Below are 57671 nucleotides of genomic sequence, written 5' to 3'. Positions count from 1 at the left end.
CCGTCTCGAAGGACCTGTACGAGGCCGCCGAGGTCGACGGGGCCAGCCGGCTCAAGCAGTTCTGGCACATCACCCTGCCCCACCTGAAGGACGCCATCATCCTGTCCACGCTGCTGCGCGCGGTGTGGGAGTTCAACAACGTCGACCTGCTCTACACGCTGACCGGCGGCGGACCCGCGGGCGAGACCACGACACTGCCGCTGTACATCGCCAACACCAGCGTCGACGCCCATGACTTCGGCTACGCGTCGGCCCTGACCACGGTCGCGTTCGTGATTCTGCTCTTCTGCTCGATCGTCTACCTGCGGCTGAGCAAGTTCGGAGGCGAGAACAAGTGATCACCAAAGAGGCCACCGTGGCCGCCCCCGCCCCCGAGCGGGTCGCCCCCGCACCGCAGGGGCGCCCCAAGAAGCGCCCGGCCTGGGACGAGGTACCCCGTTGGCAGATCTACCTGCCGCTCGGCATCTACCTGATCTTCACCCTCGTCCCGTTCTACTGGATCCTGCTCTTCGCGCTGCGCCCGGCCGGCTCGACCTCGCTCGTGCCCTGGCCGATGACCTTCGACCACTTCGAGAAGGTGTGGACCGACCGTGCCTTCGGCACGTTCTTCCAGAACAGCGTGATGGTCGGGCTCGCGACCCTGGTGATGACCACGCTCGTCGCCCTGGCCGGCGGCTACGCCCTCGCCCGGTTCGACTTCAAGATCAAGCGGGCCTTCATGCTCGCCCTGCTCTGCTCCCAGTTCGTGCCCGGCGCGCTGCTGCTCGTCCCGCTGTTCGAGATCTTCGCCGAACTGCAGATGATCAACTCGCTCGGCAGCGTCATCATCGCCGAGACGGTCTTCCAGCTGCCGCTGTCGATCATCCTGATCAGCAACTTCATCAAGAACGTCCCGTACTCCCTGGAGGAGGCCGCCTGGGTCGACGGCTGCGGCCGGATGCGGGCCTTCCTGGTCGTCGTCCTGCCGCTGCTGCGGCCGGGTCTGATCGCCGTCGGTTCCTTCGCCTTCGTGCACTCCTGGAACCACTTCCTGTTCGCCCTGATGTTCCTCAACAACCAGAGCAAGCAGACCATCCCGGTCGGCCTCAACACCCTGATGAGCGCGGACAGCGTCGACCTCGGCGCGCTCGCCGCCGGCGGCATCATCGCGGCCGTCCCCGTCGTGCTCGTCTTCGCCTTCATCCAGAAGTGGCTGATCACCGGCTTCAGCGCGGGGGCGGTCAAGGGATGAGACTGCGACAGGCGGCCGTCGCCGCCGGACTCCTGAGCCTGCTCTGCGTCCCCGCCGAGGCCGACGACACCCGGGACATCGGCCGCGAGACTCTCTCCCCGAACGACGGCTGGGCCGCGGCGGAAGGCGGCACCACGGGCGGCGCCGCGGCCGACGACACCCACGTGTACACCGTGACCGACCGGGCCGGACTCGTCCGCGCCCTCGACAACGGCAGCGACACCCCGAAGATCATCCGGATCGCCGGGACCATCGACGCCAACACCGACGACGAAGGACGCCGGCTGGACTGCGGCGACTACGCGACCGACGGCTACAGCGTGAAGAAGTACCTGGCCGCCTACGACCCCCGCACCTGGGGACATGCCAGGCCCAGCGGCCCGCAGGAGGAGGCCCGCAAGGCCTCCGCCGCCCGGCAGGCCGAACGGATCGTGCTGCCCGTCGGTTCGAACACCACCCTCGTCGGCCTCGGCGGCGACGCCGTCCTCAAGGGCGCGAGCCTCCAGGTGAAGAACGCGGACAACGTCATCGTCCGCAACCTCGAACTGCGGGACGCCTACGACTGCTTCCCCGTCTGGCAGCCCAACACCGGCGGCCTCGGCGACTGGAAGACGGCCTACGACAACCTCTGGCTGAACGGCGCCACCCACGTCTGGGTCGACCACGTCACCGCGAGCGACAAGGGCCACCCGGACGAGAAGGAGCCCACCTACTTCGCCCGCAACTACCTGCGCCACGACGGCCTGCTCGACATCACGAACGGCTCCGACCTGATCACCGTCTCCTGGAGCCGGTTCGCCGACCACGACAAGGCGATGCTCATCGGCAACAGCGACTCGGCCACCGGCGACCGCGGCAGGCTCCGGGTCACCCTGCACCACAACGAGTTCGCGTCCGTCGCCCAGCGCTCCCCGCGCGTCCGCTTCGGCCAGGTGCACCTCTACAACAACCGGTACGTCGTCGACGACGGGGACGCGGACTACCGCTACTCCCTCGGCGTCTCCACCGAGTCCGCCCTGTACGCGGAGAACAACGCCTTCACCACGCCCGGCCACGTCGAGGTCGCCGACCTGGTCAAGAGCTGGAACGGCAGCGCCCTGCACCAGAGCGGCACCCTCTTCAACGGCTATCCGGTGGACCTGCTCGCCATCCACAACGCCTACAACTCGGGCAGCGAACGCGACCTGACCGCCGACGTCGGCTGGACGCCCGTCCTGCACGGCCCGGTCGACGGCGCCGCCGAGGCCGACCGGGCGGTGGCGAGGGGCGCGGGCGCGGGGAGGCTGCGATGAACACCTCGCTGCCCGTCGTCCTCGCCGGCGCCCGCGGTCACGGCCGCTGGCACGTCGCCAACATCCGCCGCCTGGAGCGGGCGGGACTGGTCCGGCTGGCCGGCATCTGCGAACTCACCCCGCTGACCGAGGAAGAGGCCGGCGGCGAACTCCCGGAGCAGTCCGCGGACTTCGGTGCCCTGCTCGACTCCACCGGCGCCCGGATCGCCGTGATCTGCACGCCGATCCCCACCCACACCGACCTCGCCCTGACCGCCGCCCGCAAAGGCGTGCACCTGCTGCTGGAGAAGCCTCCGGCACCGTCGTACGCCGAGTTCCGGCGCATGGCGGACGGGGTCGCCGAGGCCGGCGTCGTCTGCCAGATCGGGTTCCAGTCACTGGGCTCGCACGCCGTGCCCGCGATCCGCGAGCTGGTCGCCCAGGGCGCGGTCGGCGACGTGCTGGGCATCGGCGGGGCCGGGGCCTGGGTGCGCGACGAGGCCTACTTCCGCCGGGCACCCTGGTCGGGCAAGCGGCGGCTGGGCGGCGCCGACGTGATCGACGGGGCGCTCACCAACCCCCTCGCGCACGCCGTCGCCACCGCGCTGGCGCTCGGCGGCGGCACCCGCGCCGAGGACGTCACGGACATCGAGACCGAGCTGAGCCACGCCAACGACATCGAGGCCGACGACACCTCCTGCGTGCGGATCACCACCGCACGCGGCCGGCGGATCACCGTCGCCGCGACCCTGTGCGCCGAGCGGGCCGACGAGCCGTACGTCCTGGTGCACGGCAGCAGCGGCCGCATCACCTTCTGGTACAAGCAGGACCGCGTCCTGCTCCAGCGCGGCGGCCACGGCCCCGAGGAGTACGAGTACGACCGCACCGACCTGCTGGAGAACCTGGTCGCGCACCTCACCACCGGCGCCGCCCTGCTGGTCCCCCCGGACGAGACGGGCGCCTTCATGCGGGTCGTGGAGGCGATCCGCCGGGCCTCCGACCCGGAGCGACTGCCCGACGCCGCCTGGCGCCGCGTCCCCGGCGAGAGGCGCCGCGTGGTCCCCGGCATCGACGGCCTCGTGGCCGCCGCCGCCGACACCCTCTGCCTCTACTCCGAACTGGGCGCCCCCTGGGCACCGCGCACGGAGCACCCGCTGAAAGAGGTGAGCACCCGATGACCGGCACCGACTTCCAGGTGCTGCGCGTGGCGGGCCGCCCCGTCGGCCGCTACGTCACCCGGCCCGACCTGCCGCCCCGGCTCTCCCCGCGTCCCTACCTGCACCCCGTCACCACCCTGGCCGGCACCGCGGTGACCGAGTTCAGCCCCGCCGACCACCTCCATCACCTCGGCGTCGGTGTCGCCGTTCCCGACGTCGAGGGCCACAACTTCTGGGGCGGACGCACCTACGTCCGCGACCGGGGCCCCACCGAACTGGACAACCACGGCACCCAGCGGCACAGCGCCTTCCAGCTCCGCGACCCCGACGGCTTCGTCGAGGAGCTGCGCTGGGTCGCCGCCGGCACCGACCTGCTGCGCGAGCGCCGTACGGTCGCCGCCACCGCACTCACCGACACCGCCTGGGCGCTGGACTTCACCTTCTCCCTCACCAACGTCACCCCCGCCCCGCTCACCATCGGCAGCCCCGCCACCAACGGACGCCCCGGCGCGGCCTACGGCGGCTTCTTCTGGCGCGCCCGCAAGGAGAGCACGCCCCCGGCCGTCTTCACCGCCGACCGCGAGGGCGAGCCGCAGGTGCACGGCCGCCGCGCCGACTGGCTGGCCCTGGCCGGCGACACCTGGACGCTGGTCTTCGCCGGGGCCACCGAGCGCACCCGCCGCGATCCGTGGTTCGTGCGCACCGAGGAGTACCCGGGCGTCGGTTCCTCCCTCGCCCACGTCGACCGGCCGGCCATCGCACCCGACGACACCCTCGTCCGCCGGATCGTCACCGTCGTCGCCGACGGCCGCCTCGACGCCGACGGCGCCGCGACCCTCGTACGAAAGGCATTGAGCTCGTGACCCCCGAGACAGCGGCCACCTACACCAACCCCGTCCTGAACGCCGACTGGTCCGACCCGGACGTCGTCCGCGTCGGGGACGACTTCTACCTGACCGCATCCAGCTTCGGCCGCGCCCCCGGCCTGCCGCTGCTGCACTCCCGCGACCTGGTCAACTGGACCCTGGTGGGCCACGCCCTCGACCGCCTGGAGCCGGCGGAGGCCTTCGCGACGCCCCGCCAGGACTGCGGGGTCTGGGCTCCCTCCCTGCGCCACCACGACGACCGCTTCTGGATCTTCTGGGGCGACCCCGACCACGGGATCTACCAGGTCAACGCCCCCGAGATCGGCGGCCCGTGGACCGCGCCCCACCTGGTCAAGGCGGGCAAGGGACTGATCGACGCCTGTCCGCTGTGGGACGAGGAGACCGGCGAGGCCTACCTCGTGCACGGCTGGGCCAGGTCCCGCTCCGGGATCAAGAACCGCCTCACCGGCCACCGCATGCACCCCGACGGCACCGGAGTCCTCGACGAGGGCGAGGTGATCGTCGACGGCGACCGCCTGCCCGGCTGGTTCACCCTGGAGGGCCCCAAGCTCTACCGGCACGACGGCTGGTTCTGGATCCTCGCCCCCGCCGGCTCGGTGGAGACCGGCTGGCAGGGCGCCTTCCGCTCCCGCGAGTTCTTCGGACCCTACGAGGAGAAGGTCGTCCTCGAGCAGAAGGACACCGACGTCAACGGCCCCCACCAGGGCGGTTGGGTGCGCACCCCGGCCGGGGAGGACTGGTTCCTGCACTTCCAGTCGCGCGGGGCGTACGGGCGCGTGGTGCACCTCCAGCCGATGAGCTGGGGCGCGGACGGCTGGCCGGTCCTGGGCGACGACGGCGCTCCCGTCGCCGAGCACACCCGCCCCGCCCTGCCCCCGCAGGCGCCCGCCGCGCCCGCGACCGACGACGACTTCCCCGGCGGACGGTTCGGCCACCAGTGGTCGTGGGCGGCCAACCCCCGCGACGGCTGGGCCGCCCGGCATGCCGGAGACGGGCTGCGGCTGGCCTGCGTCCGCTCGGCCGACGTGCACGACCTGCGCAAACAGCCGAACGCGCTCACCCAGCGGCTGCCCGGCGTCCCCTCGGTCGTCGAGGTGGAGCTGAGCCTGGACAGCGAGGAGCCGGGCGCGCGGGCCGGGCTCGCGGTGCTCGGCGACGCCTACCGCTGGATCGGGCTCCAGCGGGACGCCGACGGCACGGTGCAGCTGGTGCACCGGTTCGCCGATGCGGTGGCCGAGTCGGTGACCGGGACCGAGCGGGACGCCGACCGTCCCCGCCCCGTGCCCGGCGGCCGGGTCCGGCTGCGGGTCGAGACCGTCGCCGGAGCCCGCTGCCGCTTCTTCTACGACCTCGGCGACGGCCCCCGCGCCACCGGCCGGGAATTCGCCGCCACCCCCTGGCGCTGGGTCGGCGCGCTGCTCGGTCTGTTCGCGCTCGCGCCCGCCGGCCAGGGCGACGCCGGCACGGCCGGCTTCACCCGGTTCCGGATCACACCCCAGTAACCCTCCTCATTCACAGGCCTGTTGGGAGTCGCAATGACGCATCTCCGTAGCAAGCGCTTCCCGGGAAGCGGCGGAACCCTCGCCGCCGTCCTGGGCCTGGTCGCGGCCCTGGCCCTCGGGGCGCTCGGCGAGGCCCGGGCGGCCCCGGGCCCGGAGACCGGGAACCCGCGCTTCACCGACCGGCCGCACGGCTTCGCCTCCCTCGCCGGCGGTACCACCGGCGGCGCGGGAGGGGAGGTCGTCACCGTCACCGACCAGGCCTCGCTGGCGCAGTACGCGGCGGCCGAGGAGCCGTACGTCATCCGGGTGGCGGGCGCGATCGACGTCGAGCCCTTCGGCGCGGAGATCGAGGTCGGCTCGAACAAGACGATCATCGGTGTGGGCGACACCGGCGAGATCGTCCACGGGGAGCTGCACCTGAACCCCGGCACGTACAACGTGATCATCCGCAACCTGACGATCCGCGACTCGGCGGTCCCGGGCAACTGGGACTGCAAGGACACCGACTTCGACGGCATCCAGATGGACACCGTCCACCACGTGTGGGTCGACCACAACCGCTTCTCGAACATCTGCGACGGGCAGCTGGACGTCCGCAAGGACAGCGAGTACGTGACCGTGTCCTACAACCGGTTCGAGAACAACAACAAGACGTTCGGTCTGGGCTGGACGACGAACGTCAGGACGCAGATCACCATCGACCACAACTGGTTCGCGAACACCAAGCAGCGCAACCCCTCCGTGGACAACGCCGCCTACGCGCACCTGTACAACAACTATCTGACGGCGCAGGCCGATCCGGGCGACCCCGTGTGGACGTACGGGAACTGGTCGCGCGGCGCCACGAAGATGGTCATCGAGAACAGCTACTACCGGGACGTCCAGCACCCCTACCAGGCCGACCCCACCGCGGAGCTGGTGCAGCGCGGATCGATCCTGCGCAACACCACGGGCCGCCACGACGCGTGGGGTGCCGCCTTCGACCCGCGTGACTTCTACGCCTACCGGCTCGACCCGGCGGCGGCCGTGCCCGCCCTCGTCAAGCGCTTCTCCGGACCGCAGAAGCAGCTCGGCATCCACTGACCACCGACCCCCCCCCCACGCGTTCAGCACGTTCACCTCTTTCGTTGGATCCAGAAGAAGAGAGCCGACCGATGAAGATCAGCATGCGCAGCAGCAGAAGCACAGGCAGGCGCCGGACCTCCGCCGTCGTCGCCCTGGGGGCCGTACTCGCGCTGACCGCCACCGCCTGCGGTGACGACGGCAGCGGGGCGGGCGGTGACGAGGGCGCCGAGGGCAGCGGCAAGGGCAAGATCGTCTTCTGGGACAACAACGGCGGTATCCGTACGGCCGTCTGGAAGGAGATCATCGCCGAGTTCGAGAAGGCGAACCCGGACATCGACGTCGAGTACGTCGGGATCGCCGCCACCGAGTACCAGTCCAAGGTCGACACGGCCATCCAGGGCGGGGGCCTGCCGGACGTCGGCGGCGTCGGCGCGGCGATGCTCGCCGGGTTCTCCGCCCAGAACGCGCTGGAGCCGCTGGACAACCGGCTCACCGGGTCGTCCCTGAACGGCAGGGTCAACAAGGACATGATCGAGTCGCTGCGGGCCGCCGGTGGCGGCGACGGCCGGCTGTACTCGGTGCCGACCTCGGCCAACAACGGCGTCCTCTACTACCGCACCGACCTGTTCGAGAAGGCGGGCCTGGAGGCGCCGACGACCTGGGACGCCTTCTACAAGGCCGCCGACGAGCTCACCAACGCCGGCAAGAACGAGTTCGGCTACACCATCCGCGGCGGCTCCGGCTCCATCGCCCAGGCGCTCGACGCGATGTACGGGCAGTCCGGCATCACCTCCTTCTGGGACTCCGAGAAGAAGAACACGACCGTCAACGACCCGAAGAACGTCGAGGCGCTGGAGAAGTACGCGGCCCTCTACAAGAAGGCCACGCCGGCCGCCGACGTCAACAACGACTTCGCCAAGATGGTCGCCCAGTACGACTCGGGCACGATCGGCATGCTCAACCACAACCTGGGCTCCTACCAGGACCACGTGAAGGCGCTCGGCGTCGACAAGTTCCGCGGCATCCCGCAGCCGGTCGGCGCCTCCGGCGAGCGCGTCCAGGTGTCCAACCCGGTCGACGGGCTCGGGATCTTCAAGAGCTCCAAGAACAAGGAGGCCGCCTGGAAGTTCATCGAGTTCGCCACGTCGCACGCGCAGAACTCGAAGTTCAACGAGTCGGCGGGGCAGGTGCCGTCGAACACGGAGGCCGCGAAGGACGCGTGGATCCAGAAGGCGGAGCCCACGAAGCTGGCGGCGGAGGCGCTGAACGACGGGTCTACGACCATTGTGCAGCTGCCGTACTACCTGCCGGACTGGAACACGATCTCCAAGGCGGACAACGAGCCGAATCTGCAGAAGGTGCTGCTCGGGAAGTTGAGCGCGAAGTCGTTCCTCGATGGCATGGCCGAGCAGCTGAATGAGGCGCAGGCCGAGTGGAACGAGCAGATGGGGTAGTTGTTCCGGGTTTCGCCGTGGGGCGGCCTGTCGCATGCGGGCCGCAGGCCGTCCCTGGCTTGTCGCGCCCACGCGGCGGAGCCGCACATCAATACAGCCCCGCGCCCCTGGGGAGCTGTCCATCCCCCTCTGAAAGGCACATCGGCGTGTCACTCACCCGAAGACAAGTCACTTCAGCCGCCGTCTCCGCCATTCCCCTGGCCCTTGCCGCGACCGGCACCGCTCAAGCCGGTGGGCACCGGGGCCGGACCCTCTTCATTGCCGGTGACTCCACCGCCGCGCAGAAGTACTCCGATGCCGCGCCCGAGACCGGGTGGGGAATGGCGTTGCCGTTCTTTCTTCGCAAGGAGCTCGGTGTCGCCAACCATGCCGTGAACGGGCGGAGTTCCAAGAGCTTCGTCGACGAGGGGCGGCTCGATGCCGTGCTCGGTCTGATCCGGCCCGGTGACCTTCTCCTCGTCCAGTTCGCGCACAACGACGAGAAGGACGAGGACCCCACCCGCCACACCGAGCCCTGGACCACGTACCAGGAGCATCTGCGCCTGTACGTCGAGGGCGCCCGGGCCCGCGGGGCGCGGCCGGTGCTGGCCACGCCCGTCGAGCGGCGCCGGTTCGACGCGGCCGGGACCGCGCGGCCCAGTCACGGGGAGTACCCGGCGGCGATGCGGGCGCTGGCGCGGGAGGAGGGCGTGGCGCTGCTCGACGTCGAGGCGCTGTCGCTCGCGCTGTGGCAGCGGCTCGGCCTCGAGGGGACCAAGGCGTACTTCAACTGGACCGCCACCGAGCAGGACAACACCCACTTCAATCCGCCGGGCGCGATCGCGGTCGCCCGGCTCGTCGCGCGGGAGCTGCTGCGCACGCGGGTGCTGGCGCACCGGGACGTGCGCCGGCTGGACGAGGAGATCCCCGAGTCCTGGATCGACTGGCCCGCGCCGGCCACCGCGTAACACCCCCCGAACCTCGGAAAAGGGAGAGCCGCACCATGAGCACACAGAGATGGCATGGGCATGCCACAGCTCGCACCAGAGCCGCCGCGCTGGTCGGCTGCACGGCGCTCGTGCTGAGCCTGACCGCCGCCACCGCGCAGGCCCGGCCCGGCCAACACCAGCAGCGCGACACCGCCCGGCAGACGCTGCCGGCGAACGACGGCTGGGCGTCCCACGGCACCGGCACCACCGGCGGGGCCGCCGCCGACGCGGAGCACGTGTACACCGTCACCACCTGGGCCGAGTTCAAGGCCGCCCTCGCCGCCGACCCCGGCGCGCCGCGGATCATCAAGGTCAAGGGCACCATCGACGCCGTCTCCGAGGGCTGCGCCGCCTTCGCCGCCCCCGGCTACGACTTCGACGCCTACCTGGAGAAGTACGCACCCGAGAAGTGGGGCCTGGAGACCGACCTGAGCGCCGAGCCCGACGACAGCCCCGAGGGCCTGCGCCGTGCCTCCGCCGCCCGGCAGGACCAGTCCATCAAGGCGAACGTCCCCGCCGACACCACCGTCATCGGCGTCGGACGCAACGCCGGACTCAAGGGCGCCAGCCTCCAGATCAAGGGCGTGGACAACGTCATCGTCCGCAACCTGACCTTCGAGAGCCCCGTGGACTGCTTCCCGCAGTGGGACCCCACGGACGGCGACAAGGGCAACTGGAACTCCGAGTACGACAGTGCCGTCGTGTACGGGTCGACGCACGTGTGGCTGGACCACAACACGTTCACCGACGGCGAGCATCCCGACAGCGAGGCGCCCACCCACTTCGGCATGCTCTACCAGCAGCACGACGGCCAGCTGGACATCGTGAAGGGCGCCGACCACGTCACCGCGTCCTGGAACGTCTTCGCCGAGCACGACAAGACGATCCTGATCGGCAACAGCGACAGCGAGTCCACCGCCGTCGGTGACCGCGGGCACCTGAAGGTCACCTTCCACCACAACCTGTTCAAGAACCTCGTCGAGCGCGCGCCCCGCGTCCGCTTCGGCCAGGTCGACGTCTACAACAACCACTTCGTGGCCGGCGAGGACTACGCCTACAGCTTCGGCATCGGCAAGGAGTCCCAGCTCGTCGCCGAGCACAACGCCTTCACGCTGCCGGACGGGGTCAGCCCCGCCAAGGTCCTGAAGAAGTGGAGCGAGGCGCCGGTGACCGCGGCGCACAACCGGGTCAACGGCCGCACCGTCGACCTGATCGCCGTGCACAACGAGGAGATCCCGGGCGAGACCCTCCAGTCGGGCGCGGGCTGGACCCCCACCCTGCGCACCACGGTCCTGCCGGCCTGGGCGGTCCCCTTCGCGGTCGACCACGGCGCGGGCGCCGGCCGCCTGCGCTGACGCCCGTCCACGAACCGGGCCGGGGCGACCGCACCGCCCCGGCCCTCCGGCCCCGCACCCCCTGAAGGAGAACACCGGCATGCACCGACCCGCCCCGTCCCGCAGAGGCTTCCTCCTGGCGGCCGCCGGCGCCGGCGCCACCCTCGGCCTCACGGCCGGCCCCGCCGTCGCCGGCGCCCGGCCCCGCCCGCGTCCCTTCGGCCGGTACGGCTCACCGGCCGCCCGCCGCTCCGCGCAGACCCTGTACGTCGACCCGCACGGCCGCGGCGACTTCACCTCCGTCCAGGCCGCCGTGACCGCGGCCCGGGGCAGCGGCTGGACGCTCGTCCTCGCCCCCGGCACCTACCGCGAGACGGTCTCCGTGGACGCCGACCGCACCGAGGCGACCTGGATCGGGGCCTCCGAGGACTCGCGCGACGTCGTCATCGTCTACGACAACGCGGCCGGCACCCCCAAGCCGGACGGCTCCGGCACCTACGGCACCAGCGGCTCCGCCACCACCACCGTGCGGGCCGACGGCTTCACCGCCCGCTGGATCACCTTCGCCAACGACTGGCTGCGCGCCGACCACCCCGACTTCACCGGCACCCAGGCCGTCGCCGTCAAGGCCATGGGCGACCGCACCGCCTTCCACCACTGCCGCTTCCTCGGCCACCAGGACACCCTCTACGCCGACACCCGCGACCTCGGCCTCTTCGCCCGCCAGTACTACGCCCACTGCTACGTCGAGGGCGACGTCGACTTCGTCTTCGGCCGGGCCACGGCCGTGTATGAGGACTGCCACTTCCGCACCCTGGTCCGCACGGACCTGTCCGGCGCCCCGTACGGCTTCGTCTTCGCACCGTCCACGGCGGGTGCCAACCCGCGCGGCTACCTGGTGACGCGCGGCCGGATCACCAGCGAGGCCCCCGACGGCTACTACAAGCTGGCCCGCCCCTGGGTGCCCAGCTCCGACACCACCGCCCGCCCCATGCTCACCGTGCGCGAGACCCACCTCGGCGCGGGCATCGACGCGGTCGCGCCCTACGCCAACATGCGGGACGCCCACCCCTGGCAGGAGCAGCGGTTCGCCGAGTACCGCAACACCGGTCCCGCCGCCGCCGTCACCGTCCCGGAGAACCGTCCGCAGCTCACCCGCGCCGAGGCCGCCGCGCACACCCGGGAGGCGTACCTCGGCGACTGGCGGCCGTATGCCCGCCGCCGGTGACGCGCCCGACGCCCCGCCCGGGAACCTGCCCGGCTTCCACCCGGCGCTCAAGGACGAGCTGACCTTCCCGCTCGCCTGGGGGACCTCACCGGTCCGGGACTTCGACGCGTGGCGACGGGCGGCCCGCGCCACGGTGGAGGCCCACCTCCTCGTCGACCGGCAGGACGACACCCCGTACGCCCCCGAGTTCACCGCCCGCGAGGACGGCGACGGGTACACGCGGGAGCTGGTCACCCTCTCCCTCACCCGCTACGGACGGGTCCGCGGCGCCCTGCTCACTCCGCACGGCGCCGGGCCCTTCCCGGCCGCACTGCTCCTGCACGACCACGGCTCCCGGTTCGACATCGGCAAGGAGAAACTGGTCCGCCCCTGGTACGACAGCACCCGGCTCACCGCAGCCGTCGACTGGGCGGACCGGCACTTCGACGGACGCTTCCCCGGCGACGAACTGGCCCGGCGCGGCCACGTGGTGTTCTGCGCGGACGCCCTGGGCTGGGGCGACCGCGAGCCGCTCACCTACGAACGGCAACAGGCCCTCGCGAGCAACCTCTTCCACCTCGGCAGCTCCCTGGCCGGGCTGCTGGCCCGCGAGGACCAGCGAGCCGCCGGCTTCCTGGCCGGCCTCGACCGCGTGGACGCCCGGCGGGTCGCGGCCGTCGGCTTCTCCATGGGCGGCTACCGCGCCTGGCAGGCCGCCGGCCTCAGCGACGACATCGCCGCCGCCGTGAGCGTGTGCTGGATGACCGGCCTGAAGGGGATGCTGGTGCCCGGCAACAACACCCTGCGCGGACAGTCGGCGTTCCACATGCTGCACCCGGGTCTCGCCCGCCACCTCGACCTGCCCGACGTGGCGAGCATCGCCGCGCCGAAGCCCATGCTGTTCCTCGGCGGTGAACAGGACCCGCTGTTCACCGCCGAGGGCGTGCGCACCGCCTACGCCCGGCTGCGTGCCGTCTGGCACTCGCTCGGCGCCGCCGACCGGCTGCGCACCGAGACCTGGCCGGAGACCGGGCACGCCTTTCCGCGGCGCATGCAGGACGAGGTCTTCGCCTGGCTGGAGTCGGTCACCGCCGCACCGGGCTGACCGACTCCAGGGTCGGCACCACCGGCTCGATCGTGCCGTCCGCCGCGAAGCGCAGCCGGTCGATCGTGGTCTCCCGGTGCGTGCCGTCCCCGCCGGACGTCCCGGGGCCGTTCAGGGCGAACCGGTGGTAGACGACGTACCAGTCGTCGGTGCCGGGCGTGTTGACCACGGAGTGGTGGCCGGTGCCGAGGATGCCGTACTCGGGGCGCTTGGACAGGATCGTTCCGCGCTCGGTCCACGGGCCGAGCGGGGTCGGTCCGGTCGCGTAGGCCACGTGGTAGTTCTCGCTGCGGGTGTCGTCCTCGGACCACATGAAGTAGTAGGTCCCCTTGCGCTTCACCACGAAGGAGCCCTCGCGGAAGTCGTCCGGGGTGATGTCCTTCACCCGGGCGGCGTCGTAGGACACCATGTCGTCGTTCAGCGGGACGACGTAGGCGTGCCCGTTGCCCCAGTAGAGGTACGACTGCCCGTCGTCGTCCGTGAAGACGGCCGGGTCGATCATCTGCCCGCTGAACCGGTCCTTGCCCACCAGCGGTTCACCCAGTGCGTCCTTGAAGGGTCCGGCCGGCGAGTCGGCCACCGCGACGCCTATCTGCTGTTCGGCGCAGAAGTAGAAGTAGTACTTTCCGTCGCGCTCGGCGATCGCCGGGGCCCAGGCGTTCTTGTCGGCCCAGGCGACGTCCGGACCCAGGTCGAGGATGACGCCGTGGTCCGTCCAGTGGACCAGGTCCTTCGACGAGAACGCCTTGAACCGCGTGCCGCCCCAGCCGGGGAAGCCGTCCGTCGTCGGGTAGATCCAGTACCGGCCGTCCATGTACCGCACGTCCGGATCCGCGTACAGGCCGGGCAGGACGGGGCTGCGGGTGGGCACCGCCTCGACGGTCCAGGTGCGCTTCGTGCCGTCGGCGGCCGTCACCGTGTACGTCTGCGGCCTGCGGAAGTCGCGGCGGGTGCCCGACCTCGGGCTGAGCGTCGCCCCCTCGCCGACCCACAGCTTCGGGGCGAGGTTGTGCAGGTTCGTGCGCGGCTCCATCGGCAGGACGACCTTGCCGGTCTCCTCGCTGACGACCGCATAGCCCTTCTGCCCGCGTGCCGTGGCGTCCACGATCGAGGCGGGGCTCGCCGGGTAGGCGGCCAGCAGCCGGTCGTACTCCGCCTGCGTCACCGGGATCACCGTGCCGTGCCGGGGGCTCGCGGGCAGCTGGTAGTCGGCCGACGGCGTCCACGTGCCGGAGTCGAGGTCGGTGGTCTCGAAGGGGAGGTAGCCCCGGCCGCCGTACTCGTCGACGAACAGGTACCACTTCTCCTCGGTGTTGGACTTGAACACCGTCGGCCCCTCACCGCGGTCCATCGCACCGCTGCCGATGCAGTCGGAGACGAAGTCGTACGAGGTGTCGGTCAGGGACGTCGACTTCTCACCGGTGATGAACTTCGAGCAGGGCGAGCCGGAGGACGGGTCGCGCTCGTCCTTGGTGTAGCGGTAGTAGGTGTCCTCGTGCTCGACCACCGTCGAGTCGATGACCGAGTAGCCCGGGTCGTTCCAGACCTTCGGCTCGCTGAAGGTGCGGAAGTCCTTCGTGGTCGCGTACAGCATCTTGTTGTACGTCGAGCCGGTGTGGTCCGGGTCGTCGTCGGCGTAGAGCTTGGACGCCCAGAAGACGACGTACGCGTCCAGCTCGTCGTCCCAGTAGGCCTCCGGCGCCCAGGTGTTGCCCGCGTTGTCCGGCGAGACCTTCACCAGGCGCTGGTCGGTCCAGTGGACGAGGTCGGTGGACTCCCAGACCATGATCGACTTGCTGCCGTGCCGCTGGACCTCGTCCCAGCTGCCGCTGCTGCCGCGGTACATCCGCAGGTCGGTGGCGATCATGTAGAAGCGGTCGCCCTCGGGGGAGCGGATCACGAACGGGTCGCGCAGGCCCTTCTCGCCGATCGTGGACGTCAGGACCGGCTGGCCCGCGTTCAGTTCGCGCCAGTGCAGGGCGTCGTTGCCGCGGCTGAGGGCGTAGCGGATCTGTTCGCCGTCGGCGGTGCCCTCGCCGGTGAAGTAGGCGAAGAGATAGCCGGCGTACGGGGACTTCTTCACGGGTGGGGCTCCGGAGTGTGCGGTGCCGGCGGGGGCGGCCAGCAGGGTGACGAGGAGGGCGAGGAGGGGGATCAGGAGCGTGCGGCGGGCGGTGTGGCGGCGCATGACACTTCCTGTGGGAGTCTGAGGGGGTCTGGCGAGGTCTGATGGTTTCTGTTGGGTGGCGTGTGTCCTCGGAGTGTCACCAGTGGGAAGCGGGGCGTCAACGGGACGGCGGGGGCCGAAAGTTTCGGCCCGTGCGCGGACCCCGGACAGGGGAACGCCCCCACCGGTCGTCACCGGTGGGGGCGTTCGACGGGCCGGCCGAGTGGGGGCTCGGACGGCGCACACCGGCCCGGGGGGCGGGCCGGTGGATCAGGGGTGCTCGGCGCTCACTCGTAGCTGATGTCCGAGGCGGTGAAGTTGCAGGTCTTGCCGTACGGGCCGACCGGGGAGAGCTTCTTGGGCTCCTTGCCGGTGCTGTTGCCCGTGAAGCGGGCGCAGGTCTCGATCTTCTTCTTGCTGTCGCCGTGGATGCGTACGTTGCGCAGGGCGGCCGTGTCGCCGTAGTTCTCGTTGACGCCGACGATCGACTTGCCGGGCGCGGTGATGTCCACGTCGTTGATGATGATCGTGCGCTTGTACTGCTTGCTGCAGTTGCCGCAGGAGCGCACCAGCTTGCCGAAGTTCTCGACCTGGAACTTCGAGACGACGAGCTTGCCCGCGCCGTTGAACTGCAGCACCTTGTCGTCGGCGTTCTTCGCGCCGCCGCCGTACACCGTGTACACCGCCGAGGCGGAGGTGCCCTTGAAGCTGGCGGCGTCCTCGCCGACGTCCAGCCACCACACGTTCTGCAGCGTGCAGGAGCCCTTGCAGTGGACGCCGTCGGCGGCCGGGGTGCCGATGACGACGTTCTTCAGCGTGGCGCCGTCCGCCAGCTCGAAGATCGGGTCCTGGCCCTCGTCCTGGCTGTCGCCGCCGAGGTCGCCGGTGCCGTAGAACTTCTTCATCCCGCCGTCGTAGGTCCCCTTGACCGGGATCGTCGACGAGACGGGCTTGCTGCCGGTGTCCTCGGGCCAGGACGAGGCGGCACCCGCGGTGGACAGCATCGTCGTGGTGACGATCGCCGCACCCGTCAGGCCGAGGGCCGTGGTTCCGGCGATCACCGCTCGCCGCTTGGTGACCCGGCGGCGGTGGCGGACGCGCTGTTCGGCTCGTGCAGTCATGCCCAATTCCTTGCGTGGGGAGTGGATCTTTGCGCTTCCTGGTCGCCACGGGTGAGGAAAGGGTTGCCGGGTCCTCAGATTTTTTTCACGGCCCGTCACGAACCGCCGTCGCGGGCCGCGAAGTCGCCCTCCACCGAGAGCTGGTCGGACGAGTCGGTGGCGGTGGTGGTGGCGGTCGCGGTGTAACGGTCGTCGCCCGCGTCCCGGCCGCCGCGCTCGTGGTTGTACTGGCCCGCGAACAGCCACTCGCCCGCCGGGACCGTACGCCCCTGCTTCAGCGTCCACCGGTAGACGAGGAAGCCGTCGCGCTCGTCGGCCGAGAAGGTGAAGTCGTCCTCCGGCAGCGACCGCCAGGCGCCGGTCGAGGTGACCGAACCGGTCTGCGCCACCTTCAGCTCGACGGTGAGCGCGCTCAGGGGCTCACCCGTCTTCAGGGTCACGTTGCTCTGCGCCCAGAAGTCGTTGCTGTGCGGGTCCACCGAGCCGTCCGACCACAGCGGGCCGTCCTCGACGCCCGAGGCGGGCGGCCGGGCGGTCCCGGGCGCCGTCGAGGCCGCGGCCGGCGGCCGGGAGGACGCGGGGGACTCCGGGGCCTCGGACCCGGGCGTGGAGGAGCTCGGCGTCGGGTCGGCCGGCGGGGCCGGCGGCCGGCTGGCGGTGCCCTCCGGCGACGGCGTGGGGGTCGGCGAGGTCGCGACCGAGCGCTGCGGGGGAGTGTCGTCCTTCACCGCGGACGCGACCGCGAAGCCGCCGATCGCCAGCACGCCCGCCACCGCGGCCGTGGCGCCGGCCACCCGTGCCCAGCCCAGCAGCGGCGGACGCGTCGCACGGTGGAGCCCGGGGCGGTCCTGGCCGGCCATGCCGCGCTCCACCCGGGCCAGGATCCGCGCCCGGTCGGGCTCGTGCGCCCCGGCCGCCTCGTGCAGCCGGGCGCGCAGCTCCTCGTCCACGTCCCGCTGCCCGGTCATCGGTTCCCTCCCGCGGTCTCACCGCTGCGTGCGATCGCCGCGTGCACCTGTTTCGGAGCCCCCTGGGTGCCGAGCAGCCGCTGCAGTTCGGCCATTCCCTTCGACGTCTGGCTCTTCACCGTACCCACCGAGACGCCCAGGGCGAGCGCCGTGTCCTTCTCGGACAGGTCGAACGCGTGCCGCAGCACCACGCACGCCCGCTTGCGGAACGGCAGCCGGCGCAGCGCCTCCTGCACGTCCACCACGCCCGCGACGTCCGGGTTCTCGGTCTTCTCCTCGCGCTGCGACCAGAACAGGGCGACCCGTCTGCGCTCGCGCACGGCGGTGCGGATGCGGGTGCGGGCGAGGTTGGCGACGACACCGCGGGCGTACGCCGCCGGATGGTCGGCCGCGCGCACCCGGTCCCAGCGGTGCCACAGGGCCAGCAGGGCGTCCGCCGCGAGGTCGTCGGCGGCGTCCGGCTCGCCCGTCAGCAGCTGGGCGAGCCGGGCGAGTTCGGCGTAGTGGCGCTCGAAGAAGGCGTGGAACTCCACGGAGGCGGCGTCGTCGACGACTGTGCCCACGGGCGGACTCTCCTCGCAGCGGCTTCCCCGACGTCGAACAGCCGTGCGCCGGGCCGGATCCGGAACTGTAGCAGCGTCCGACGCACCGCCCGTACGGTGCGTCGAACGCCGTGTGACAGACCGAACCCGCCGAGGTGTCCCGCCCGTTGGACTAGTCCTTGAGCACCGCCTCCATCATCGCCTTGGCCACCGGGGCCGCCAGCCCGTTGCCGCTGACCTCGGAGCGGGCCGCGTCGGACTGCTCGATGATGACCGCCACGGCGACCTCCTCGTCCGACGAGTCGGACTTGGCGTACGAGGTGAACCAGGCGTACGGGGTCTTGCTGTTGTTCTCGCCGTGCTGGGCCGTGCCCGTCTTGCCGCCCACGGTCGCGCCGGAGATCTGCGCGTTGGACCCCGTGCCGTCGTCGACGACGGTCTGCATGGCCGACTGCAACTGCTCGGCGGTGGCGGAGGAGACGATCCGCTTCGTGTCCGGGTCGGTGTGGTCCTCCAGCACGTCGCCGCCGCTGTCGGTGATCTGCGACACCATGTGCGGCGAGACCAGCTCGCCGCCGTTGGCGATCGCCGCCGAGACCATCGCCATCTGCAGCGGGGTCGCCGTCACGTCGAACTGGCCGATGCCCGTCAGGGCCGTCGACGACTTGTTCATGTCCTTCGGGTACACGCTGGTGTAGGCCCGCACCGGCACGTCCTGGGTCTCGTCGTTGAAGCCGAACTTCTCGGCCATCGCCCGCACCTTGTCCTGGCCGAGGTCGACGGCCATCTTCGCGAAGACGTTGTTGCACGAGTACTGCAGGCCGGTGCGGATCGTGGCGTTCTCGCAGGGCGCGTCGGGGTTCTCGTTCGTCAGGTCCGTCACGGTGCCCGGCAGCGTGTACGGGTCCGGGCTGTCGGTCTTCTCGTCCACCGACGCGTACAGCCCGTCCTCCAGCGCGGCGGCCGCCACGACCAGCTTGAACGTCGAGCCCGGCGGCAGCGGCTGGCGCAGCGCCCGGTTGGTCAGCGGCTTCTCCGGGTCCTCGGTGAGCTTCTTCCAGGCCTCACCGGCGGTGTTGGCGTCGGTCAGCGAGCTCGGGTCGTACGACGGGGTGGAGACCACGCCGAGGATTCTGCCCGTCTTCGGGTCGATCGCGACGGCGGCGCCCTTCGTGTCGCCCAGCGCCTCGAACCCGGCCTTCTGCACGTCCGGGTCGATCGTCGTGACCACGTTGCCCGGCTCGGCCCGTGTGCCGGTGATCGTGTCCATCACCGTCTTCAGACGGGTGTCGGTCCCGTTGAGCACGTCCTGGTAGATGCCCTCCAGCTGTGTCGGCGCGTACGCCTGCGAGGCGTAGCCCGTCACCGCCGCGTACAGCTCGCCGTTCTCGTACGTGCGCTTGTACGCGAGGTCGCCGCCTTCCGTCGACGCCGAGCCGGTGACCGACCGTCCGGCCACGATGATGTTCCCGAGCGGCTCCGCGTACGTCTCGATCGCGTTGCGCCGGTTGTCCTTGCTGTCCGCGAGCGCCCGGCCCTCGTAGAACTGCACCCAGGTCGCCCTGACCAGCAGAGCGAACACCAGGAGCAGCGTGAAGACCGATGCGCGCCTGATCGTCTTGTTCATCCCGATGGCAGGACGAACGGGCGGGAGCGAATCGTTCCGTCCGCCCCGTTTTCTCATCGTACGTTCATGAAATCGGCGTCATGGAGCCGGCTTGGCGAAGCCCGCCTCGTAGGCGCGGACGACCGCCTGGGTGCGGTCCCGGCAGCCGGTCTTCGCGAGCACCGACGCCACATGCGTCTTCACCGTCGCCGCCCCCACCCGCATGCGCCCTGCGATCTCCGCGTTGGTCAGCCCGGTCGCCATCAGGCGCAGCACCTCGCCCTCGCGTTCGGTGAGCCGCGCCACCCAGGGCGGCGGGGCGGGGTTCGCCCGCGCGTGCTCGGCGGCCAGCGTCCGCACCGCCGCGGGGAACAGCAGCGTGTCACTGTGCGCGACCAGCCGGACGGACTGGACGAGGGTGTCGGCGTCGGCGCGCTTGAGCAGGAAGCCGGCGGCCCCGGCGCGCAGCGCGTCGTAGACGTAGGAGTCGTTCTCGAAGGTGGTCACGACGACGATGCGGGGCGGTGCGTCGAGCGTGGCGAGGATCTGCTCGGTGGCGCGGATGCCGTCGACCTCGGGCATGCGGACGTCCATCAGGACCACGTCCGGCCGCACCTCCCGGACGACGGAGACGGCCTCGGCGCCGGTGGCCGCCTCGCCGGCGACCTCGAGGTCCGGTTCGGCGGAGAGGATGGCGCGCAGGGCGGTGCGGACCATGCGCTCGTCGTCGGCGAGGACGATCCTGATCGGCGGGCGGGTCACACGCTCTCCTCGGGGTGGGTCATGTCGCTTCTCCGGTTCCTTGCAGCGGCAGTCGTACCCGCAGCCGCCACGTTCCCCCGTCGCGGCCCGCCTCCGCCGCACCGCCCAGCAGGCGGGCGCGGTCGGCCATGCCGCGCAGGCCGTGGCCGCCGCCGGGACGGCGGGCGGTGCCGGTTACGCTCGCCTCGCCGAGCGGGTTCTCGACGGTGATCCGCAGGTGACCGTCGAGCACCTCGATGCGCAGCGCCACCGTGGTCCGCCCGCCCACGTGCCGGAGCACGTTGCTGAGCCCCTCCTGCACGATGCGGTACGCCTCGCGGGAGACCAGCGGCGGCAGCGCCCCGGGGTCGGCCAGGACGGTGGCCGTCACCCGCAGTCCGCCCGCGCGGGTGCGGCGCAGCAGGCCGTCGAGGTCGGCGGCGAGCGTGGGCGCCGGCGCGGTGCCGGGCGCGTCGCCGTCCCGCAGTACGCCCAGGACGGCGTCGAGTTCGCCGACCGTGCGCCGGGTGGTGTCCTCGATCGCGGCGAGCGCCTCGCGGACGAACTCCGGGTCGGTGTCCAGGAGCCGGCGGGCCGCGCTCGCCTGGAGGGTGACCGCGCTCAGGGCGTGGCCGACGGAGTCGTGCAGCTCGCGCGCGAGCCGGTTGCGGACGGCGAGGTCGGCGGCGCGTGCCTCGGCCGCCGCGACCCGGTCCTCGGGGGACGGACCGAGCAGCGCGGGCGCCCAACGGGCCAGCAGGGCGCCGCACCCGGCGGCGCATCCGGCGAGTGCCACCAGCATCGCGGCGCCCGCGAGCGGCGCGAGCGCGAGCGCCCAGGGGTGGTGGAGGACGCCGGGCAGCCCCATCCGGTCGTCGCGCAGCGCCGGTACGAAGGGCAGCGCGATCAGCGTGGCCGCGAACGGCGGCACCGCCAGCGACATCCCCGCGACGATCCCGCCGGTGCCCAGGTGCAGCGTGTACCAGGCCGCCGTGCGCCCCTTCTCGCCCTTGGTCCGGGCCGGCCCGTAGGCGAGGAGTTCGGAACCGACGCCGCACAGCCAGCGCACGACGCCGGACTCCAGGGGGCGGGTCAGCGGGAACAGCGAGGTGACGGCGGCGAGCGGCAACCCGACGGCGAACGACGCCAGTTGCAGGGGCAGGGAGCCGAAGACGTTCGCGTCGCCGGCGACCGGGCCGACGACGACCGAGCCGACCAGGACGTACGGCATGGCGAGTGCGCCGCCGAGGATCAGATGGATCCACCGCAGACGCGCCCGCCGGCCGAACAGGAACCGGGCGAGTACGGTCACGGCCGCGTGCCGAGGGTGGCCGACCGCCGGGCGAGGAAGTGGGCGCAGACGGCGGCGAGAAGGAGTCCGACGGTCATCTGGGCAGCGTAGGTGAGGAGCATCCACTGCGTCGGGCGGTCGGCGGGATCGTCCGTCCCGACGAGCGAGCCCAGCAGCATCCAGCCGCCCCAGCAGGCCACGGCACCGGAGCAGACGAAGGCCGGGGCGAGCGGCACGGAGACCGGCAGGACGCGCGCCCGGCGGAAGGCGAGCAGCAGGGTCCCGGTGACGGCCGCGACGAGGAAGACGGCGTACAGGGCCTCCAGGACGTAGAAGTCACTGGTGCGTTCCGCTGTCCGGCCCCCGCTGAGCCCTGCCGTGCCGCCGCCCGCCCAGAACAGCCGTACGGCGAGCGGGAGGAGCGCGAGGGCGGCGCCCACGGCGGCGATGGTCCTCGGGACGCGCCCGGTGAGACCGGCCGGCAGGTCCCCCGTCCGTCCACGCCACAGCTGCCCCCAGCGGTCCCGGGCGTAGAGCACGAACAGGGCACCGAGGGCGAGCCCCTGCACGATGAACCCCGTGTACACGACGCCGAACACCCACTCGTGCAGGAAGGCGTCCCGCCGGGAGTCGGAGGCCGTGGTGACGCCGCCGGTGAACGCCCGCGCGAGGAGCTGCAGCGGGAACCCGGCCATGATCGGCGCGAGCAGCCCGGTCGCGGTCCACACCGGGAACACCAGCAGCCACGCGGGTACCCGCCGGCCCCAGGGCCGGGTCAGCACCAGCGCGAGCACGATCACACAGCTGTCCAGCAGGACGGAGACCCCGTTGGCGACGATCATGGCCACCCGGTGGTCCAGCAGCGTGCTGCCCTCCGGGATGCCGACCCGGCTCCCGGCGATCCAGGCGGCCTTGAGCCCGAGATACGGCAGGCAGGCGACGACGGCGACGGCCCGCAGCAGCCTGCGGATCCGGCCGGTGCCGGTGACCGTGACTGCCGGGGCGGGGGTGGGTGCGAGGGTCCGAGCCATGACTCCACGCTCCCGCGCGGGCACCCCCGGGCACCTCGTGCGCACCGACGATCCGCCTCCGCCGCGCGGCGGAGGACGGGTCAGCCCGCGAGGTGCAGCACGACCTCGTCGATCTCCTCGCCCCGGGCCGCGGCGAACCCCCGGGCGTGGGCGCTGGTCACGAAGCCGCACTTCTCCAGCACACGCCGCGACCCCGCGTTGTCCGCCGCCGCGCGCGCGTACAGCGGGCGGTCCTCCACCTCGGTGAGCAGGGCACGCAGCGCCGCCGTGGCCACCCCCTGCCCCCAGTACGCCCGGTCCACCCAGTACGTCACCTCGCGCTCGCCCGGCTCCCCGTACACCGCCGCGCTGCCGATGACGTCACCGTCGCCGAGGATGGTCCGTACGACGTCGGACGACGCCCGGATCTTCCTCCAGTGGGCCTCGAAGGCGTCCCGGTCGGCGGGATCCTTGGGGGTGAAGGCCGCCATGCGCAGGGCCTCCGGGTCGTTCATCTGCCGGAAGAAGACGGGCAGATCGCTGTCGTGAACCTCGCGCAGTGCGATGTGCATGACGCAGAGCCTACGCGTGCACGCCGGGTGCACGGCCGTTCAGAGCCTGCGCGTGGCCAGCGTCAGCCGGTCCCGGGCGTCGAACAGGGCGTCCTTCACCATCTGCTCGTGCGCCGGCGTCAGCCGGGCCACCGGCACCGAGCAGCTGATCGCGTCCCGCGCGGGGGTGCGGTAGGGGACCGCCACGCCGAAGCAGCGCAGCCCCAGCGTGTTCTCCTCGCGGTCCACGGCGAAGCCCTGCTCCCGCACCTGGTGCAGCTCCTCGATGAGCTTCTCCCGGTCGGTGATCGTGTGCTCGGTCAGCGCGGGCAGCGTCTCGGGCAGCATCTTGCGGACCTGCTCGTCGGTGTACGTGCTCAGCAGCGCCTTGCCCAGCGACGTCGAGTGCGCGGGCAGCCGGCGGCCGACCCGGGTGAAGGGCCGCAGGTAGTGCTGCGACTGGCGGGTGGCCAGGTAGACGACGTTCGTACCGTCCAGCCGGGCGAGGTGGATGGTCTCCGTCGTGTCGTCGGAGAGCCGGTCCAGCGTGGGGCGGGCCGCCGCGACCACCTCGTCGCCGTCGATGTACGACGTGCCGACCAGCAGCGCCCGTACGCCGATGCCGTACCGCGTGCCCGTCGCGTCCGTCTCCACCCAGCCCAGCTCGACCAGCGTGCGCAGCAGCATGTAGAGACTGGACTTGGGATAGCCGACGGCCTCCTGGACCGACGCGAGGGAGTGCATACCGGGGCGTCCGGCGAAGTACTCGAGCAGTTCAACCGTCCGCACCGCGGACTTGACCTGCGCTCCGCCCCCCGTCTCGCCAGCCGACATCGCCCTTGACCCCTTCGTTCGGCGGGAAATAGTCTCCAGTGTATTCATCAGTAGAGACAGCGTTCAGTATATCGAACGAGTTCTGTGCAGAGCACGTGGAGGGACCCGCGGTGGCAGCAGCACCAGTCTGGAGTGTCGACCCCCGTACCGGGAAGCAGCGCGAACAGGTCGCCGTGGAAGCGACGGCCCAGGAGGTGGACGCCGCCGTCCGAGCCGCGCACGCCGCCCGGGACGCGCTCGCCGACCGCACCGTCCGCGCGGCCTTCCTGCGCACCGCCGCCGACGAGCTGAAGGCGGCCGAGAGCACCCTCGTCGAGGTGGCCGACGCGGAGACCGCGCTCGGCCCGGTCCGGCTCACCGGCGAACTCGCCCGCACCTGCTACCAGCTGCGCGCCTTCGCCGACATCGTCGACGAGGGCGAGTTCCTCGGCGTGGTCATCAACCACCCCGACGACACCGCGACCCCGCCGATCCCGGACCTGCGCCGCTACAAGGTGCCCCTCGGCGTCGTTGCCGTCTACTCGGCCTCCAACTTCCCCTTCGCCTTCTCCGTCCCCGGCGGCGACACCGCGAGCGCGCTCGCGGCCGGCTGCCCGGTCGTCGTCAAGGCGCACCCCGACCACCCGGCGCTGAGCGAGCTGGTCGCCAAGGTGCTGCGCCGCGCCGCGGCCCGGCACGACATTCCGGAGGGCGTCCTCGGCCTGGTCCACGGCTTCGAGGCGGGCGTCGAACTGATCAAGCACCCGCTGGTCGCCGCGGCCGGCTTTACGGGGTCCGTCCGCGGTGGCCGCGCGCTGTTCGACGCGGCGGCGGCACGTCCGGTCCCGATCCCCTTCCACGGCGAGCTGGGCTCGCTGAACCCGGTCGTGGTCACGGAGGCGGCGGCCACCGAGCGGGCGGAGGCGATCGGCGCGGGGCTGGCCGGCTCGATGACGCTGGGCGTCGGCCAGTTCTGCGTGAAGCCCGGCCTGGTGCTCGTGCCGTCGGGCGACGCCGGTGACGGCCTGGTCAAGTCCCTCACGGACGCGGTCAGCGACACCGACGCCGGCGTGCTGCTGGACCACCGCATGCGGGACAACTTCGTCGCCGGGGTCGCCGAGCGCGCCGCCCTGCCCGACGTGGACTCCCCGGTGACGCCGGGCGCGGGCGGCGAGCACACCGTCAGCCCCGGGTTCCTCACGGTGCCGGCGGCGCGACTGGCGGTCGAGGGCGAGCACGACCTGCTCCTGGAGGAGTGCTTCGGTCCGGTCACCGTGGTGGCCCGCTACGAGGACGAGGGGGAGGTGCGGGGCGTGCTGTCCCGGCTGCCGGGCAACCTCACGGCTACCGTGCAGCTCTCTGCCGAGGAGGCTGCGGGGGAGGGGCGTGGCGCCGAGCTCCTCGCCGAGGTGACGCCGCTCGCGGGGCGGGTGCTGGTGAACGGCTGGCCGACGGGGGTCGCGGTGGCGGCGGCTCAGCAGCACGGGGGGCCGTATCCGGCCACGACGTCGACGTCCACGTCGGTGGGCGGGGCGGCCATCGAGCGGTGGCTGCGGCCGGTTGCCTATCAGGGGGCGCCCGAGGCGTTGCTGCCGGCCGAGCTGCGGGACGGGAATCCGCTGGGGTTGCCTCGGCGGTTCAACGGGGTGCTCGAGCGGTAGCACCGTTGGAGGTTCGGTTGTGTGCGGGGTGCTGCGCCGTTGGGGCCGGCCGCGCCCGCGCGGCGGAGCCGCACATGGATGCAGCCCCGCGCCCCTGAGTTTCCGCACCGACCCGGAGATGATCAGTACATGGATGTCGCACTGCCCGAACTGCCCTTTTCCCTCCGTCCCTACGGACCCGACGGCAACTGGTCCTACGAGGACGGCGTGCTCACCGGAGCGGCCGGGCCCCGGCAGGATCGTTTCGTGCCGCCCACCGGTGAATCGCTGGAGCCCGCCTCCGACGCGCCTCGGCTGCTGGGGGCGCCCGACGGGGACTTCCAGCTGATCGCGCGTGTCACCGTCGGGTTCAACGCCGCCTTCGACGCCGGGGTGCTCTACGTCCACGTCGGCGAGCGGGCCTGGGCCAAGTTGTGTCTGGAGTACTCCCCGGACGTGCCGACCGTCTGCACGGTCGTCACCCGGGGGCACTCCGACGACGTCAACTCCTTCACCGTGGACGGCAGTTCCGTCTGGCTCAGGGTCAGCCGGAGTGGGCGGGCCTTCGCCTTCCACGCCTCCCTGGACGGTGAGCGCTGGACCTTCGTCCGGCTCTTCACCCTGGGCGACGAGAAGGAGACCGGGGCCGCCCTCGTCGGCTTCATGGCCCAGGCGCCGACGGGGGAGGGGTGCGCGGTGACGTACGACCAGCTGGAGTTCCGGGCAGGCCGGCCGGCCGACCTGCGCGACGGCAGCTGAGGAAACCGGGCCGCCCGGTTCCCGCGTCCTCCGGTGCATGATCAACGACCGTGTGACCGGGAACCGGGTGATCCGTACCGTCCTGCGCGCCGAGGCAGGGACCGTCGCCGCGCTGCACCACCGGGCGCGCTCGACGTACTACCCGGACGGGATCCCCGACGACGGCACCGACTGGACCGCCGTCTGGCGCACCGCAGTCGAGCGCCCCGACGGGCATGTGCTGTGCGCCGTGGAGCAGGGGCGCATCGTCGCGCTCGCCTCCTTCCGCGTACCGGAGGGCGGCCCGGCGGACACGGTCAAGCTCTTCCAGTTCCACGTCGACCCCGACCACTGGCGGTCCGGCATCGGCACCGCCCTGCACACGGCCTGCGTCGAGCAGTGGCGGGCCGACGGGCACGGGGAGGCGGTCCTGGACGTGCACGTCGGCAACCGGCGGGCCCAGGCGTTCTACGCCCGCCTCGGCTGGATCCCCGACCCGCGGAACCCGCCCGCCGAGGGCGACCACCACCTCTTCCTGCGCTTTCGCGTGCCCGGGGAATGAGACGGACTGGTTGAAGGTTCACGTACGGGGCGGAGAGGGCCTCCGCCGCCGTACGACCTGGAGAAGAGCCGAGACATGCGCGTCGAGATCTGGAGCGACATCGCCTGCCCGTGGTGCTACGTGGGCAAGGCCCGCTTCGAGAAGGCGCTGGCGGCCTTCCCGCACCGGGACGGGGTCGAGGTGGTCCACCGGTCCTTCGAGCTGGACCCCGGGCGCGCCAAGGACGACGTCCAGCCCGTGCTGACCATGCTCACCGCCAAGTACGGCATGAGCGAGGCGCAGGCGCAGGCCGGTGAGGACAACCTCGGCGCGCAGGCCGCCGCCGAGGGCCTGGACTACCGCACCCGGGACCGCGACCACGGCAGCACCTTCGACATGCACCGGCTGCTGCACCTCGCCAAGGAGCGGGGTCGGCAGGAGGCCCTGCTGGACGCGCTCTACCGCGCCAACTTCGCCGAGGAGCGGTCGGTCTTCAACGACAACGAGCGGCTGGTGGAGCTGGCGGTCGCCGCCGGGCTCGACGCCGACGAGGTCCGTACGGTGCTCGCCGACCCCACCGCCTACGCCGACGAGGTGCGCGCCGACGAGCGCGAGGCCGCGCAGCTCGGGGCGACCGGCGTGCCGTTCTTCGTGCTCGACCGGGCCTACGGCGTCTCCGGCGCCCAGCCCGCCGAGGTCTTCGCCCAGGCGCTGACCCAGGCCTGGGGCGAGCGCACGCCGCTGAAGCTGATCGAGGACGGCGGCGCGGAGGCCTGCGGCCCGGACGGCTGCGCGGTGCCCCGGCAGGAGAGGTGAGAGGGCGGGTTGCCGCCCGTGCATAAGCGTTCCTTGGGGGTATCGCGTAGAAATACGCAATGGACGGGGAGGTCCCGGGGCCGCACAGTGGTGCCATGGAGAGCTTCGAGAACCTCGTCCGTGCCGAGTTCGCCCCGAAGAACACGTACCTGAACACCGCCAGTACCGGTCTGCTCCCCGCCCGGACCCTCGCCGCGATGCGCGACGCGGCGGCCTCCGCGGCGGCCGGGCAGCCGTTCGACATGTTCGCCGACGTCGAGGCGTGCCGGTCCGCCTTCGCCCGGCTCCTGGGCGTGCCCGCCACCCGGGTCGCGACCGGCGCGTCGGTCGCCACGTTCAGCGGGCTCGTCGCCGCCTCACTGCCTGCGGGCGCCGAAGTCCTCACCGCGGAGGCCGACTTCAGCTCCCTGGTGAACCCGCTGCACATGCGCGGTGACCTCAAGGTGCGCAGCGTGCCGCTGGAGCGGATCGCCGAGTCGGTGGGGCCGGACACCGCGCTCGTCGCGGTCAGCTCCGTCCAGTCCGCCGACGGACGGATCGCCGACCTCGCGGCGCTGCGGGACGCCGCCCGGGCGCACGGCGCGCGGACGCTGGTCGACGTCTCGCAGTCGAGCGGGTGGCTGCCGCTCGCCGCGGACGACTTCGACTACGTGGTCGCGGTCGCCTACAAGTGGGTGCTCTGCCCGCGCGGCGTCGGCTTCCTCGTCGTACCGGAGGACCTGGGAGCGTCGGCCGGGCTGACGCCGCTGTTCGCCGGGTGGGCGTCGGGCGAGCGTCCCTTGGACAGCTGCTACGGTCCGGTCCAGGAACTCGCCCACTCCGCACGGCGGTTCGACGAGAGTCCCGCCCTCTTCTCCTACACGGGCGGCCGGCACTCGCTGGCCCTCATCGAGGAACTCGGCGTCGAGGCCGTGCACGCCCATGACACCGCCCTCGCCGACCGGTTCCGCCGGGGCCTGCACTCCCTGGGCCACGAGCCGGTGCCCGCACCGGGGTCCGCGATCGTCTCCGTGCCCGGACTCGGCCACCGGCAGGACGAGCTGAGCCGGGCCGGTGTCCAGGTGTCCGACCGGGCGGGCAATCTGCGGGCCGCCTTCCACGTGTACAACACGGCGGCGGACGTCGACCGCCTGCTGGACGTGCTGGCGGGCTGACACGGCAGGTCCAGGAGAAAAATATCGGGCAGGGGCCTCCCGTCCCACACGAAAAGGCCCCTGCCCGAGTCTCAGATGCGGGTCACCTCACCGGCGTGAAGTCCCGCGCGCCAATGAACTCCGGCCGCCGGATCGGTGCCGCGAACGGCTCGACCGCCGTGTTCTCCACGCTGTTGAACACGATGAACACGTTGCTGCGCGGGAACGGCGTGATGTTGTCGCCGGAACCGTGCATGCAGTTGCAGTCGAACCAGGTCGCCGAGCCGGCCTTGCCGGTGAACAGCTTGATGCCGTACTCGGAGGCCATCTTCGTCAGCGCCTCGTCGGACGGCGTCCCCGCGTCCTGCATCTGCAGGGACTTCTTGTAGTTGTCCTTCGGCGTGGCCCCCGCGCACCCGAGGAACGTCTTGTGCGACCCCGGCATGATCATGAGACCGCCGTTGGTGTCGTAGTTCTCGGTGAGTGCGATCGAGACCGAGATGGTGCGCATGTTCGGCAGGCCGTCCTCGGCGTGCCAGGTCTCGAAGTCCGAGTGCCAGTAGAAGCCGCTGGCGCCGAAGCCCGGCTTGACGTTGATCCGCGACTGGTGGACGTAGACGTCCGAGCCGAGGATCTGCCGGGCGCGCCCGACCACCCGCTCGTCACGGACCAGCTTCGCGAACACCTCGCTGATCTTGTGCACCTCGAAGACCGACCGGATCTCCTTGGACTGCGGCTCCACGATCGAGCGCTCGTCCGCGCGGATGGCCGGGTCGGTGGTGAGGCGCTCCAGCTCACGCGCGTAGATCTCGACCTCGTCCGGCCCGATGAGCTGGTCGATGGCGAGGAAGCCGTCGCGGTCGAGGGCCTGCAGGTCACCCTGGGAGACGGGGCCGGGCGTGTCCGGGGAGCCCCAGACGACCGGGTCCTGCCGGGGGGTGGCCACCTCGGTGGCGCCGCGGGTGGGATAGAGATCAGTGACGTTCGTGGTCGTGGTCACGGTGACTCACACCTCCTCGGTGAGCAGCGGGTAGACGCCGTTCTCGTCGTGGTCCTCCCGTCCGGTCACGGGCGGGTTGAAGACACAGATGCAGTGGAAGTCCTCCTTGACCTTGAGCGTGTGCCGCTCGTGGCCGTCGAGGAGGTACATCGTGCCGGGGGTGATGTGGTACGTCTTCCCCGTCTCACGGTCGGTCAACTCGGCGTCGCCCTTGGTGCAGACGACGGCCTCGATGTGGTTGGCGTACCACATGGACGTCTCCGTACCGGCGTACAGGATCGTCTCGTGCACGGAGAAGCCGACCTTCTCCTTGGCGAGGACGATGCGCTTGCTCTCCCACGTGCCGGACGCCGATTTCACGTGCCGGTCGGTGCCTTCGATCTCCTTGAACGAACGGACGATCACGGTGTTGCGATGCCTCCTAGGTGAAGGATGTGCAAGGGTCCCCGGGGCCCACGGTCACGCGGGCCGAAGGCCCCGGAAGTGCGGGTGGGTCAGGCGGTCTCGCGGACGGCCCGGGCGAGGGTCTTCAGTCCCTCGTCCAGCTCGTCGGGCGTGACGGTGAGCGCCGGGAGCAGCTTGACGACCTCGCTCTCGGGGCCGGACGTCTCGATGAGCAGCCCGAGTTCGAAGGCGCGCTTCGCGACCTTGCCCGCGCGCTCCTTGTCGTGGAACTCCAGGCCCCAGACCAGTCCGCGGCCGCGGTACTCCTTGACGTCGGCGAGGTTCTCCTCGGTGATGGCGATCATGTGCTGCTCGACCTGCTCACCGCGGGCGCGGGTCTGCTTCTCCATCGCCGACCCGTCGGCCCAGTACGCCTCCAGCGTGGCGGTCGCCGTGACGAAGGCGGGGTTGTTGCCGCGGAAGGTGCCGTTGTGCTCGCCCGGCTCCCACACGTCCAGTTCCGGCTTGAACAGGCAGAGCGACATGGGCAGGCCGTAGCCGCTGATCGACTTGGAGACGGTGACGATGTCGGGGGTGATGCCCGCCTCCTCGAAGGAGAAGAAGGCGCCGGTACGGCCGCAGCCCATCTGGATGTCGTCGACGATGAGCAGCATGTCCTGGCGCTCGCACAGGTCGGCCAGGGCGCGCAGCCACTCGGGCCGGGCGACGTTGATGCCGCCCTCGCCCTGCACCGTCTCGACGATCACGGCGGCCGGCTTGTTGAGGCCCGAACCCTGGTCCTCGAGCAGCCGCTCGAACCAGATGAAGTCCTCGACGGTGCCGTCGAAGTAGTTGTCGAACGGCATCGGCGTGCCGTGCACCAGCGGGATGCCGGCGCCGGCCCGCTTGAAGGCGTTGCCGGTCACGGCGAGCGAGCCGAGCGACATGCCGTGGAAGGCGTTGGTGAACGACACGATCGACTCGCGCCCCTTCACCTTCCGCGCCAGCTTGAGCGCGGACTCCACGGCGTTGGTGCCCGTCGGGCCCGGGAACATGACCTTGTACGGCAGGTCGCGCGGGCGCAGCACGATGTTCTGGAACGTCTCCAGGAAGCGGCGCTTGGCGGTGGTCGACATGTCGAGCCCGTGCGTGACGCCGTCCCGCTCCAGGTAGTCGATCAGCGCCCGTTTCAGGACGGCGTTGTTGTGCCCGTAGTTGAGCGAGCCCGCTCCGGCGAAGAAGTCGAGGTACTCGTGGCCGTCCTCGTCGTACATGCGGCTGCCGACCGCACGGTCGAAGACGGTGGGCCAGCCGCGGCAGTAGCTGCGCACCTCGGACTCGACGGTCTCGAAGACACTGAGGTCGGGCTGGGTGATGGTCACGACGAATCGCTCCTCGTGGGGTGAGGTGGGAGAGGGAAGTCGTACGGATCCGCCGGAACCGGTGCGGTTCCGGTCGGGAAGTCTGCGGGGGCCGGACGGTCGGGGGTGACCGGACCGTCCGTGACGGCGCGTCAGCGGCCGGGAACGGACAGGGGACCGATGCGGTACAGGACCTCGGGCTCGTGCGACCCTTCGGGGAACAGGTCCGTGTCGAACAGGACTTCGCGCTCGAGCCGGGCGTTGTGGCGCGCGGCGAACGAGGTGAACAGGCGCTGGGACGCGGTGTTGTCGGGGGAGATGGTGGTCTCCACGGTCGTCGTCCCGGACTCCGCGACGGTCCGGGCGGCCAGCCCGTCGAGCAGCGAAGCCGCGAGCCTCCGTCCACGGTACGCCTCGTCCACCGCCACCTGCCACACGAGCAGGGTGTCCGGCCGGTCCGGTCGCACATAGCCGGTGACGAAGCCAACCGGCACACCGTGCCCGTCACGGGCGACGGCCGACGTGGCGGCGAAGTCCCGGCACCAGAGCAGATAGCTGTACGAGGAGTTCAGGTCGAGGACCTTCGAATCCCTGGCTATCCGCCACAGGGCGGCTCCGTCGGCCACTCTCGGACGATCGATTAGCAGGTCTGCTTGCGCGGCAGTCATGCAAATTGAATTTACCCAGAGAAATTCGAAATTGCATCGCCGTATGGGGTTACGTATGGGCGCGTTGTGTGTTATCACGCGTGCGCGTGCTTCCGCGCGAGGGGGCGGAGGTATGGGGGGATTTGTGCCCGGCATATGCCGCGAAGCGGACAGCATGTGGATCGGATCACAATCACGTAACCTGAGTGGCACGTGCCCGAAATGCGCAGCTCGACCTTAGCGAAATCTATGTGTTTAGGACCGTTAAGAGCGGGCAGAAGAATACGGGAAGCTGTGCTGAGGGTAATTACTTAATTCTGTTTGTGTGAGCTTCGGGAATTCCCCGAATTCACGCCCCCGAAAGGTCGTCTCCGGCCGTCCGGTCCCAGGCCTCGTCGGCGGCCCGCCGGGCAGCCTCCCCATCGACCTTCAGGCCCTTCTCGGCCAGCGCGGCACCCAGTGCCGCCAGACAGTTCAGCACCGCCCCCCGTGTCGCGTCCGGCCCGTAGTGGTTGACCCGGATCATCTCCTTGGCCAGCGCACCGCCGCCCGCGACCAGCGGCAGCGCCGGGTCCGACGCCAGGGCGAGCGCCACCAGCTCCGAGGCGTCGACGTCCGACGGCACCCGCAGCGTCGTCGCGACCGGTGCCGCGTCCTTCGCCTCGTGGACGTACGGCTCCAGGCCACCGCCCAGCGCGAGCGCACCGGCCCGGGTGGCCGCCGCGGCCGACGCGTGCCGGGCCATCACGGTCTCCGGGCCCGCCGCCTCGATCCGCTCGAGGCACGCCTCGAGCGCCAGCATCTCCAGCTGCGCCGGCGCGTGCAGCAGCGCCCTGCGCCCGCCGTCGACCCAGCGCTCCTTCCAGTCCAGCAGGGAGAGGTACGACCGGCGCGGCGCCCTCGGGTTCGCCGCCATCCGCGCCCACGCCCGCTCGCTCACCGACACCGCCGAGACCCCGGCCGGGCCGCCCATCGCCTTCTGCGCCCCGATGACGCACAGATCCACGCCCCACGCGTCCGGCAGCACCGGCTCGGCGCCCACGGAGGCCACGGCGTCCAGGTAGAACAGCGCGCCGTGCGCCCGGACCACCTCGCCGATCTCCGCGACCGGGTTGGTGTTCCCGGTCGCTGCTTCCGCGTGCACCAGGGACACGAAGTCGATCTCCGGGTGCTCGGCGAGGGCCGCGCGGATCCCGTCGGCCGTCACGGCCGCGTGGAACGGCACGGCGAGGTCGTGCACCGTCGCTCCGCAGTCCCGCAGCCAGTCCCCGAACGTCTGCCCGTACGGTCCGGTGATCACGTTCAGCGCGACCGTGCCCGGCCCGGCCGCGGCGCGGATCGCGCCCTCCAGCGGCAGCAGCGCCTCGCCCTGCATGATCACGACGTCCTGCCGGGTGCCGAGCATGCGCGCGACCCGGTCCTCGATCGCGGCGAAACGGCCGGCGCTCAGCGGGGCGAGGTCCAGGAAGGGGTGGGTCACGGCGGTGCTCTCTTCAGTAACGGTCAGGTGTACGGCACGTACGCAGTCGAGAGTAACCACCGCCCCCGCCGCCGCTCGCGCCGGAGGGCTTCCGTTGCGACACCCCCACGCCCGGAATCGTGGCTTCCGCCACAGCCGTGGTGATCTCCGGGGTGATGGACTCGGCCCCGTGATCCTCCTGCTGCTCGCCCTCGTCGCCGTGGTGATGGCCGTCCTCCTCGGCCGGCGCTCCACCTACCCCCGCTGCCCTGCCCCGGAGGCGGGGGCTCCGGGCGTCCCCGCGCCCCGCAGGCCGGGCGCGCCCTTCCGCGTCGTCGCCGCAGTCGCCGGCGGGGCCGCCGCCCTGCTGTACGCCTGGGGCCTGGTGTGCGTGGGTTTCGCGGTCATGGAGGCGGAGGACGGTGGTACCGGCTCCTCGCCGATGCGGCCGTGCCGGACCGGCGTGTCCCCGGAGCTGTCCGGGCGGGTCATCGACTACTCCGTCTCCTACCTGCCCCTGCGCTTCAGCTGCGAGACCGTCGACGGCGAGGCCTACGACTCCGCCGACATCCCCGGCTACGTCAACCCCGGCGTCGCCGTCCTCGCCCTCACCGCCGTCGCGAGCGCCGTCGGGGCCGGGTACGCGACGGAACTGCGTGCCCGCGCGGCGGCCCGGAACGGCGGCCGGTGACCGGGCCTTCGAACAGGCCCGGGCCCCGGTCTAAGGTGCGGGGCATGAGCAATCGCGCGGTGCTGCACGTCAAGGGTCGGGTGCTCGTCGGACCGGACGAGGACGACGTCCGCGACGAGCTGTGGGTGATCGACGGCCGGATCTCGTACGACCGTCCCGCCGGCGCCGCCGACATCCGCACCGTCGAGGGCTGGGCGCTGCCCGGCCTGGTCGACGCGCACTGCCACGTCGGCCTCGACCAGCACGGAGCCGTCCCCGAGGACGTCGCCGAGAAGCAGGCGCTGACCGACCGGGACGCGGGCACCCTGCTCATCCGCGACGCGGGCTCGCCCTCCGACACCCGCTGGATCGACGACCGCGACGACCTCCCGAAGATCATCCGGGCCGGGCGCCACATCGCCCGCACCCGCCGCTACATCCGCAACTACGCCTGGGAGGTCGAGCCCGACGACCTCGTCGCGTACGTCGCCCAGGAGGCCCGGCGCGGCGACGGCTGGGTGAAGCTGGTCGGAGACTGGATCGACCGCGACCTCGGCGACCTGTCCGCCTGCTGGCCGCGCGGCGCCGTCGAGGCGGCGATCGCCGAGGCGCACCGTCTGGGCGCCCGCGTCACCGCGCACTGCTTCGCCGAGGACTCGCTGCGCGACCTGGTCGAGGCCGGCATCGACTGCATCGAGCACGCCACGGGCCTCACCGACGACACGATCCCGCTCTTCGCCGAGCGGGGCGTCGCCATCGTGCCCACCCTCGTCAACATCGCCACCTTCCCCACGCTCGCCGACGGCGGCGAGTCCCGGTTCCCGCGCTGGTCGGCCCATATGCGCCGGCTCCACGAACGCCGCTACGACACCGTGCGCAGCGCCTACGACGCCGGGATCCCGGTCTTCGTCGGCACCGACGCGGGCGGCTCGCTCGCCCACGGGCTGGCGGCGGCGGAGGTCGGCGAACTGGTCACCGCCGGCATTCCGCCCCTGGACGCGCTGGCCGCCACGACCTGGGCCGCCCGGCGGTGGCTCGGGCGTCCCGGCCTCGACGAGGGCGCGCCGGCGGACCTGGTGGTCTACGACCAGGACCCGCGCGCGGACGTGCGCGTGCTCGGCGCTCCGCGCCGGGTGGTGCTGAACGGGCGGGTCGTCGGATGACCGACGCGGGTGAGCCCGGGGAACACCCGTACCGGCGAATTCGAAAAGGCTGACGGAAACCCCACGAAGGGGTGAAGTGCCCTTGGATCGCTGACCGTTCGGCGTGCGCGGGGCCATTCTTTCCGGGTCCCGAGCATGTCGCTCATGCGTGTCCCGCACGCATGTCTCACTGGGGGTCCCACCACCTTGAACGGCAACACCTTCCGCATGCCCGCACGCCGCCTCGTCACCGTCGCGGCGGCCACGGCCCTGGCCGCGGGCCCCGCCGCCCTGGCCGGCGCGGGCACCGCCCACGCGACCGACGACCACGGCCGCGCGAGCGCCGCCGTGCTGCGCACTGGGCTCGACGTGTCCCTGCTCAACAGGACCGTGAACGTCCCGCTCACGGTCACCCTCAACGAGGTGCAGGCGCCCGAGAGTGCCCGGAAGACCGCGCTGACCGCCCGGCTGGACGGCGTCGACGGCGGCAAACCCTTCAGCGTCCTGCGCGCCGAGGTGGCCGACGCGAAGGCGACGGCGACCGCGGAGAAGTCCGAGGGCCACACCAGGCTGGCCCACGCCATGGTGCACGTTCCCGGCCTCCCCCTGCTCTCGGTCGTGGAGCTCGAGGAGGTCACCTCCAGGGCGACCTGCGAGGCCGGGAAGAAGCCGGTCGCCGAGGCGAACCTGCTGGGCCCGGTGACGGTGCTCGGCAAGAAGGTCACGCTCACGACCGGCGGGACGACCGAGGTGAAGGTGCCCGGCGTCGGAGAGGTCCGGCTCGACCTCTCGAAGACGCACACCACCTCCCGCACGGCCGCCGCCACCGCGCTCGAACTCAAGGTGTCCGTCAACCCCCTGGACCTGAACGTCGCCGAGGTCGACGGCACCCTCACGCTGGCACAGGCAACCTGCGAGTCCCCGTCGGCCCCGGCTCAGGCCGAGCAAGCACCCGCCGGACAGAAGACCGGGGAGAACACCGGGAAGGACGCCCATCCGGCCGCAGAACCGGCGGCCGACGTGAAGGCCCAGGGCGCCCGCGGCGCCGCCGACCTGGCCGAGACGGGCGGCAGTTCGGCAACCCCGTATGTCGCGGCCGGCGCCGCCGCCCTGGTCCTGGCGGGCGGCGGAGCACTGCTCCTGGCCCGCCGCAGGCGCGGCTGACCACGACGACGAGGGCGGCGGCCCGCGCACCTCAGGCGGGCCCCGCCACCGCCCGCCCCAGCGCCCGCAGGAAGCCGTCCGTCGTGGCCCGGTCCCGCACCGCCAGGCGCAGCCACCGGCCGTCCAGGCCCGGGAACGTGTCCCCGCGCCGCACCGCGTACCCGAGGTCGCGCAGCCGGTGGCGTACGGCCGTTGCCTGCGGGAGCCGGACCAGGACGAAGGGCGCCTCGGCGGGCTCGACGACCCGCAGTCCGGCGTCGGCGAACCCGGCCAGCCCGGCGACGAGACGGTCCCGGTCCGCGGCGATGCGGTGGGCCGCGTGGGCCGCCTCCGCCAGCGCCAGAGGCGCCACGCACGCCTCGGCCGCCGCCAGCGCGGGCGTGGACACCGGCCACAGCGGCTGGGCGCGCTCCAGATCGGCGACCGTCTCCGGCGCCGCGAGGACGTACCCGATGCGCAGTCCCGCCAGCCCCCACGTCTTGGTGAGGCTGCGCAGCACGACCAGCCCGGGCACGTCCGTCCGCCCGGCCAGCGCCTCCCGCTCGCCCGGCACCGCGTCCATGAACGCCTCGTCCACCACCAGGGTCCGGCCGGGACGGGCGAGGCCGGCGACCGCGCCCGCCGGGTGCAGCACCGACGTCGGGTTCGTCGGGTTGCCGATCACCACCAGGTCGGCGTCCTCGGGCACCGCCGCGGGGTCGAGCCGGAAGCCGTCCGACTCCCGCAGGACCACCCGGTCGACCGTGTGCCCCGCGTCCCGCAGCGCCGCCTCCGGCTCGGTGAACTGGGGGTGCACCACGACGGGGTGCCGCACCTTCAGCGCCCGCGCCAGCAGCACGAACGCCTCCGCCGCGCCCGCCGTCAGCAGCACCCGCTCCACCGGCAGTCCGTGCCGCGCCGCCACCGCCGCCCGCGCGGCCCGCCCGTCCGGGTAGGCCGCGAGGGAGCCCAGCGAGGCGGCGACGTGCTCGCGCAGCCACGCCGGGGGCGTGTCCGCGCGGACGTTCACCGCGAGGTCCACCAGCGCCGAGCCGTCGTCGCGGACCTCGGCGTCCCCGTGGTGCCGCAGATCGTGCCCGGCCTCAGTGCGCATGGGAATGTGCGTGTCCATGCCCGTGATGGTGCCCGTGGTGGTGATGGCCGTCGTCGTCGGGGTGGAAGTGCGGCTGCTGCGGCAGCCCCACCTTGTCCTCGAAGCCCGGCAGCGCGATCCGGTACACGCACGAGTCGCAGTTCATCCGCAGATCGCCCTTGACGGCCTCCTCGTACCGCTCCCACACCAGGTCCAGCAACTCCGGCTCGGGACCGATGACGTCCGCCGACCGCACCCCGGTCTGCGGGTGCGCGGCGGCCCACTCCTCGGTCTGCTCCCGGACCCGGTCCGGGAGGATGCCGGTGAACAGGAAGTACGGCAGGACCACGATCCGCCGCGCGCCCAGCCGCGCGCACCGGTCCAGGCCGCCCGGCACGTCCGGCCGCGCCAGCGACACGAACGCCGTCTCCACGGCCGCGTACCCGCGCCCCTCCCACAGCAGCCGCGCCGCCTTGAACACCTCGGCGTTGGCGTCCGGGTCCGTCGAACCGCGCCCGACCAGCAGCACGGTCACCTCGGAGGGGTCCCACGACGGGTCGACCGCCTCCGCCAGCCGGCGCTCCAGCACCCGCAGCAGCGCCGGGTGCGGGCCCAGCGGACGCCCGTAGGTGTACGAGATCCCCGGGTGCCGTTCCTTCTCACGGGACAGCGCCGCCGGGATGTCGCCCTTGGCGTGCCCGGCCGAGACCAGCATCAGCGGCACCGCGGCGAACCGGCGTACGCCCCGCTCCACCAGCTCGGCGACGGCCTCGCCCAGCGGCGGCGGGGACAGCTCGATGAAGCCGCCCGCGACGGGCAGTTCGGGGTGGCGGCGGCCCAGCTCGCGCACGAAGTCGCGGAAGGCCTCGGCTCCGGCCTCGTCCCGGGTGCCGTGTCCGGCGATGAGCAGGGCGGGCGGGGTGGTCACAGGTTCTCCTCGGGTTCGTCCGCCGAAGCGGGGTGGTACAGCAGGGCGTTGAGCGCGGCGGCGGCGACCGCCGACCCGCCCTTCTCGGACACGTTGCTCACGGCGGGCAGCCCGCTCTCCCGCAGCGCGGCCTTGGATTCGGCCGCCCCGACGAAACCGACGGGCAGCCCGATGACGAGCGCCGGGTCGGCGTCCAGGGTGAGCAGCTCCTCCAGGGCGGTCGGAGCGTTGCCGATCACCCAGAGGGCGCCGGGCCCGACCTGTTCGTACGCCAGCCGGATGCCGTGCGCCGAGCGGGTCAGCCCCGGACCGGCGACGGCGTCCTTCAGCCGGCAGACGGTCTCGCGCCGGGTGATGCCCGCGCCGACCATCTCCACGTCCACGACGACGGGCGCCCCGGCGTGCAGCGCCGCGTGTGCCTTCTCCAGCTCGCCCTCGTCCATGACGAGGTCGGTCGCGTACTCCAGGTCGGCGGCGGAGTGGATGACCCGCTCCACCACCGACCGGGTCAGGGGCGGGAAGTGCGAGGTGTCCAGACGGGCGCGCAGCCGCCGGTAGGACTCCTCCTCGATGGGGTGGACCACGCGGTTCACCGGGACGCCTCCTGCCAGCGGTAGCCGCGCGGGGTGACCATGCGCCCCGCGATCTCGCGGGTGGCCGTGTTGCCCACCGTCACGACCGTCATCATGTCGACGCTCGCAGGGTCCAGCGCCGCCAGCGTGGTCAGCCGGCTCGACTCGTCGGCCCGCGACGCGTTGCGCACCACACCCACCGGCGTCACCGGCTCCCGGTGCTCCGCGAGGATCGCCAGCGCCTTGGGCAGCTGCCAGTCCCTTCCCCGGCTGCGCGGGTTGTAGAAGGTCACGACGATGTCCGCCTCGGCCGCCGCCCGCACCCGCCGCTCGATGACCTCCCACGGCGTGTGCAGGTCGGAGAGGCTGATCGACACGTGGTCGTGGCCGAGCGGCGCCCCCAGGATCGCCCCGGCCGCCAGCGCCGCCGTCACGCCCGGCACCCCGACCACGTCGATGTCGTCGGACGCCTCGGCCAGCGCGGGCGAGGCCATCGCGTACACGCCCGCGTCTCCGCTGCCGATCAGCACGACGGCCTGTCCGCGCCGGGCCTCCTCGACCGCGGTCCGGGCCCGCTCCTCCTCGGCGCCGAGCCCCGACTCCAGGACGCGCGTGCCCGGCCGCAGCAGATCGCGGATCTGGTCGACGTACTGGTCCAGGCCGACCAGCACCGAGGCCCGCCGCAGCTCCGCCGTCGCGCGCGGCGTGACCAGGTCCCGGGCGCCCGGCCCGAGCCCGACCACCGCGAGCCGCCCGCGCCCGGGCCGCCGTACGACGGCACAGGTCGCCATCGCGGGAGTCGCCGCCGACTTGCGCTTGGGCACGAGGAGTTCGCCGCCCCGCACCAGCGCCGCCGCCTCCGCGACCGACGGTGTGCCCACGGCGGCGAGCGGCGCGTCGGACGGGTTGGGCACCTCGACGCCCGCCAGCTCGTCCGCGGCGTACGTCACCAGGGGCACGCCCAGCCGCTCGGCCGCCCCCACGATGCCGGGCTCCTCCGCCTTGGCGTCCACGGTGGCCAGCTCGGCGACCGACGCGGCGGACAGCCCGGCGTCCCGCAGGGCCTCCTCCACCAGCGCGAGCACCTCGTCGACCGGCGCGCCCTTCGACGCCCCGACTCCGATCACCAGGGACGGCGGACGCAGCACGACCTCGCGCTCGGTCGGCTCGACCAGACGGTCGGTCACCCGGACCGCGTACGCCCCGGTCCCGGCGACCGGCAGCGGCGGCAGCGGCCAGGGCACCTCCGCCCGCAGTGCCACCGGTTCGCCGTCGAGCAGCGCCCGCGACACCCCGGCGACGTCGCCCTCCACGGGCAGCCCGAGGGTGTCCAGACCGGCCAGGCCCACGGCGTCCGTCGCCGTCGTCACCACCGGCTCCGCGCCCAGCACCTCGCCCACCGCACGGGCGAGGTCGTTGGCGCCACCGCCGTGCCCGCCGACCAGCGACACGGCGAACCGCCCGCCCTCGTCGACGCACACCACCCCCGGGTCGGTCCGCTTGTCGTCCAGCAGCGGCGCCACGAGCCGGACCACGGCCCCCGTGGCCAGGAAGCACACGAGCTGCTCGCACTCGGCGAACGCCCGCCGCACGGCGTCCCCGACGGGACCGTCGTACACCCGCGTACGCTCCGGCCAGGCCGCGGCCAGCCGGTCGCGCGCAGCCGCGCCCGCCGCCGTGGCGGAAATCAGGCCGATCACTGAGCAGCTCCTTCACTACGTGCCGGGGGCCGGACGCCCCACAGCAGGAAAACGGGATTGGTCGCCGCGAGCCGGGTCACGTCACCCGGCAGCGGCGCGAGCCGGGACGACTGCAGCAGCACCCCGTCGCACTCCAGCCCGGCGTCGAGCAGCGCCGCGCGGGCCGCCGGGACCCGGTCGAGCGCGGCCATGGCGACGACCACGGACCGCCGGGCACGCCGGGCGCAGGCCGCGACGACCGCGGGCAGTTCGCGCCCCCCGCCGCCGACGAACACGGCGTCGGGATCGTCGAGGTCGGACAGCACCGTGGGCGCCGCCCCGTGCACCACCCGGACGTCGACCCCGTGCGCGGCGGCGTTGGCGCGGATCCGCTCCACACCGTCGACGGTCTTCTCCACCGCCGTGACGGCGGCACCCAGCCGCGCGCACTCCACGCCCACGGACCCGGAGCCCGCGCCGACGTCCCACACCAGGTCCCCCGGGCGGGGCCCCAGCCGCGCCAGCGCCAGCGCCCGCACCTCGAACTTGGTGATCATCGAATCGCGGTGGGCGAACTCCGTCTCGTCAAGGGCCCATCCGGCGGGCTCGACGAGCGGCCCCGCGACCGCCCGCACGGGACCCAGCGCCCGCGCCTCGTCCAGGCACAGCACCACGCTCACCGCCGCCCCCCAGTCCCGGGCGGCGGCCTCGGCGGGCGTCACCCGCTCCACGCGCTCCGCGTCGGAACCGAGCGCCGAGGCGACGACCAGCGTCCGCGCGTCCCCCCGCAACGCGGCCCCCAGCTCCGCCGGACCGGCCCCCGGCCCGGTCAGCACGGCCACCTTGGGACGGGCCCGGCACAGGTTCACCGCCGTCCGCAGCTCCCGCCCGTGCGCGCTGGCCACCACGGCGTCGTCCCACGGCAGCCCGACCCGCGCGAACGCGGCGGCGACGGAGGACACCCCGGGCCGCACGTCCAGCCGCTCCGCCCCGAACCGCTCCGCCAGCGCCCGCACGATCCCGAAGAACCCCGGGTCGCCGGAGGCCAGCACGACCACCGGCCGCTCCTTCGCGACGTACTCCGCGACCGTGTCGAGGGCCGGCGCCAACGCCCCGAGCACGACCCGCTCGGCCCCGTCCGGCAGCCGTACGGTGTCCAGGTGCCGCCGCCCGCCGACGACCAGCTCGGCACCGGCGGCCACGTCCCCGTCGGGCGCCGTGCCGGCGCCCATCCCGACCACGGTGATCACGTGCTCGCACCTCGCGAACGCAGCTGCCGACGCGCCTCGGGGTCGGCCCTGCGATAACCGTGGAAGTGCCCCGGGTGGTACAGGTGCGAGCGGGTGCCGTGCGCGTCGAGGGCCGGGCCCACCAGGAACAGCGTGTGCTTCCAGAGCTTGTGCTCCTTGACCGTCTCCTCCAGCGTGCCGATCGTGCACCGCACGACCAGCTCCTCCGGCCAGGTGGCCTGGTACGCGACGACGACCGGGGTGTCCGTCGGATACCCGCCTTCCAGCAGCTCCCGCACCAGCTGTCCGCTGCGGGCCGCCGACAGGAAGACCGCCATGGTCGTGCCGTGCTTGGCGAACTCGCGGACCTCCTCCCCGGGCGGCATCGGCGTCTTGCCGCCGCCGAGCCGGGTCAGGACGACCGACTGCGCCACCTCCGGAATCGTCAGCTCCCGCTGCGCGAGCGCGGCGACCGCGGAGAACGCGGAGACACCGGGCACCACCTCGGTCGCGATGCCGAGCTCCGCGCACCGGTCCAGCTGCTCCTGCGTGCCGCCCCACAACGCCGGGTCGCCGGAGTGGATGCGCGCCACGCGCAGCCCCTCCTCGCGGGCCCGCCGGTAGACGGCGACGACGTCCTCCAACGACATCGTCGCCGAGTCCAGCACCTCGGCGCCGTCCCGCGCATGCTGCAGGACCTCCGCCTGCACCAGGCTCGCCGCCCAGATCACGACGTCGGCCTCGGCGATGGCGCGCGCGGCCCGGAACGTCAGCAGATCGGCGGCGCCGGGACCGGCACCGACGAAGGTCACCTTGCCGGTGCGGGCATCGGCCACGGAAGCCTCGTGAGCCACGGAAGCCATGGGAATCGGTCCTCTCCTACGCATATTTACTGCGGTTGCTGCTGTCGTACGCGCGTGAACGCCCGTTGATCGGATAGCAAGGGCCCATGGCGGTCTTCGTCGCGCTCGGCGCGTTCCTGATGACGCTGGCCGGTGGCTGGACGGCACAGCGCGTCACCGACCGGCGGCACCTGGTCCTCGGCCTCGCCGGTGGCCTGATGCTCGGCGTGGTCGGCCTCGACCTGCTGCCGGAGGCCCTGGAGGCGGCGGGCGACGAGGTGTTCGGCGTGCCCGAGGCCCTGCTGCTCTTCGTCGCGGGGTTCCTCCTCGCGCACCTGGTGGAACGCCTGCTGGCCGCCCGCCGCGCCGCGCACGGCGCCGACGAACACGGACGGCGCTCGCCCCAGGTGGGCCTGACGGCCGCCGCCGCGATGGTCGGCCACAGCGCGATGGACGGCGTGGCGATCGGCGCGGCCTTCCAGGTCGGCGGCGGCATGGGCGCGGCGGTCGCGATGGCCGTGATCGCCCACGACTTCGCGGACGGCTTCAACACCTACACGCTCACCAGCCTGTACGGGAACGCCCGCCGCCGCGCGATCGCGATGCTGGTGGCCGACGCGGTGGCGCCCGTGGCCGGTGCGGCCTCCACCCTCCTCTTCACGATCCCCGAGGGCGCGCTCGGCGCGTATCTCGGCCTGTTCGGCGGCGTACTGCTCTACCTCGCCGCGGCCGAGATCCTCCCCGAGGCCCACCACGTGCACCCCGCCCGCTCGACCCTGCTGTGCACGGTCGCGGGCGTGGCGTTCATCTGGCTGGTGGTGGGCATCGCCGAATGAAAGGGAGGCATCGCCGAATGAGACGCCCCCGTTCACAATTTGCCGCCCCGGCCACCCTCGCGCCGGGCGGGCGCGATGAGCGTCGACAGATAGGGCAGCGGCGCCCCGTCCCACTCGGCCGCCGCCCGCACGGACTCCTCCGGCAGCCCCAGCGCCGACCCCCACACGGCGTCCTCCAGCCGCCCGGTCTCCCGCAGCGCCTCGGCGACCTCGGCCGCCTGCCGCCCGAACTTGTAGGCGACGACCGTGCCGGGACCGTTCAACGCGTCCTTGAGCACGGCGCCCCCCGCGGTGACCGGCACCAGCGTCAGCGGCTCGGTGCCCTCCGTCAGCACGGCCCCCGACCGCGCCGCGAGGTCCTGCATGGCGGTGATCCCCGGCACGGTCTCCACGACGGTGCCCGGCACGAGCTCGCCGACGGTCTGCGCGAGATAGGTGAAGGTCGAGTACACGTTGGGGTCGCCAATGGTCGCGAACGCGACGCACCCGTGCTCCCGCAGCAGCCCGGCCACCCGCTCCCCGGCCGCGTCCCAGGCCGCCTCGCGCCGCGCCCGGTCGGTGCGCTCGTTCAACGCGAACACCACCCGGACCACCTTCTCGGCGGGCACGTAGTGCAGCACGGTCGCCTCGGCGCGGCCCTGCTCGCCCGTGTCCATGACAGGGACGACGACGACATCGGCGGCCCGCAGCGCGTTGACCCCCTTGACGGTCACCAGCTCGGGGTCCCCGGGACCGACCCCCACCCCGATCAGCCTGCTGCTCATGACGTCCGGCACCTCTCCACGAACCGACGGGCGACACCGGGCTCGGACGCCCAGTGCGTGTGCAGATAGCTCGCGTGCACACCGCGCTCCACAAAACCCTCGACGCGCCGCTCGGGCGCCCGCATCCCCCACGCCGGCGCCGCCCCGGCCCCCGGCTCCACGACCGTCCGGTGGAACTCGTGCCCCCGCATCCGCGTCCCCGCCACGGCCAGCGCACTGTCGGTCACGGCCACGGCGTCCCGGTAGCCCAGGGTGAGCCGCCCGGACATCCGCGCGGAGGCGTCCAGCACCCCGCACATGGGCAGCCCGTCCAACTCCCGGCACAGATACAGCAGCCCGGCACACTCGGCGGCGACGGGAGCGCCACTGAACGCAAGCTCGGCAACGGCCTTGCGGAGCGACTCGTTGGCGGACAGCTCTGCGGCGTACACCTCGGGAAACCCACCCCCGATGACAAGGCCACCGGTCCCCTCGGGCAACTCCTCGTCCCGCAACGGATCGAAGACGACCACCTCGGCCCCCGCAGCGGCGAGCAGTTCGGCATGCTCGGCATAGGAGAACGTGAACGCAGCCCCACCGGCCACGGCAATACGCCCCAGCCCGTCCGGCGTTTGAGGACGAGGCCCGTTCAGGGCCGAAAGCGGGGGTCCGGGGGCGGCAGCCCCCGGGGTCGGGACGGGAAGGGGCGGCGGGGGCGAGGAAACAAGCACCTCACCCGCATCCCAAGCCGCACAACCCAGCGCCCCCGCCCCCCGCGCCAGCCCGACCAACGCCTCCAGATCACACCCGCCGGCCACCTGCGCCGCCATCGCGGCAACGGCCTCCACCGCCTGCGAACCCCGCTCGGCGACCGGCACCAACCCCAGATGCCGAGCCGGCGTCTCCACCTGCGCGGCCCGCCGCAACACCCCCAGCACCGGCACCCCGACGGAGTCCAACGCCTCCCGCAACAACCCCTCGTGCCGATCGGACGCGACCTTGTTCAGGATCACGCCCCCGACCCGCACCTCCGGATCCCACGTCACGAACCCGTGCACCAGCGCCGCCACCGACCGCGACTGCGACGACGCGTCCACGACGAGCACGACGGGCGCCCGCAACATCTTGGCGACCTGCGCGGTGGACGCGAGCTCACCCTCCCCCGCGGCCCCGTCGTACAGCCCCATCACGCCCTCGACCACGGCGATGTCACACCCGCGCGCCCCGTGCAGGAACAACGGCCCGATCAGCTCGGGCCCGCACAGATACGCGTCGAGGTTCCGCCCCACCCGCCCGGTCGCGAGCGCGTGGTACCCGGGGTCGATGTAGTCGGGCCCGACCTTGTGCGGCGACACGGCGAGCCCGCGCCCGGCGAGCGCGGCCATCAGCCCGGTGGCGACCGTGGTCTTGCCACTCCCCGAGGAGGGCGCGGCAACGACCAGCCGGGGCACGGAGGAGGAGGTCACCACTCGATGCCCCTCTGCCCCTTCTGCCCCGTGTCCATCGGATGCTTGACCTTGGACATGTCGGTGACGAGATCGGCGAACTCCACGAGCTCGTCGGGCGCGTTCCGCCCGGTGATCACGACATGCTGGGTCCCGGGCCGCTCCCGCAGCACGGACACCACCTCGTCGGTGTCGACCCACCCCCAGTGCATGGGGTAGGCGAACTCGTCCAGCACGTAGAGCCTGTACGTCTCGGCGGCGAGGTCCCGCTTGACCTGCTCCCAGCCCTCCCGGGCCTTCTCCTCGTTGTCCATCTGGGCATCCCGCTGGACCCAGGACCAGCCCTCGCCCATCTTGTGCCAGTCGACGGACCCGCCCTCACCACTGGCGCCCAGCACCCGCAGCGCGTTCTCCTCGCCGACCTTCCACTTCGCCGACTTGACGAACTGGAACACCCCGATCGGCCACCCCTGGTTCCAGGCCCGCAGCGCCAGCCCGAAGGCGGCGGTGGACTTGCCCTTCCCGATGCCCGTGTGCACGACGACCAGCGGACGATTGCGCCGCTGGCGGGTCGTCAGTCCGTCGTCCGGTACGACACTCGGCTGTCCCTTCGGCATTACGCGGCCCTCCTCTGTACGTCCTTGACCAGCCCGGCGATGGAGTCCGCCCGCAGCTCGTCCAGCGTCACCGCCGTACCGCCCAGCTCACCCGCGAGCTGCCCGGCGAGCCCGAGCCGCACGGGCCCCGACTCGCAGTCCACGACCACGGAGGCGGTGCCCTCGGCCGCGAACAGCCGCGCGGCACGCGCCGCCAGGGCGACCGGCTCGGGGCCACCGGTGGCCCGCCCGTCGGTCACCACGACGACCAGCGCCCGCCGCGCCGGGTCCCGCAGCCGCTCCACCCGCAGCACCTCGTGCGCGCGCAGCAGCCCGGCCGCCAGCGGCGTACGCCCGCCGGTCGGCAGCGACTCCAGCCGAACCGCCGCCGCGTCCACCGACGAGGTCGGCGGCAGCGCGACATCCGCGGCCGACCCCCGGAAAGTCACCAGCCCCACCTTGTCCCGCCGCTGGTAGGCATCCAGCAGCAACGACAGCACGGCGCCCTTGACGGCGCTCATCCGCTGCCGCGCCGCCATCGACCCGGAGGCGTCCACCACGAACAGCACGAGGTTGCCCTCACGCCCCTCGCGCGCGGCCTGCCGCAGATCGTCCCGGCGCACCACCAGCCCGGGCCCGCTGCGCCCCCGCGCCCGCTGGTGCGGGGCGGCGGCCTGCACGGTGGCCGCGAGGTGCAGCTTGGTCAGCGCCCCGCGGGGCCGCCGGGCCCCGGTGGTCCGTCCGTGCTCGGTCCGCGCCCGCGAACGCCGCCCGGCGGCACCCTCGCCCAGCCCGGGCACGCTCAGCACCTTCGTGCGGAACGGCTCGGCGGCGCGCACGGGGGACTGCTCACCGGCACCGCCGGAGGGCTGCGGCTCCCCGCCCTCCCCGGCCTCGGGCCGCGCGGCGGTGTCACCATCGCCCTGCGGGGCGTCGTCGGGCGCCGGCTGCCCACCGGGACCGCCGGGGCCCGGATCCGGATCGTCGTCGCCCTGGTCCTGCCCGCCGAACTCCTCCAGGGTCTCGTCGAGCTTGTCCTCGTCCAGGCCCGGCGCGTCGAACGGGTTCCGCCGCCGCCGGTGCGGCAGTGCCAGCAGCGCGGCCTGCCGCACGTCCTCCGCCAGCACCTCGGTCCGCCCGGCCCACGCGGCCAGCGCGGTCGCCGTACGCGCCATCACGATGTCGGCCCGCATGCCGTCCACCTCGAAGGCGGCGCAGGTCGCCGCGATCTGCCGCAGCGCCCCGTCACCGAGCCGCACCGACGGCAGCAGCTCCCGCGCCGCCACGATCCGAGCCCGTACGGCGGCCTCCTCGCCGGCCCAGCGCGCGGCGAACCCGGTGGGGTCGTCGTCGTACGCGAGCCGCCGCCGGACGACCTCGACCCGCTCATCCGGCTCCCGCGAGGCCGCGACCTCCACCGTCAGCCCGAACCGGTCGAGGAGCTGCGGCCGCAGCTCGCCCTCCTCGGGGTTCATGGTCCCGACGAGCAGGAAACGCGCCGCGTGCCGCACCGAGACACCCTCGCGCTCGACGTACGAGGCACCCATCGCCGCCGCATCCAGCAGCAGGTCCACGAGGTGGTCGTGGAGGAGGTTGACCTCGTCGACGTACAGGATCCCGCGGTGCGCGTCGGCCAGCAGGCCCGGCTCGAAGGCCTTCACGCCCTCCGCGAGCGCCCGCTCGATGTCGAGGGCGCCCACCAGCCGGTCCTCGGAGGCGCCGACGGGCAGTTCCACCATGCGCGCCGGACGCGACGCGAAGGCGCCCGGCGCGTGCGGACCGTCCGGGCAGGCGGGGTCGGGGGAGTCGGGGTCGCACGAGAAACGGCACCCGGAGACGACGTCCACCTCCGGCATCAGCGCCGACAGCGCCCGCACGGCCGTGGACTTCGCGGTGCCCTTCTCACCGCGCACCAGCACACCGCCGACGGCCGGGCTGACCGCATTCAGAAGCAGGGCCAGGCGGAGATCTTCCTGTCCGACCAGGGCGGTGAAGGGATAGGGCGTGCTCACGCGGTGATCACTCCTTTGAGGGAATCGTGCCAAGACCAGTCGCGGCGGGGCCACAGAGCCGTCATGGTCGAGGCATGCTCCCCGCCGACGCGGGGATGGTCCTGCCGTGTCGCCAGCGGTAGGCGGTGTGCTGGTGTGCTCCCCGCACTTGCGGGGATTTCCAGGGAGATCACGCGTCTCCCTCCAGATCTCCCTCAAGCTCGAGGTAGGTAGCACGGAGCCGGTCCAGGGTTTCTTGGTCCGGCTCCGCCCACAGCCCCCGGTCCGCGGCCTCCAGCAGTCGTTCCGTGATGCCGCGCAGCGCCCAGGGGTTGGACTTCTTCATGAAGTCCCGGTTCTCCGGGGCGAAGACGTACTCGGCGCTGAGCCGCTCGTACATCCAGTCGTCCACCACCCCGGCCGTTGCGTCGTAGCCGAAGAGGTAGTCGACGGTCGCCGCCATCTCAAAGGCACCCTTGTAGCCATGCCTGCGCATCGCTGACATCCACCTGGGGTTCACCACGCGGGCCCGGAAAACGCGGTGCGTCTCCTCGCCCAGCGTTCGGGTCTTCACCTGGTCCGGAGTGGCGGAGTCACCCACGTACGCCTCGGGGCTGGCCCCCGTCAGATGCCGCACCATCGCGACCATGCCGCCGTGGTACTGGAAGTAGTCGTCCGCGTCGACCAGGTCGTGCTCACGCGTGTCGACATTTTTCGCCGCGACCGCGATCCGCCGGAACGCCGTCTCCATGTCCCCGCGCGCCGCCCGGCCGTCGAGCCCGCGCCCGTAGGCGTAACCGCCCCACACCGCGTACACCTCGGCGAGGTCGGCGTCGGAGCGCCAGTTGCGGGCGTCGATCAGCGGGAGCAGACCGGCGCCGTACGCGCCCGGCTTGGAACCGAAGATGCGGGCCGTCGCGCGCCGCCGGTCGCCGTGCTCCGCGGTGTCCTCGTCGGCGTGGGCGCGGACGAAGTTCTGCGAGGCCGGCTCGTCCAGCTCCGCCACCGCCCGCACCGCGTCGTCGATCAGCCCGACGACGTGCGGGAACGCGTCCCGGAAGAACCCGGAGATGCGCACCGTGACGTCGATCCGCGGCCGGCCCAGCTCCTCCACCGGCACGACCTCGAAGCCCGTCACCCGGCGCGACGCGTCGTCCCACACCGGGCGGCAGCCCAGCAGCGCCAGGATCTCGGCGATGTCGTCGCCCTGGGTGCGCATCGCGGACGTGCCCCACACCGTCAGGCCGACGGACTTCGGGTACTCGCCCGTGTCCTGCAGATACCGCTGCACCAGCGAGTCCGCCAGCGACTGGCCGACCTCCCAGCTCAGCCGGGACGGGATCGCCTTGGGGTCGACGGAGTAGAAGTTCCGGCCGGTCGGCAGCACGTTGACCAGACCGCGGGTCGGCGAACCGGACGGCCCGGCCGGGACGTAACCGCCGTCCAGGGCCCGCAGGATGTGGCCGATCTCGTCCGTCGTCCGGGCGAGCCGCGGTACGACCTCGGTGCAGGCGAACTCCAGCACCGCGACCGCGTCGGGCAGTTCGGCGCCGAGCACCTCCCGCACCAGACCCGGCACCGCCGCGGTGTCCCAGTCCCGGGACTCCATGCCCTCCGCGAACCGCCGGCACAGCTGCTCCAGCAGGTCGATCGCGTCGGCGGCCGAACGCGCCGGTCCGTCCACCAGGTCCGTCAGCTCCACCGGCACCTTCACCGGGGCGCCCGGTTCGGCCAGCAGCTCCTTCTCCACCAGCCCGAAGTGCTCGGCCAGCGAGGCCCGCAGCCCCGGCAGGGCGTTCGCCTGCCCGCCCCACACCTGCGAGGCCCGCAGCACCGCGAGCACCAGATTCACGCGCGGCTCGCCGACCGGACCGCCACCGAGGATGTGCAGGCCGTCCCTGATCTGTACGTCCTTGATCTCGCACAGATAGCCGTCGATGTGCATGACGAACTCGTCGAAGTCGTCGTCGTCCGGCTGGTCGTCGACATGCAGGTCGTGGTGGAGTTCGGCCGCCTTGACCAGCGTCCAGATCTGCGCACGGACCGCCGGGGCCTTCGTCGGGTCCAGGTCGGAGACGAGCGCGTACTCGTCGAGCAACTGCTCCAGCTTGGCCAGGTCGCCGTAGGTGTCGGCGCGCGCCATCGGCGGCACGAGGTGGTCGACCACGGTCGCGTGTCCGCGCCGCTTGGCCTGGGTGCCCTCGCCGGGGTCGTTGACGATGAACGGGTAGATCAGCGGCAGGTCGCCGAGGACCGCGTCCGGGGCACAGCCGGCGCTCAACCCCAGCCCCTTGCCCGGCAGCCACTCCATCGTGCCGTGCTTGCCCATGTGCACGATCGCGTCGGCGCCGAAACTGTTCTCCAGCCACCGGTACGCCGCCATGTAGTGGTGCGACGGCGGCATGTCGGGGTCGTGGTAGATCGCGATCGGGTTCTCGCCGAAGCCGCGCGGCGGCTGGATCATGACCACGACGTTCCCGAACTGCAGCGACGCGAGCACGATGTCGTCCCCGTCGACGTACAGCGAACCCGGCGGCTCGCCCCACGCTTCCCGCATCCCGTCCCGCAGCTCCGGGTCCAGTTTCTCGAACCACGCCCGGTAGTCGGCGAGCGGGACCCGCGCGGGCGCCGCGGCCAGCTGGTCCTCCGTCAGCCACTCGACGTCGTGACCGCCGGCCTCGATCAGGCGGTGGATCAGCTCGTCGCCGCCGGAGGGGTACCCGGTGACCCCGTATCCCGCGTCCCGCAGCGCGTCGAGGACCCGGACCGCGGACGCCGGGGTGTCGAGCCCCACCGCGTTGCCGACGCGGGAGTGCTTGGTCGGATACGCGGTGAAGACCAGCGCGAGCTTCTTGTCGGCGTTCGCCTTGTGCCCCAGCGCCGCGTGCCGTACGGCGATACCGGCGACCCGCCCGGCCCGCCCGGGGTCGGCGACGTACACCGGTACCTCGTCCGGCCCCTGCTCCTTGAAGGAGAACGGCACCGTGACCAGACGCCCGTCGAACTCCGGGATGGCGACCTGCATCGCCGCGTCCATGGGGGACAGGGCCGCGTCGGACTCCTCCCAGGCGGCCCGGGAGGAGGTGAGGCAGAGTCCCTGCAGCACCGGCACGTTCAGGTCGGCGAGCGCGCCGATGTCCCAGGCCTCCTCGTCGCCGCCCGCCGACGCCTGCGAGGCGTGCGTGCCGCCCGCCGCGAGGACGGTGGCGACCAGCGCGTCGGCTCGGCCGAGCAGGTCGTACAGCCCGCTGTCCGCGCCGCGCAGCGAACCGCAGTAGACGGGGAGCGCGTTGGCGCCGCGCGCCTCGATCGCGTCGCACAGCGTGTCGACGAAGGCGGTGTTGCCGCTGAGCTGGTGGGCGCGGTAGAAGAGCACGCCGACCGTCGGGCGGCCCTCGACGAACGGGCGCTCACCGTGCAGTCCGTACTCCGGCATCTTCTGCGGTTCGTCGAAGCCCTCGCCGGTCAGCAGCACCGTGTCCGACAGGAACCGGGCGAGCTGCGTGAGGTTGGCCGGCCCGCCCTCGACCAGGTAGCGCAGCGCCTCCGCCACCACGCCGGCCGGCACCGAGGACTCGGCCATCAGCTCCGCGTCCGGGACGCTCTCGCCGCCGAGCAGGACGGTCGGGATGCCGGCGGCCTTCAGCGCGGCGAGCCCGTCCTCCCAGGCGCGCTTGCCGCCGAGCAGGCGTACGACGGCGAGGTCCGCGCCCTCGACGAGCGCCGGCAGCTCCTCCCGTACGTCGACCCGGGTCGGGTTGCCGATCCGGTAGGCGGCGTCCGACGCGCGGGCCGCCAGCAGGTCCGTGTCGGCGGTCGACAACAACAACACTGTGCTCATGCGGGCGCTCCCGGTGGAATGAAGGGCAGTCCTTGTGGCGCGCCGGACTCGATGAGCCGCCACAGCGCGTCCGTGTCCGCGTGGTGTTCGATCAGGTCGCCGAGCCGGTCGAGCTGCTCCTCGCGCAGCGCGGCGAACGAGGTGCCGGGCGCCGGCACGAAGCGGCGGCCCGCGGCGGCGGCCACCTCGCGCAGGAAGGCCCGCCGGAAACCGTCCGACTCCAGCGAGCCGTGCCAGTGCGTGCCCCAGGTCTGGCCGACCCGGCAGCCGTCCAGGCTGTGTCCTTCGTCATCAGAGATGAACGCGTCACCGCCCGTCACTTCGGCGACCCCGTGGTGGATCTCGTACCCCTCGACGGGCTCGCCGAGGGCCTCGCCCACCGGCCGGGTGAGGGTCTTCTCGCGGGCGAACCGCACCCGCACGGGCAGCAGGCCGAGCCCGTCCACGTGCCCGGCGCGCGATTCGACCTCGTCCTCGATGTGCTCGCCGAGCAGCTGGAAACCGCCGCAGATGCCGAGCACGGGCCGCCGCTCGGCCACCCTGCGTGCGATCGCGTCCGCGAGCCCCCGCTCCCGCAACCACTGAAGCGCCCGGACCGTGCCCCGCGTCCCCGGCACGATCACGAGGTCGGCGTCGGCCAGCTCCTCCGGCCGGTCCACGAACCGCACCACGACACCCGGTTCGGCGGCCAGCGCGTCCACGTCCGTGAAGTTGGACATCAGCGGGATCGCGCAGACGGCGACCCGCAGCACGTCCTCGCCGACCGGCGGCGCGACGACGGACTCCCGCACGGTCCCGCGCAGAGAGACCCGCAGCCCGTCCTCCTCGTCGATGCCGAGCCCGTGCCGGAAGGGCAGGACACCGTACGTGTGCCGCCCGGTGAGCCCGTGCAGCATCTCAAGACCCGGCTCCAGCAGCGACACGTCACCGCGGAACTTGTTGACGAGGAACCCGGCCACCAGCGCCTGGTCCTCGGGCGCGAGCAGCGCCACCGTCCCGAAGAACGAGGCGAAGACCCCGCCCCGGTCGATGTCGCCGACCACCAGCACGGGCAGCCCGGCGCCCCGGGCGATCCCCATGTTCACGATGTCGGTCCGGCGCAGGTTGATCTCGGCCGGACTGCCCGCCCCCTCGCAGATCACCGCGTCATACGTGCCCCGCAGTTCGGCCAGACAGTCCAGCACGGTGCCGAGCAACTGCTGCTGCCGTCCGCCGTGGTAGCCGCGGGCGCTCATCTCGCCGACCGGCTTGCCGAGCAGCACGACCTGGCTGCTGCGCTCGCCGCCCGGCTTGAGCAGCACCGGGTTCATCTGCGCGGTCGGCTCCACCCGGCACGCCTGGGCCTGCATGGCCTGCGCCCGCCCGATCTCGGCGCCCTCGCGGGTCACGAACGAATTGAGGGACATGTTCTGCGCCTTGAAGGGCGCGACCTTCACGCCCTGCCGCACCAGCCAGCGGCAGATCCCGGCGGTGACGACGCTCTTGCCGGCGTCGGAGGTGGTGCCGGCGACGAGGAGGCCACCGCTCATGACGTACGTCCCTTCGTGAGAACCCGGCGGCCGAGCAGCCGCGCGCCCGCGCACACGCCCAGCGCCAGCCAGCCCACGCGCCGGGAGAGCCGCACGGCCCGGTCGATGTCGCCGCTACCGGCGCGGACGGCGCGCCCCGCCGCCCCGTTGAGGACGGGCCGGTGTTCGACCCGCCCGCCGTAGGAGAGCGTCCCGCCGAGCCGCACGCCCAGGGCGCCCGCGAACGACGCCTCGACGGGCCCGGCATTGGGACTGGGGTGCTGGGCGGCGTCCGCGCGCCAGGCCCGTACGGCGCCCCGCGGGTCGCCGCCGGCCACCGTGGCCAGTACGGCGGTCAGCCGGGCCCCCGGCCAGCCGGCCAGGTCGTCGAGCCGGGCCGAGGCCCAGCCGTACCGCCGGTACCGGGGGGACTTGTGGCCGACCATGGCGTCCAGGGTGTTCACGGCCCGGAAGCCGAGCAGCCCGGGCACTCCGCCCACGGCGCCCCACACCAGCGCGCCCACCACCGCGTCCGAGGTGTTCTCGGCGACGGACTCCACGACCGCGCGGGCGATCCCGTCGGCGTCCAGGGCCTGCGGGTCGCGCCCGCACAGGTGGGGCAGCCGGGCCCGGGCCGCCTCGACGTCCCCGGACTCCAGGGCCCGCCCGACGGCGCGCGCCTCCCGGGCGAGCGAGGTCCCGCCGACGACCGCCCAGGTGGCGGCGCCGGTCAGGGCGACGGAGGCGACGGGGGAGCGGCGTACGGCACGGGAGGCGGCCAGCCCGAGGGTGGCGGCGCCACCGGCGCACACGGCGGTGTGCAGCGCGCCCCAGCCCCGGTGGTCACGCCACAGCACCCGTTCCACGGCACCCGCGGCACGACCGAACGCGGCGACCGGGTGTCCACGGCGTGGATCACCGAGGAGGAGGTCACCGAGGAGGCCGGCGGCGGCGCCGTACGCGAAGACGCGTTCGGCAGGCACGGGCTCAGCCGGTCACACGGTCAGGCAGGTACCTGGTACTGAACGTCGATCGGCAGCCGAGCATCGCGTTGCGTCCTCACTCAGGGTGTCCACGCCCTGGTTCGAAGAGACCGGCGGTGAGAGTTCCTGGCTCCCGGGGATCTGCTCCCCGGTCACAGTGGCGGGACCGCGCCGGATTCGCACCGGGCTTCCTCTCCTGCCGCCGTAGATGGCTCCGGAAGTCCACCACGGCCCGCGAACACCCGTCAACCTGGCGTTGACCTGCGACGGGGGAGTGTGCGAAGGCCCACACGCGGGCGGTGTGCGCCGGCACGGAAAGAGGCGGGGCGCGGGACGGTTGCAGTCCGTCCCGCGCCCCGCCTCGTCGGCGTGTGCGGTGAGTCCGTCGAGGGTCAGGCGACGATCAGGTAGATGCCGTACGCCACCGCCGCCGCGCAGGCCGCGAAGCACGCGTACGCGCCGGTGACCGCGAGGCCCGCGGAGCCTCCCTCGGCGGCGGCCCGCTCCTGGCGGGAGAGGCCGGCGATGCCGAGGGTGAACAGGCCCACCAGGGCCACGGTGACCACGAGGCTGACCCCGAAGACGGAGCCGAGGGCTGCCCAGTCGATGCTCATGGAGGTTCTCTTCCGGCTCAGACGGTGGTGGCGGGCGACGGGGCGGCCGCGGCCTTGGTTTCGTGCGCCGGGGCCGGGACGGTGGCCGCCGGCTCCTCGGTCGTGCCCGTCGGGGGCGGGGACACGGCGGCCATGGCCGTGGTGACCACGCCGGCCGGCTCGGGCTCGTCGACGTCGACGACGTTGGTGTGGTCGACGACCTCGCGGCGGGAGATCTTCCAGATGGCGGCGCTGGAGACGACCAGGAAGCCCGCGACGAGCGCCGTGCCCCAGTCGCCGAAGCCGCAGACCCACTCGGCGAGCGCGGCGACCAGGGCCGCGGCCGGCAGGGTCAGACCCCAGGCGACGAACATCCGGGTGGCCGTGGACCAGCGGACCACACCGCCCTTGCGGCCGAGGCCCGCGCCCATCACGGCGCCGGAGACCGAGTGCGTGGTGGAGAGGGAGAAGCCGAGGTGGGAGGAGGCCAGGATGACCGTGGCGGCGCTGGTCTGGGCGGCGAAGCCCTGCTGCGGCTGGAGGTCGGTCAGGCCCTTGCCCATGGTGCGGATGATGCGCCAGCCGCCGAGGTAGGTGCCGAGCGCGATGGCGACGCCCGCGGACAGGATGACCCACATGGGCGGGTCGGAGTCGGGGGCGAGGGCGCCGCCGGCGACCAGGGCGAGGGTGATGATGCCCATCGTCTTCTGGGCGTCGTTGGTGCCGTGGGCCAGCGAGACCAGGCCGGCGGAGGCGATCTGCCCGGCGCGGTAGCCCTTCGCGGCGGCCTTGCCGTCGGCCTTGCGGCCGAGCCGGTACGTCAGCCGGGAGCCCAGCATCGCCGCGACGCCCGCGACGATCGGGGCGGCGATCGCCGGCAGGAGCACCTTGGTGACGAGCACGTCGCCGTGGACCGCGCCGACGCCGGCCGAGGCGACGGCGGCACCGATCAGACCGCCCATGAGGGCGTGCGAGGAGCTGGACGGCAGTCCGACCAGCCACGTCAGCAGATTCCAGAGGATCGCGCCGACCAGGGCGGCGAAGATGACCTCGGGACGGATGCCGGTCTCGTCGACGAGACCCTTGGAGATCGTGTTGGCGACCTCCACCGAGAGAAAGGCGCCCACAAGGTTGAGGACGGCGGACATGGCCACCGCCACCTTGGGCTTGAGTGCACCGGTCGAAATGGTCGTTGCCATCGCGTTCGCGGTGTCGTGGAAACCGTTCGTGAAATCGAACGCGAGTGCGGTTACCACCACAATCGCGAGGATCAGCGAGAAGCTTTCCATTTACCCAGGCAATCGTTCGAGGTCATTGGCTTGTTGAACGTAGGTAACCAGGGTGAACGGAAGATGAACTGAGCTGGGCCTCACGGTGACCGGAAGCGGTGGCGCCACCTCCCTCTGCGTACCCGGCCCGATGCTCTCCGGAGACGTGCCTGGCAGGATCGCCGCGAGGCCGGTCGGCGGCGTTAACGACAGGGGCGCAGGATGCGCGGGAGGAGGCGGTGACTGTGACGTATTCGCGGGTCGGAGGGGTAGGCGCGGACGGGGAGCGGGCCAGGGAGGCGGCCTGGGAGGCACTCGTCGCGACGGCTCGGCGGACGGTGGCGGACGGGCTGGTCGTGGGCACCTCGGGCAACGTCTCGGTGCGCGTCGACGACACGGTCCTGGTCACTCCTTCGGGGGTCCCGTACGACCGTCTGGCCCTTGACGACATCACCGGCGTCGACCTCGACGGCCGCCAGGTCCTCGGCACGCTGGTCCCCACCAGCGAGCTGCCCATGCACCTCGCCGTGTACCGCGCCGACGGCGACGCGCGGGCCGTCGTGCACACGCACGCCGTGCACGCGACGGCGGTCTCGATCCTCGTCCCCGAGCTCCCGTTGGTGCACTACATGGCCGCCGCGCTCGGCGGCCCCGTCCGGGTCGCCCCGTACGCGGCCTACGGCACCGACGAACTGGCCCGCAACATGCTCGCCGCCCTCGCCGACCGGACCGGCTGCCTCCTCCAGAACCACGGCACGATCACCTACGGCGCCTCCCTGGACCAGGCCTTCGACCGCACCGCCCAGCTCGAGTGGATGTGCCGCCTCTGGCTGACGGCCTCCTCGGTACCGGGCCACAC

51 protein-coding genes, 1 pseudogene and 1 riboswitch (2 of these 53 running past the window's edge) are annotated in these 57671 nt (G+C 72.6%); of the genes and pseudogenes, 22 read left to right on the top strand and 30 right to left on the bottom strand.

The window, feature by feature from the left end; translation table 11 throughout:
* The 12 genes and pseudogenes from ACIGO6_RS33015 to ACIGO6_RS32960 form a co-directional block, all read left to right on the top strand.
* Window positions 1-338 carry the 3' portion of a carbohydrate ABC transporter permease gene (locus tag ACIGO6_RS33015; RefSeq protein WP_399882771.1) on the top strand. It extends 598 nt beyond the left edge of the window, so 338 of the gene's 936 nt are visible here — the last part of the coding sequence; the start codon falls outside the window, past its left edge; the stop codon is at window positions 336-338.
* Window positions 335-1231: a carbohydrate ABC transporter permease gene (locus ACIGO6_RS33010; protein WP_399882769.1), complete on the top strand. Its 897-nt coding sequence runs from the start codon at window positions 335-337 to the stop codon at window positions 1229-1231. The genes ACIGO6_RS33015 and ACIGO6_RS33010 overlap by 4 nt, the downstream gene beginning before the upstream one ends.
* A complete protein-coding gene (locus tag ACIGO6_RS33005) occupies window positions 1228-2523 on the top strand; it encodes a polysaccharide lyase family 1 protein (RefSeq protein WP_399882767.1) in 1296 nt (431 codons plus the stop codon). The genes ACIGO6_RS33010 and ACIGO6_RS33005 overlap by 4 nt, the downstream gene beginning before the upstream one ends.
* Window positions 2520-3680, top strand: coding sequence for a Gfo/Idh/MocA family protein (locus ACIGO6_RS33000; RefSeq protein WP_399882765.1), 1161 nt, complete (start codon window positions 2520-2522; stop codon window positions 3678-3680). Before ACIGO6_RS33005 ends, ACIGO6_RS33000 begins: the two co-directional genes overlap by 4 nt.
* Entirely contained in the window at window positions 3677-4522 is an 846-nt protein-coding gene (locus ACIGO6_RS32995; protein ID WP_399882763.1) for a PmoA family protein, read from the top strand. The genes ACIGO6_RS33000 and ACIGO6_RS32995 overlap by 4 nt, the downstream gene beginning before the upstream one ends.
* Entirely contained in the window at window positions 4519-6048 is a 1530-nt protein-coding gene (locus ACIGO6_RS32990; protein WP_399882761.1) for a family 43 glycosylhydrolase, read from the top strand. Before ACIGO6_RS32995 ends, ACIGO6_RS32990 begins: the two co-directional genes overlap by 4 nt.
* A gap of 33 nt (window positions 6049-6081) precedes the next feature.
* Window positions 6082-7122: pseudogene (locus tag ACIGO6_RS32985) on the top strand (polysaccharide lyase family 1 protein); the annotation flags it as partial.
* A gap of 80 nt (window positions 7123-7202) precedes the next feature.
* Window positions 7203-8567, top strand: a complete 1365-nt coding sequence (locus ACIGO6_RS32980; RefSeq protein ID WP_399882759.1) for an ABC transporter substrate-binding protein — start codon at window positions 7203-7205, stop codon at window positions 8565-8567.
* Between the two features lie 146 nt (window positions 8568-8713).
* On the top strand, window positions 8714-9514 hold the full coding sequence (locus tag ACIGO6_RS32975; protein ID WP_399882757.1) for a rhamnogalacturonan acetylesterase: 801 nt from the start codon (window positions 8714-8716) through the stop codon (window positions 9512-9514).
* Between the two features lie 35 nt (window positions 9515-9549).
* A complete protein-coding gene (locus tag ACIGO6_RS32970) occupies window positions 9550-10890 on the top strand; it encodes a polysaccharide lyase family 1 protein (RefSeq protein WP_399882755.1) in 1341 nt (446 codons plus the stop codon).
* Window positions 10891-10969: 79 nt separating this feature from the next.
* Window positions 10970-12097: a pectinesterase family protein gene (locus tag ACIGO6_RS32965; RefSeq protein WP_399882753.1), complete on the top strand. Its 1128-nt coding sequence runs from the start codon at window positions 10970-10972 to the stop codon at window positions 12095-12097.
* Entirely contained in the window at window positions 12081-13181 is a 1101-nt protein-coding gene (locus tag ACIGO6_RS32960; RefSeq protein ID WP_399882751.1) for a dienelactone hydrolase family protein, read from the top strand. Before ACIGO6_RS32965 ends, ACIGO6_RS32960 begins: the two co-directional genes overlap by 17 nt.
* Here the strand turns inward: ACIGO6_RS32960 and ACIGO6_RS32955 are convergent.
* The 10 genes from ACIGO6_RS32955 to ACIGO6_RS32910 all read right to left on the bottom strand — a co-directional run bounded on the left by ACIGO6_RS32955 (window position 13162) and on the right by ACIGO6_RS32910 (window position 24012).
* A complete protein-coding gene (locus ACIGO6_RS32955) occupies window positions 13162-15369 on the bottom strand; it encodes a family 43 glycosylhydrolase (protein ID WP_399882749.1) in 2208 nt (735 codons plus the stop codon). The genes ACIGO6_RS32960 and ACIGO6_RS32955 overlap by 20 nt on opposite strands.
* 266 nt (window positions 15370-15635) lie before the next feature.
* Entirely contained in the window at window positions 15636-16469 is an 834-nt protein-coding gene (locus ACIGO6_RS32950; RefSeq protein WP_399882747.1) for a pectate lyase, read from the bottom strand.
* A 95-nt stretch (window positions 16470-16564) separates the two neighbouring features.
* Window positions 16565-17437 carry a hypothetical protein gene (locus ACIGO6_RS32945; RefSeq protein WP_399882745.1) on the bottom strand — a complete coding sequence of 291 codons (873 nt, stop codon included), beginning with the start codon at window positions 17435-17437 and terminating at the stop codon, window positions 16565-16567.
* Window positions 17434-18000: a SigE family RNA polymerase sigma factor gene (locus ACIGO6_RS32940; RefSeq protein WP_399882743.1), complete on the bottom strand. Its 567-nt coding sequence runs from the start codon at window positions 17998-18000 to the stop codon at window positions 17434-17436. The genes ACIGO6_RS32945 and ACIGO6_RS32940 overlap by 4 nt, the downstream gene beginning before the upstream one ends.
* 151 nt (window positions 18001-18151) lie before the next feature.
* A complete protein-coding gene (locus tag ACIGO6_RS32935; protein WP_399882741.1) occupies window positions 18152-19606 on the bottom strand; it encodes a peptidoglycan D,D-transpeptidase FtsI family protein in 1455 nt (484 codons plus the stop codon).
* Window positions 19607-19684: 78 nt separating this feature from the next.
* On the bottom strand, window positions 19685-20347 hold the full coding sequence (locus tag ACIGO6_RS32930) for a response regulator (RefSeq protein WP_399882739.1): 663 nt from the start codon (window positions 20345-20347) through the stop codon (window positions 19685-19687).
* Window positions 20348-20366: 19 nt separating this feature from the next.
* Entirely contained in the window at window positions 20367-21638 is a 1272-nt protein-coding gene (locus ACIGO6_RS32925) for a sensor histidine kinase (RefSeq protein WP_399882737.1), read from the bottom strand.
* Window positions 21635-22648, bottom strand: a complete 1014-nt coding sequence (locus ACIGO6_RS32920) for a hypothetical protein (RefSeq protein ID WP_399882735.1) — start codon at window positions 22646-22648, stop codon at window positions 21635-21637. Before ACIGO6_RS32920 ends, ACIGO6_RS32925 begins: the two co-directional genes overlap by 4 nt.
* A gap of 80 nt (window positions 22649-22728) precedes the next feature.
* Entirely contained in the window at window positions 22729-23199 is a 471-nt protein-coding gene (locus ACIGO6_RS32915) for a GNAT family N-acetyltransferase (protein ID WP_399882733.1), read from the bottom strand.
* Between the two features lie 39 nt (window positions 23200-23238).
* Complete coding sequence (locus tag ACIGO6_RS32910) at window positions 23239-24012, bottom strand: IclR family transcriptional regulator (RefSeq protein WP_217144721.1); 774 nt, start codon at window positions 24010-24012, stop codon at window positions 23239-23241.
* Between the two features lie 110 nt (window positions 24013-24122).
* On the opposite strand from ACIGO6_RS32910, the gene ACIGO6_RS32905 reads away from it, so the two are divergent.
* From ACIGO6_RS32905 to ACIGO6_RS32885, 5 genes are all read left to right on the top strand, one after another.
* Window positions 24123-25652, top strand: a complete 1530-nt coding sequence (locus tag ACIGO6_RS32905; protein ID WP_399882731.1) for an aldehyde dehydrogenase (NADP(+)) — start codon at window positions 24123-24125, stop codon at window positions 25650-25652.
* Window positions 25653-25781: 129 nt separating this feature from the next.
* Window positions 25782-26390, top strand: coding sequence for a DUF1349 domain-containing protein (locus tag ACIGO6_RS32900; protein WP_399882729.1), 609 nt, complete (start codon window positions 25782-25784; stop codon window positions 26388-26390).
* A gap of 37 nt (window positions 26391-26427) precedes the next feature.
* A complete protein-coding gene (locus tag ACIGO6_RS32895) occupies window positions 26428-26931 on the top strand; it encodes a GNAT family N-acetyltransferase (protein ID WP_399882727.1) in 504 nt (167 codons plus the stop codon).
* Window positions 26932-27006: 75 nt separating this feature from the next.
* Window positions 27007-27726, top strand: coding sequence for a DsbA family oxidoreductase (locus ACIGO6_RS32890; protein ID WP_399882725.1), 720 nt, complete (start codon window positions 27007-27009; stop codon window positions 27724-27726).
* Between the two features lie 59 nt (window positions 27727-27785).
* On the top strand, window positions 27786-28880 hold the full coding sequence (locus tag ACIGO6_RS32885) for an aminotransferase class V-fold PLP-dependent enzyme (protein ID WP_399882723.1): 1095 nt from the start codon (window positions 27786-27788) through the stop codon (window positions 28878-28880).
* A gap of 82 nt (window positions 28881-28962) precedes the next feature.
* Here the strand turns inward: ACIGO6_RS32885 and thpD are convergent, their stop codons facing one another.
* The 5 genes from thpD to ACIGO6_RS32860 form a co-directional block, all read right to left on the bottom strand.
* Entirely contained in the window at window positions 28963-29859 is an 897-nt protein-coding gene (thpD, locus tag ACIGO6_RS32880) for an ectoine hydroxylase (protein ID WP_399882721.1), read from the bottom strand.
* Between the two features lie 6 nt (window positions 29860-29865).
* A complete protein-coding gene (locus ACIGO6_RS32875; RefSeq protein ID WP_217144727.1) occupies window positions 29866-30264 on the bottom strand; it encodes an ectoine synthase in 399 nt (132 codons plus the stop codon).
* Between the two features lie 89 nt (window positions 30265-30353).
* Complete coding sequence (ectB, locus tag ACIGO6_RS32870) at window positions 30354-31625, bottom strand: diaminobutyrate--2-oxoglutarate transaminase (RefSeq protein WP_399882718.1); 1272 nt, start codon at window positions 31623-31625, stop codon at window positions 30354-30356.
* Between the two features lie 131 nt (window positions 31626-31756).
* The gene (gene ectA / locus ACIGO6_RS32865; protein WP_399882716.1) at window positions 31757-32272 is read right to left on the bottom strand and encodes a diaminobutyrate acetyltransferase; all 516 of its coding nucleotides are present in this window, start codon (window positions 32270-32272) and stop codon (window positions 31757-31759) included.
* A gap of 328 nt (window positions 32273-32600) precedes the next feature.
* Entirely contained in the window at window positions 32601-33731 is a 1131-nt protein-coding gene (locus ACIGO6_RS32860) for a pyridoxal-phosphate-dependent aminotransferase family protein (RefSeq protein WP_399882714.1), read from the bottom strand.
* Window positions 33732-33900: 169 nt separating this feature from the next.
* Between ACIGO6_RS32860 and ACIGO6_RS32855 the strand changes: the two genes are divergently transcribed.
* From ACIGO6_RS32855 to ACIGO6_RS32845, 3 genes are all read left to right on the top strand, one after another.
* The gene (locus ACIGO6_RS32855) at window positions 33901-34401 is read left to right on the top strand and encodes a hypothetical protein (RefSeq protein ID WP_399882712.1); all 501 of its coding nucleotides are present in this window, start codon (window positions 33901-33903) and stop codon (window positions 34399-34401) included.
* Between the two features lie 44 nt (window positions 34402-34445).
* Window positions 34446-35543: an amidohydrolase family protein gene (locus tag ACIGO6_RS32850; protein ID WP_399882710.1), complete on the top strand. Its 1098-nt coding sequence runs from the start codon at window positions 34446-34448 to the stop codon at window positions 35541-35543.
* A 186-nt stretch (window positions 35544-35729) separates the two neighbouring features.
* Entirely contained in the window at window positions 35730-36686 is a 957-nt protein-coding gene (locus ACIGO6_RS32845) for an SCO1860 family LAETG-anchored protein (RefSeq protein ID WP_399882708.1), read from the top strand.
* Between the two features lie 31 nt (window positions 36687-36717).
* Here ACIGO6_RS32845 and cobC read toward each other — a convergent pair whose 3' ends face one another.
* Genes cobC through cobM form a run of 6 tightly spaced genes read right to left on the bottom strand, consistent with a single transcriptional unit; the run spans window position 36718 to window position 43029 of the window.
* The gene (cobC, locus tag ACIGO6_RS32840) at window positions 36718-37779 is read right to left on the bottom strand and encodes an Rv2231c family pyridoxal phosphate-dependent protein CobC (protein ID WP_399882853.1); all 1062 of its coding nucleotides are present in this window, start codon (window positions 37777-37779) and stop codon (window positions 36718-36720) included.
* The gene (locus tag ACIGO6_RS32835; RefSeq protein WP_399882706.1) at window positions 37769-38686 is read right to left on the bottom strand and encodes a sirohydrochlorin chelatase; all 918 of its coding nucleotides are present in this window, start codon (window positions 38684-38686) and stop codon (window positions 37769-37771) included. Before ACIGO6_RS32835 ends, cobC begins: the two co-directional genes overlap by 11 nt.
* The gene (locus ACIGO6_RS32830; RefSeq protein WP_399882705.1) at window positions 38683-39279 is read right to left on the bottom strand and encodes a precorrin-8X methylmutase; all 597 of its coding nucleotides are present in this window, start codon (window positions 39277-39279) and stop codon (window positions 38683-38685) included. Before ACIGO6_RS32830 ends, ACIGO6_RS32835 begins: the two co-directional genes overlap by 4 nt.
* Window positions 39276-40958 carry a precorrin-3B C(17)-methyltransferase gene (gene cobJ, locus ACIGO6_RS32825; protein ID WP_399882703.1) on the bottom strand — a complete coding sequence of 561 codons (1683 nt, stop codon included), beginning with the start codon at window positions 40956-40958 and terminating at the stop codon, window positions 39276-39278. Before cobJ ends, ACIGO6_RS32830 begins: the two co-directional genes overlap by 4 nt.
* Window positions 40955-42187 (bottom strand): precorrin-6y C5,15-methyltransferase (decarboxylating) subunit CbiE, encoded by a 1233-nt coding sequence (gene cbiE, locus ACIGO6_RS32820; protein WP_399882701.1) that lies wholly within the window; start codon window positions 42185-42187, stop codon window positions 40955-40957. Before cbiE ends, cobJ begins: the two co-directional genes overlap by 4 nt.
* Entirely contained in the window at window positions 42184-43029 is an 846-nt protein-coding gene (cobM, locus tag ACIGO6_RS32815; protein WP_399882699.1) for a precorrin-4 C(11)-methyltransferase, read from the bottom strand. Before cobM ends, cbiE begins: the two co-directional genes overlap by 4 nt.
* A gap of 86 nt (window positions 43030-43115) precedes the next feature.
* Between cobM and ACIGO6_RS32810 the strand changes: the two genes are divergently transcribed.
* Window positions 43116-43844, top strand: coding sequence for a ZIP family metal transporter (locus ACIGO6_RS32810; RefSeq protein WP_399882697.1), 729 nt, complete (start codon window positions 43116-43118; stop codon window positions 43842-43844).
* Between the two features lie 32 nt (window positions 43845-43876).
* Here the strand turns inward: ACIGO6_RS32810 and cobI are convergent, their stop codons facing one another.
* The 9 genes from cobI to ACIGO6_RS32765 form a co-directional block, all read right to left on the bottom strand.
* Window positions 43877-44608, bottom strand: a complete 732-nt coding sequence (gene cobI, locus ACIGO6_RS32805) for a precorrin-2 C(20)-methyltransferase (protein WP_399882695.1) — start codon at window positions 44606-44608, stop codon at window positions 43877-43879.
* Window positions 44605-46056, bottom strand: coding sequence for a cobyrinate a,c-diamide synthase (locus ACIGO6_RS32800; RefSeq protein WP_399882693.1), 1452 nt, complete (start codon window positions 46054-46056; stop codon window positions 44605-44607). The genes cobI and ACIGO6_RS32800 overlap by 4 nt, the downstream gene beginning before the upstream one ends.
* On the bottom strand, window positions 46050-46649 hold the full coding sequence (cobO, locus tag ACIGO6_RS32795) for a cob(I)yrinic acid a,c-diamide adenosyltransferase (protein WP_399882691.1): 600 nt from the start codon (window positions 46647-46649) through the stop codon (window positions 46050-46052). Before cobO ends, ACIGO6_RS32800 begins: the two co-directional genes overlap by 7 nt.
* Window positions 46649-48640: a putative cobaltochelatase gene (locus tag ACIGO6_RS32790; protein WP_399882689.1), complete on the bottom strand. Its 1992-nt coding sequence runs from the start codon at window positions 48638-48640 to the stop codon at window positions 46649-46651. The genes cobO and ACIGO6_RS32790 overlap by 1 nt, the downstream gene beginning before the upstream one ends.
* 169 nt (window positions 48641-48809) lie before the next feature.
* Window positions 48810-52460 carry a cobaltochelatase subunit CobN gene (cobN, locus tag ACIGO6_RS32785; RefSeq protein WP_399882687.1) on the bottom strand — a complete coding sequence of 1217 codons (3651 nt, stop codon included), beginning with the start codon at window positions 52458-52460 and terminating at the stop codon, window positions 48810-48812.
* Entirely contained in the window at window positions 52457-53989 is a 1533-nt protein-coding gene (locus tag ACIGO6_RS32780) for a cobyric acid synthase (protein ID WP_399882685.1), read from the bottom strand. The genes cobN and ACIGO6_RS32780 overlap by 4 nt, the downstream gene beginning before the upstream one ends.
* Window positions 53986-54951 carry a cobalamin biosynthesis protein gene (locus ACIGO6_RS32775; RefSeq protein ID WP_399882683.1) on the bottom strand — a complete coding sequence of 322 codons (966 nt, stop codon included), beginning with the start codon at window positions 54949-54951 and terminating at the stop codon, window positions 53986-53988. Before ACIGO6_RS32775 ends, ACIGO6_RS32780 begins: the two co-directional genes overlap by 4 nt.
* 99 nt (window positions 54952-55050) lie before the next feature.
* A riboswitch (cobalamin riboswitch) is annotated at window positions 55051-55194 on the bottom strand.
* A gap of 149 nt (window positions 55195-55343) precedes the next feature.
* The gene (locus ACIGO6_RS32770) at window positions 55344-55565 is read right to left on the bottom strand and encodes a hypothetical protein (RefSeq protein ID WP_399882681.1); all 222 of its coding nucleotides are present in this window, start codon (window positions 55563-55565) and stop codon (window positions 55344-55346) included.
* A 17-nt stretch (window positions 55566-55582) separates the two neighbouring features.
* On the bottom strand, window positions 55583-56833 hold the full coding sequence (locus ACIGO6_RS32765) for an anion permease (protein ID WP_399882679.1): 1251 nt from the start codon (window positions 56831-56833) through the stop codon (window positions 55583-55585).
* A 224-nt stretch (window positions 56834-57057) separates the two neighbouring features.
* Here ACIGO6_RS32765 and ACIGO6_RS32760 point away from each other — a divergent pair, with 224 nt between their 5' ends.
* A protein-coding gene (locus tag ACIGO6_RS32760) for a class II aldolase/adducin family protein (RefSeq protein ID WP_399882677.1) crosses the window boundary here: on the top strand, window positions 57058-57671 show its 5' portion. It continues 73 nt past the right edge of the window; 614 of the gene's 687 nt are visible here — the first part of the coding sequence; it begins with the start codon at window positions 57058-57060; its stop codon lies beyond the right edge, outside the window.

Origin of the sequence: Streptomyces sp. NPDC053750, from assembly GCF_044544295.1 — a bacterium.
Classification (GTDB): Bacteria; Actinomycetota; Actinomycetes; order Streptomycetales; family Streptomycetaceae; genus Streptomyces.
This window is presented reverse-complemented; position numbering and strand designations above follow the sequence as displayed.

What these genes read in the sequence shown, in the direction of transcription:
- ACIGO6_RS33005 (WP_399882767.1), top strand. Translation starts at nt 1,228, where the DNA reads ATGAGACTGCGACAGGCGGCCGTCGCCGCCGGACTCCTGAGCCTGCTC.
- ACIGO6_RS32950 (WP_399882747.1), bottom strand. Translation starts at nt 16,469, where the DNA reads ATGACTGCACGAGCCGAACAGCGCGTCCGCCACCGCCGCCGGGTCACC.
- ACIGO6_RS32780 (WP_399882685.1), bottom strand. Translation starts at nt 53,989, where the DNA reads ATGAGCGGTGGCCTCCTCGTCGCCGGCACCACCTCCGACGCCGGCAAG.
- cobM (WP_399882699.1), bottom strand. Translation starts at nt 43,029, where the DNA reads ATGGCTTCCGTGGCTCACGAGGCTTCCGTGGCCGATGCCCGCACCGGC.
- ACIGO6_RS32765 (WP_399882679.1), bottom strand. Translation starts at nt 56,833, where the DNA reads ATGGAAAGCTTCTCGCTGATCCTCGCGATTGTGGTGGTAACCGCACTC.
- ectA (WP_399882716.1), bottom strand. Translation starts at nt 32,272, where the DNA reads ATGACTGCCGCGCAAGCAGACCTGCTAATCGATCGTCCGAGAGTGGCC.
- ACIGO6_RS32850 (WP_399882710.1), top strand. Translation starts at nt 34,446, where the DNA reads ATGAGCAATCGCGCGGTGCTGCACGTCAAGGGTCGGGTGCTCGTCGGA.
- ACIGO6_RS33000 (WP_399882765.1), top strand. Translation starts at nt 2,520, where the DNA reads ATGAACACCTCGCTGCCCGTCGTCCTCGCCGGCGCCCGCGGTCACGGC.
- ACIGO6_RS32945 (WP_399882745.1), bottom strand. Translation starts at nt 17,437, where the DNA reads ATGACCGGGCAGCGGGACGTGGACGAGGAGCTGCGCGCCCGGCTGCAC.
- ACIGO6_RS32960 (WP_399882751.1), top strand. Translation starts at nt 12,081, where the DNA reads ATGCCCGCCGCCGGTGACGCGCCCGACGCCCCGCCCGGGAACCTGCCC.
- ACIGO6_RS32915 (WP_399882733.1), bottom strand. Translation starts at nt 23,199, where the DNA reads ATGCACATCGCACTGCGCGAGGTTCACGACAGCGATCTGCCCGTCTTC.
- ACIGO6_RS32885 (WP_399882723.1), top strand. Translation starts at nt 27,786, where the DNA reads ATGGACGGGGAGGTCCCGGGGCCGCACAGTGGTGCCATGGAGAGCTTC.
- ACIGO6_RS32810 (WP_399882697.1), top strand. Translation starts at nt 43,116, where the DNA reads ATGGCGGTCTTCGTCGCGCTCGGCGCGTTCCTGATGACGCTGGCCGGT.
- ACIGO6_RS32965 (WP_399882753.1), top strand. Translation starts at nt 10,970, where the DNA reads ATGCACCGACCCGCCCCGTCCCGCAGAGGCTTCCTCCTGGCGGCCGCC.
- ACIGO6_RS32770 (WP_399882681.1), bottom strand. Translation starts at nt 55,565, where the DNA reads ATGAGCATCGACTGGGCAGCCCTCGGCTCCGTCTTCGGGGTCAGCCTC.
- ACIGO6_RS32980 (WP_399882759.1), top strand. Translation starts at nt 7,203, where the DNA reads ATGAAGATCAGCATGCGCAGCAGCAGAAGCACAGGCAGGCGCCGGACC.
- ACIGO6_RS32995 (WP_399882763.1), top strand. Translation starts at nt 3,677, where the DNA reads ATGACCGGCACCGACTTCCAGGTGCTGCGCGTGGCGGGCCGCCCCGTC.
- ACIGO6_RS32920 (WP_399882735.1), bottom strand. Translation starts at nt 22,648, where the DNA reads ATGGCTCGGACCCTCGCACCCACCCCCGCCCCGGCAGTCACGGTCACC.
- ACIGO6_RS32900 (WP_399882729.1), top strand. Translation starts at nt 25,782, where the DNA reads ATGGATGTCGCACTGCCCGAACTGCCCTTTTCCCTCCGTCCCTACGGA.
- cobC (WP_399882853.1), bottom strand. Translation starts at nt 37,779, where the DNA reads ATGCGCACTGAGGCCGGGCACGATCTGCGGCACCACGGGGACGCCGAG.
- ACIGO6_RS32970 (WP_399882755.1), top strand. Translation starts at nt 9,550, where the DNA reads ATGAGCACACAGAGATGGCATGGGCATGCCACAGCTCGCACCAGAGCC.
- ACIGO6_RS32895 (WP_399882727.1), top strand. Translation starts at nt 26,428, where the DNA reads ATGATCAACGACCGTGTGACCGGGAACCGGGTGATCCGTACCGTCCTG.
- cobI (WP_399882695.1), bottom strand. Translation starts at nt 44,608, where the DNA reads ATGAGCAGCAGGCTGATCGGGGTGGGGGTCGGTCCCGGGGACCCCGAG.
- ACIGO6_RS32955 (WP_399882749.1), bottom strand. Translation starts at nt 15,369, where the DNA reads ATGCGCCGCCACACCGCCCGCCGCACGCTCCTGATCCCCCTCCTCGCC.
- cobN (WP_399882687.1), bottom strand. Translation starts at nt 52,460, where the DNA reads ATGAGCACAGTGTTGTTGTTGTCGACCGCCGACACGGACCTGCTGGCG.
- ACIGO6_RS32910 (WP_217144721.1), bottom strand. Translation starts at nt 24,012, where the DNA reads ATGTCGGCTGGCGAGACGGGGGGCGGAGCGCAGGTCAAGTCCGCGGTG.
- cobO (WP_399882691.1), bottom strand. Translation starts at nt 46,649, where the DNA reads ATGCCGAAGGGACAGCCGAGTGTCGTACCGGACGACGGACTGACGACC.
- ACIGO6_RS32935 (WP_399882741.1), bottom strand. Translation starts at nt 19,606, where the DNA reads ATGAACAAGACGATCAGGCGCGCATCGGTCTTCACGCTGCTCCTGGTG.
- ACIGO6_RS32890 (WP_399882725.1), top strand. Translation starts at nt 27,007, where the DNA reads ATGCGCGTCGAGATCTGGAGCGACATCGCCTGCCCGTGGTGCTACGTG.